Annotated in this window: 53 protein-coding genes, 1 pseudogene and 1 riboswitch (1 of these 55 cut by a window edge); of the genes and pseudogenes, 34 read left to right on the top strand and 20 right to left on the bottom strand. The window is 73.3% G+C overall.

The features are described from left to right. From ACIQTO_RS31905 to ACIQTO_RS31885, 5 genes are all read right to left on the bottom strand, one after another. A protein-coding gene (locus ACIQTO_RS31905) for a S8 family peptidase (RefSeq protein WP_402395435.1) crosses the window boundary here: on the bottom strand, positions 1-289 show its start. Its footprint begins 1,202 nt before the window's first position; the window shows 289 of its 1,491 coding nt (coding positions 1-289); its start codon is at positions 287-289; its stop codon lies off the left edge, out of view. 379 nt (positions 290-668) lie between these two features. Next, positions 669-1,787 carry an amidohydrolase family protein gene (locus tag ACIQTO_RS31900; protein WP_402395433.1) on the bottom strand — a complete coding sequence of 373 codons (1,119 nt, stop codon included), beginning with the start codon at positions 1,785-1,787 and terminating at the stop codon, positions 669-671. 3 nt (positions 1,788-1,790) lie between these two features. Then, positions 1,791-3,308 carry a glutamine synthetase gene (locus tag ACIQTO_RS31895; RefSeq protein ID WP_402395431.1) on the bottom strand — a complete coding sequence of 506 codons (1,518 nt, stop codon included), beginning with the start codon at positions 3,306-3,308 and terminating at the stop codon, positions 1,791-1,793. A gap of 76 nt (positions 3,309-3,384) precedes the next feature. Then, positions 3,385-4,020, bottom strand: a complete 636-nt coding sequence (locus ACIQTO_RS31890; RefSeq protein WP_402395429.1) for a hypothetical protein — start codon at positions 4,018-4,020, stop codon at positions 3,385-3,387. Further along, positions 3,939-4,130: a hypothetical protein gene (locus ACIQTO_RS31885; RefSeq protein ID WP_402395426.1), complete on the bottom strand. Its 192-nt coding sequence runs from the start codon at positions 4,128-4,130 to the stop codon at positions 3,939-3,941. Before ACIQTO_RS31885 ends, ACIQTO_RS31890 begins: the two co-directional genes overlap by 82 nt. 581 nt (positions 4,131-4,711) lie before the next feature. On the opposite strand from ACIQTO_RS31885, the gene ACIQTO_RS31880 reads away from it, so the two are divergent. From ACIQTO_RS31880 to ACIQTO_RS31840, 9 genes are all read left to right on the top strand, one after another. After that, entirely contained in the window at positions 4,712-6,487 is a 1,776-nt protein-coding gene (locus ACIQTO_RS31880; RefSeq protein WP_402395423.1) for a 3-hydroxyacyl-CoA dehydrogenase family protein, read from the top strand. 224 nt (positions 6,488-6,711) lie between these two features. Next, positions 6,712-7,620 (top strand): TetR family transcriptional regulator, encoded by a 909-nt coding sequence (locus tag ACIQTO_RS31875; RefSeq protein WP_402395421.1) that lies wholly within the window; start codon positions 6,712-6,714, stop codon positions 7,618-7,620. A gap of 367 nt (positions 7,621-7,987) precedes the next feature. Then, a complete protein-coding gene (ccrA, locus tag ACIQTO_RS31870) occupies positions 7,988-9,358 on the top strand; it encodes a crotonyl-CoA carboxylase/reductase (protein ID WP_402395418.1) in 1,371 nt (456 codons plus the stop codon). A gap of 9 nt (positions 9,359-9,367) precedes the next feature. Beyond that, positions 9,368-11,416: a protein meaA gene (locus ACIQTO_RS31865; RefSeq protein WP_402395415.1), complete on the top strand. Its 2,049-nt coding sequence runs from the start codon at positions 9,368-9,370 to the stop codon at positions 11,414-11,416. 24 nt (positions 11,417-11,440) lie between these two features. Next, positions 11,441-12,403 (top strand): HpcH/HpaI aldolase/citrate lyase family protein, encoded by a 963-nt coding sequence (locus tag ACIQTO_RS31860; RefSeq protein ID WP_402395413.1) that lies wholly within the window; start codon positions 11,441-11,443, stop codon positions 12,401-12,403. A gap of 25 nt (positions 12,404-12,428) precedes the next feature. Continuing rightward, positions 12,429-12,932 carry a MaoC family dehydratase gene (locus ACIQTO_RS31855; protein ID WP_402395410.1) on the top strand — a complete coding sequence of 168 codons (504 nt, stop codon included), beginning with the start codon at positions 12,429-12,431 and terminating at the stop codon, positions 12,930-12,932. 169 nt (positions 12,933-13,101) lie between these two features. Beyond that, a complete protein-coding gene (locus ACIQTO_RS31850) occupies positions 13,102-14,304 on the top strand; it encodes an acyl-CoA dehydrogenase family protein (protein ID WP_402395407.1) in 1,203 nt (400 codons plus the stop codon). Positions 14,305-14,809: 505 nt separating this feature from the next. After that, positions 14,810-15,502 (top strand): phosphatidylserine decarboxylase, encoded by a 693-nt coding sequence (locus tag ACIQTO_RS31845; RefSeq protein ID WP_380574319.1) that lies wholly within the window; start codon positions 14,810-14,812, stop codon positions 15,500-15,502. Next, on the top strand, positions 15,489-16,367 hold the full coding sequence (locus tag ACIQTO_RS31840) for a CDP-alcohol phosphatidyltransferase family protein (RefSeq protein WP_402395404.1): 879 nt from the start codon (positions 15,489-15,491) through the stop codon (positions 16,365-16,367). The genes ACIQTO_RS31845 and ACIQTO_RS31840 overlap by 14 nt, the downstream gene beginning before the upstream one ends. 148 nt (positions 16,368-16,515) lie before the next feature. Here ACIQTO_RS31840 and ACIQTO_RS31835 read toward each other — a convergent pair whose 3' ends face one another. From ACIQTO_RS31835 to ACIQTO_RS31825, 3 genes are all read right to left on the bottom strand, one after another. Then, on the bottom strand, positions 16,516-17,841 hold the full coding sequence (locus tag ACIQTO_RS31835) for a hypothetical protein (RefSeq protein WP_380574322.1): 1,326 nt from the start codon (positions 17,839-17,841) through the stop codon (positions 16,516-16,518). Positions 17,842-18,312: 471 nt separating this feature from the next. Next, positions 18,313-19,428: an alpha/beta hydrolase family protein gene (locus ACIQTO_RS31830; protein ID WP_402395402.1), complete on the bottom strand. Its 1,116-nt coding sequence runs from the start codon at positions 19,426-19,428 to the stop codon at positions 18,313-18,315. Between the two features lie 196 nt (positions 19,429-19,624). Next, positions 19,625-20,341: a transcriptional regulator gene (locus tag ACIQTO_RS31825; RefSeq protein ID WP_402395400.1), complete on the bottom strand. Its 717-nt coding sequence runs from the start codon at positions 20,339-20,341 to the stop codon at positions 19,625-19,627. A gap of 240 nt (positions 20,342-20,581) precedes the next feature. Continuing rightward, positions 20,582-20,744, top strand: a riboswitch (cobalamin riboswitch). A gap of 95 nt (positions 20,745-20,839) precedes the next feature. Here ACIQTO_RS31825 and ACIQTO_RS31820 point away from each other — a divergent pair. The 8 genes from ACIQTO_RS31820 to dacB all read left to right on the top strand — a co-directional run bounded on the left by ACIQTO_RS31820 (position 20,840) and on the right by dacB (position 31,637). Further along, complete coding sequence (locus ACIQTO_RS31820; protein WP_402395398.1) at positions 20,840-21,811, top strand: cobalamin biosynthesis protein; 972 nt, start codon at positions 20,840-20,842, stop codon at positions 21,809-21,811. Continuing rightward, positions 21,808-23,349, top strand: coding sequence for a cobyric acid synthase (locus ACIQTO_RS31815; RefSeq protein WP_402395395.1), 1,542 nt, complete (start codon positions 21,808-21,810; stop codon positions 23,347-23,349). Before ACIQTO_RS31820 ends, ACIQTO_RS31815 begins: the two co-directional genes overlap by 4 nt. Then, positions 23,342-25,456, top strand: coding sequence for a putative cobaltochelatase (locus ACIQTO_RS31810; protein ID WP_402395393.1), 2,115 nt, complete (start codon positions 23,342-23,344; stop codon positions 25,454-25,456). Before ACIQTO_RS31815 ends, ACIQTO_RS31810 begins: the two co-directional genes overlap by 8 nt. Before the next feature lie 5 nt (positions 25,457-25,461). Beyond that, a complete protein-coding gene (gene cobO / locus ACIQTO_RS31805) occupies positions 25,462-26,067 on the top strand; it encodes a cob(I)yrinic acid a,c-diamide adenosyltransferase (RefSeq protein ID WP_402395390.1) in 606 nt (201 codons plus the stop codon). Positions 26,068-26,120: 53 nt separating this feature from the next. Continuing rightward, positions 26,121-27,497, top strand: a complete 1,377-nt coding sequence (locus tag ACIQTO_RS31800; RefSeq protein ID WP_402395387.1) for a cobyrinate a,c-diamide synthase — start codon at positions 26,121-26,123, stop codon at positions 27,495-27,497. A 222-nt stretch (positions 27,498-27,719) separates the two neighbouring features. Next, complete coding sequence (locus ACIQTO_RS31795; RefSeq protein ID WP_402395384.1) at positions 27,720-29,174, top strand: M6 family metalloprotease domain-containing protein; 1,455 nt, start codon at positions 27,720-27,722, stop codon at positions 29,172-29,174. A 212-nt stretch (positions 29,175-29,386) separates the two neighbouring features. Continuing rightward, positions 29,387-29,857 carry an OsmC family protein gene (locus tag ACIQTO_RS31790; protein WP_402395381.1) on the top strand — a complete coding sequence of 157 codons (471 nt, stop codon included), beginning with the start codon at positions 29,387-29,389 and terminating at the stop codon, positions 29,855-29,857. Positions 29,858-30,038: 181 nt separating this feature from the next. Further along, positions 30,039-31,637, top strand: coding sequence for a D-alanyl-D-alanine carboxypeptidase/D-alanyl-D-alanine-endopeptidase (gene dacB, locus ACIQTO_RS31785; protein ID WP_402395379.1), 1,599 nt, complete (start codon positions 30,039-30,041; stop codon positions 31,635-31,637). 193 nt (positions 31,638-31,830) lie between these two features. Here dacB and ACIQTO_RS31780 read toward each other — a convergent pair whose 3' ends face one another. Further along, positions 31,831-32,718, bottom strand: coding sequence for an aminoglycoside phosphotransferase family protein (locus tag ACIQTO_RS31780; protein WP_402395570.1), 888 nt, complete (start codon positions 32,716-32,718; stop codon positions 31,831-31,833). Between the two features lie 170 nt (positions 32,719-32,888). Next, on the bottom strand, positions 32,889-33,737 hold the full coding sequence (locus tag ACIQTO_RS31775) for a helix-turn-helix domain-containing protein (protein WP_402395377.1): 849 nt from the start codon (positions 33,735-33,737) through the stop codon (positions 32,889-32,891). Between the two features lie 157 nt (positions 33,738-33,894). Between ACIQTO_RS31775 and ACIQTO_RS31770 the strand changes: the two genes are divergently transcribed. Then, positions 33,895-34,494: an NADPH-dependent FMN reductase gene (locus ACIQTO_RS31770; protein WP_402395374.1), complete on the top strand. Its 600-nt coding sequence runs from the start codon at positions 33,895-33,897 to the stop codon at positions 34,492-34,494. 29 nt (positions 34,495-34,523) lie between these two features. Here the strand turns inward: ACIQTO_RS31770 and ACIQTO_RS31765 are convergent, their stop codons facing one another. Next, entirely contained in the window at positions 34,524-35,177 is a 654-nt protein-coding gene (locus ACIQTO_RS31765) for a hypothetical protein (RefSeq protein ID WP_402395371.1), read from the bottom strand. Between the two features lie 358 nt (positions 35,178-35,535). Here ACIQTO_RS31765 and ACIQTO_RS31760 point away from each other — a divergent pair, with 358 nt between their 5' ends. Next, positions 35,536-36,456: a hypothetical protein gene (locus ACIQTO_RS31760; protein ID WP_402395369.1), complete on the top strand. Its 921-nt coding sequence runs from the start codon at positions 35,536-35,538 to the stop codon at positions 36,454-36,456. Positions 36,457-36,490: 34 nt separating this feature from the next. Here the strand turns inward: ACIQTO_RS31760 and ACIQTO_RS31755 are convergent, their stop codons facing one another. The 4 genes from ACIQTO_RS31755 to ACIQTO_RS31740 all read right to left on the bottom strand — a co-directional run bounded on the left by ACIQTO_RS31755 (position 36,491) and on the right by ACIQTO_RS31740 (position 40,902). Continuing rightward, positions 36,491-37,378, bottom strand: coding sequence for a hypothetical protein (locus tag ACIQTO_RS31755; protein ID WP_402395366.1), 888 nt, complete (start codon positions 37,376-37,378; stop codon positions 36,491-36,493). A gap of 196 nt (positions 37,379-37,574) precedes the next feature. Beyond that, entirely contained in the window at positions 37,575-38,612 is a 1,038-nt protein-coding gene (locus ACIQTO_RS31750; RefSeq protein ID WP_402395364.1) for a TolB family protein, read from the bottom strand. Further along, on the bottom strand, positions 38,609-40,006 hold the full coding sequence (locus ACIQTO_RS31745) for an MFS transporter (protein WP_402395363.1): 1,398 nt from the start codon (positions 40,004-40,006) through the stop codon (positions 38,609-38,611). Before ACIQTO_RS31745 ends, ACIQTO_RS31750 begins: the two co-directional genes overlap by 4 nt. Before the next feature lie 5 nt (positions 40,007-40,011). Next, complete coding sequence (locus tag ACIQTO_RS31740; protein WP_402395360.1) at positions 40,012-40,902, bottom strand: alkaline phosphatase family protein; 891 nt, start codon at positions 40,900-40,902, stop codon at positions 40,012-40,014. A gap of 376 nt (positions 40,903-41,278) precedes the next feature. On the opposite strand from ACIQTO_RS31740, the gene ACIQTO_RS31735 reads away from it, so the two are divergent. Both ACIQTO_RS31735 and cobC read left to right on the top strand, forming a co-directional pair. Continuing rightward, complete coding sequence (locus tag ACIQTO_RS31735; protein WP_402395358.1) at positions 41,279-42,415, top strand: cobalamin biosynthesis protein; 1,137 nt, start codon at positions 41,279-41,281, stop codon at positions 42,413-42,415. Beyond that, entirely contained in the window at positions 42,412-43,494 is a 1,083-nt protein-coding gene (cobC, locus tag ACIQTO_RS31730) for an Rv2231c family pyridoxal phosphate-dependent protein CobC (RefSeq protein ID WP_402395356.1), read from the top strand. Before ACIQTO_RS31735 ends, cobC begins: the two co-directional genes overlap by 4 nt. A 29-nt stretch (positions 43,495-43,523) precedes the next feature. Here the strand turns inward: cobC and ACIQTO_RS31725 are convergent, their stop codons facing one another. Then, complete coding sequence (locus ACIQTO_RS31725) at positions 43,524-44,018, bottom strand: MarR family winged helix-turn-helix transcriptional regulator (protein ID WP_402395353.1); 495 nt, start codon at positions 44,016-44,018, stop codon at positions 43,524-43,526. Between the two features lie 195 nt (positions 44,019-44,213). On the opposite strand from ACIQTO_RS31725, the gene ACIQTO_RS31720 reads away from it, so the two are divergent. Beyond that, positions 44,214-44,510: a DUF1330 domain-containing protein gene (locus ACIQTO_RS31720; protein ID WP_402395350.1), complete on the top strand. Its 297-nt coding sequence runs from the start codon at positions 44,214-44,216 to the stop codon at positions 44,508-44,510. Positions 44,511-44,627: 117 nt separating this feature from the next. Here ACIQTO_RS31720 and ACIQTO_RS31715 read toward each other — a convergent pair. Further along, positions 44,628-44,846: pseudogene (locus ACIQTO_RS31715) on the bottom strand (LLM class flavin-dependent oxidoreductase); the annotation flags it as partial. A 137-nt stretch (positions 44,847-44,983) separates the two neighbouring features. Here ACIQTO_RS31715 and ACIQTO_RS31710 point away from each other — a divergent pair. The 3 genes from ACIQTO_RS31710 to ACIQTO_RS31700 all read left to right on the top strand — a co-directional run bounded on the left by ACIQTO_RS31710 (position 44,984) and on the right by ACIQTO_RS31700 (position 47,346). Further along, a complete protein-coding gene (locus tag ACIQTO_RS31710) occupies positions 44,984-45,634 on the top strand; it encodes a hypothetical protein (RefSeq protein WP_402395347.1) in 651 nt (216 codons plus the stop codon). A gap of 193 nt (positions 45,635-45,827) precedes the next feature. Further along, positions 45,828-46,709, top strand: a complete 882-nt coding sequence (locus tag ACIQTO_RS31705) for a hypothetical protein (protein WP_402395344.1) — start codon at positions 45,828-45,830, stop codon at positions 46,707-46,709. A gap of 88 nt (positions 46,710-46,797) precedes the next feature. Continuing rightward, positions 46,798-47,346: a hypothetical protein gene (locus ACIQTO_RS31700; RefSeq protein ID WP_402395341.1), complete on the top strand. Its 549-nt coding sequence runs from the start codon at positions 46,798-46,800 to the stop codon at positions 47,344-47,346. A gap of 326 nt (positions 47,347-47,672) precedes the next feature. Here ACIQTO_RS31700 and ACIQTO_RS31695 read toward each other — a convergent pair whose 3' ends face one another. Beyond that, a complete protein-coding gene (locus ACIQTO_RS31695; protein ID WP_402395338.1) occupies positions 47,673-48,314 on the bottom strand; it encodes an HAD family hydrolase in 642 nt (213 codons plus the stop codon). Positions 48,315-48,767: 453 nt separating this feature from the next. Here ACIQTO_RS31695 and ACIQTO_RS31690 point away from each other — a divergent pair, with 453 nt between their 5' ends. Next, on the top strand, positions 48,768-48,953 hold the full coding sequence (locus ACIQTO_RS31690; RefSeq protein ID WP_402395336.1) for a hypothetical protein: 186 nt from the start codon (positions 48,768-48,770) through the stop codon (positions 48,951-48,953). Here the strand turns inward: ACIQTO_RS31690 and ACIQTO_RS31685 are convergent, their stop codons facing one another. After that, positions 48,954-49,745, bottom strand: coding sequence for an MOSC domain-containing protein (locus ACIQTO_RS31685; protein WP_402395333.1), 792 nt, complete (start codon positions 49,743-49,745; stop codon positions 48,954-48,956). Positions 49,746-49,952: 207 nt separating this feature from the next. Here ACIQTO_RS31685 and ACIQTO_RS31680 point away from each other — a divergent pair, with 207 nt between their 5' ends. The 5 genes from ACIQTO_RS31680 to ACIQTO_RS31660 all read left to right on the top strand — a co-directional run bounded on the left by ACIQTO_RS31680 (position 49,953) and on the right by ACIQTO_RS31660 (position 53,219). Next, the gene (locus ACIQTO_RS31680; RefSeq protein ID WP_402395332.1) at positions 49,953-50,195 is read left to right on the top strand and encodes a hypothetical protein; all 243 of its coding nucleotides are present in this window, start codon (positions 49,953-49,955) and stop codon (positions 50,193-50,195) included. Further along, positions 50,167-50,697 carry a DUF6879 family protein gene (locus ACIQTO_RS31675; RefSeq protein WP_402395329.1) on the top strand — a complete coding sequence of 177 codons (531 nt, stop codon included), beginning with the start codon at positions 50,167-50,169 and terminating at the stop codon, positions 50,695-50,697. Before ACIQTO_RS31680 ends, ACIQTO_RS31675 begins: the two co-directional genes overlap by 29 nt. Positions 50,698-50,717: 20 nt before the next feature. Beyond that, on the top strand, positions 50,718-51,566 hold the full coding sequence (locus ACIQTO_RS31670; protein WP_402395326.1) for a helix-turn-helix domain-containing protein: 849 nt from the start codon (positions 50,718-50,720) through the stop codon (positions 51,564-51,566). A gap of 226 nt (positions 51,567-51,792) precedes the next feature. Beyond that, positions 51,793-52,209, top strand: a complete 417-nt coding sequence (locus ACIQTO_RS31665; protein ID WP_402395324.1) for a hypothetical protein — start codon at positions 51,793-51,795, stop codon at positions 52,207-52,209. After that, positions 52,206-53,219 carry a GNAT family N-acetyltransferase gene (locus ACIQTO_RS31660; protein ID WP_402395322.1) on the top strand — a complete coding sequence of 338 codons (1,014 nt, stop codon included), beginning with the start codon at positions 52,206-52,208 and terminating at the stop codon, positions 53,217-53,219. Before ACIQTO_RS31665 ends, ACIQTO_RS31660 begins: the two co-directional genes overlap by 4 nt. Here ACIQTO_RS31660 and ACIQTO_RS31655 read toward each other — a convergent pair. Next, positions 53,182-53,715, bottom strand: coding sequence for a hypothetical protein (locus ACIQTO_RS31655; protein ID WP_402395319.1), 534 nt, complete (start codon positions 53,713-53,715; stop codon positions 53,182-53,184). The genes ACIQTO_RS31660 and ACIQTO_RS31655 overlap by 38 nt on opposite strands. On the opposite strand from ACIQTO_RS31655, the gene ACIQTO_RS31650 reads away from it, so the two are divergent. From ACIQTO_RS31650 to ACIQTO_RS31640, 3 genes are all read left to right on the top strand, one after another. Further along, positions 53,638-54,099, top strand: coding sequence for a DUF6879 family protein (locus tag ACIQTO_RS31650; RefSeq protein ID WP_402395568.1), 462 nt, complete (start codon positions 53,638-53,640; stop codon positions 54,097-54,099). The genes ACIQTO_RS31655 and ACIQTO_RS31650 overlap by 78 nt on opposite strands. 297 nt (positions 54,100-54,396) lie before the next feature. Beyond that, on the top strand, positions 54,397-54,708 hold the full coding sequence (locus tag ACIQTO_RS31645; protein WP_402395316.1) for a hypothetical protein: 312 nt from the start codon (positions 54,397-54,399) through the stop codon (positions 54,706-54,708). After that, positions 54,632-55,162 (top strand): DUF6879 family protein, encoded by a 531-nt coding sequence (locus tag ACIQTO_RS31640; protein WP_402395566.1) that lies wholly within the window; start codon positions 54,632-54,634, stop codon positions 55,160-55,162. Before ACIQTO_RS31645 ends, ACIQTO_RS31640 begins: the two co-directional genes overlap by 77 nt. The last annotated feature ends 111 nt before the right edge of the window (positions 55,163-55,273 follow it).

The raw sequence follows: 55,273 nt of genomic DNA, 5'->3' as shown, positions 1-55,273 counted from the left end.
TCCGCAGCTTGGCGGCGAACTGGGTGTCGGTCGACCGGGCGATCACCACGCCGATCTGCTCGTAGGAGTAGACGACGCTGCCGCCGAGGGTCGTGACGGCCTTCTCGACCTTCTGCACCTGGCCGTGGTTGGCCTGGGTGTTGACGACGTAGCTCAGCAGCGGCCCGGTCGTCGGCTCGGCCCCGGTGGCCGCGACGGCGGTACCGGCGGGCAGCGCCAGGGCACCGGCCGCGGCAAGGGCGACGCCCACCGCGGCGTACCGGGTCCGGCTGATCCGAGGAACACTCATAGGGGTTGGCCCTCCCGAGTCGTCGTGCAGCTGCGGATGGCAGGTGCAGTGGAATGATCGGGACGCTAGTGAACATGCGTTGCAATCCGCAAGAGGTCGTCATCTAATCGACACCGTTCGGCCACTTCCGAGGGTTGCGGTTCCGGCGTTGCCGACCCGGCGTCAATCCATACGGTGAATATCCGGACCGCGCGTTCTTTCCCCCGGCCGGGCGTGGACGATCCACCATTTCCGGCCCTCGGGCGGCGATCCGCACGGCCGTGCGGACGGCCGCGACAGGTCTCAGCGGGCCTCGGCGGGTGTCAGCGGACCTCAGTGGGCCTCGGGGGCTGCGCCACCCCCCGGCCCGGCCCGGGCCTGCGGCGCCGCTGTCCACCGCTCAGAGCCGGTACAGACGGCGGGCGTTGTCGGCGGCCACCTGCCGGGCCAGGCGCCGCGCGTCGGCCGCCGAGCAGGCGCCGTCCGCCCGCCAGCCGTCCAGCAGGGTACCCAGACCGTGCCGGAACTGGGCCGCGCCGACCAGGTACAGTTCCGGCAGCCCGTAGGCGTCGGTGGAGAAGAGCAGCTTGCCGAACGGCGCCAGCTCCAGCATCTCGCCGAGCACCGCGGCCACCCGGGGGCCGACGTAGGAGGCCGTCAGCCCGAGGTCGGTGTAGACCTGCGGGAAGGCCTGGGCCAGCCAGGCCGCCTGCCGGTGGTAGGGGTAGCCGTGCAGGAGCACCAGCGGTACACCGCTCGGTTCGGCGGCCCGGACGAAGTCGGTGAGCAGTGACGGGTCGGCCCGGTGCAGGGTGAGATCCGGATCGCCGAAGCCGGTGTGCAGTTGGAGCGGCAGGCCGAACTCGGCGCAGACGTCCACCGCCGTCCAGAGCAGGTGGTGCAGCAGCACGGGGTGCGTCAGCCGGCCGTGCCCGGCCCGCAGCCGCTCCCCCGCGGCGGCCGTCACCGCCGTCGGCGAGGGCCGCTCGGCCGGCACCGCCAGTCCGTTCCGGTAGGCCAGGACCGACTTGACCGCCACCGCGCCGGTGGCCGCCGCGGCCAACGCCTCGCGGACGAGGAGCGGCCAGGCCCCGGCCGGTGCCGCCACCGTCTCGGCGACGGACTCCAACCGGACCACCTCCCGCACCCGGACTCCGGCCGCCTCGGCGAACTCGCCGAGCGGCAGCAGCGGGTGGCCGGCCGCCGTGGCCAGACCGGTGTCGACCAGGCAGGTGTCCAGCGCGGCGGCCGCCAGCAGCCGCCGGGTGGCTTCGGCGGCGCCCAGCTCGGCCCGCCGGGCCAGGTAGTCGGCGGCGGGGGCGTGCGCGGGCAGCCCGAGCGCGGGCGGGCACCAGCGCCGCACCGCGAGGCCGAGCGCGCTGTCGAACGGCGAGGTGCCGGGCGCGGGCGGGCGGTCGGACTCGGTGAGCAGCCCGGCCAGGGCGTCGTCGGCGAGGTCGGCCGCCACCACACTGTGGCAGTGGTGGTCGACCAGCGCCGGAACGTCCAGCGAGCGCACCGGTCAGTACCGCCAGCGGGTGGCCGCGACCAGGTGCTCCGGGGTGGCCGAGGCGTACTGCTCGCTCTCGGCGCGGCGGACGGCCAGCACCGCCTCGTACAGCGGCTCGCCGAGCGCCTCGCGGAGCACCGCGGACTTCTGGTAGGCCGCGAGCGCGTCCGCCGGGCCGGCCGGCAGCCGGGGCACCGTACCGGGCGCGGCCTCGGCCGGATCGCCGGTGAACTCCGGCGGCAGCGCGAGCCGTTGGTCCAACCCGGCGAGGCCGGCGGCGAGCACCGCGCCGACCGCGAGGTACGGGTTGGCGGTGGCGTCGAAGCACTTGATCTCGGCGTTGGCCGCGGTGGCGCGCTCCCCCGAGGAGCCGGTGACCAGCCGCAGCGCCGCCTCCCGGTTCTCCAGGCCCCAGCACTGGTAGGCACCGGCCCAGTGCGAGGGCACCAGCCGCAGGTACCCGGCCGGGCTGGACGAGCCGAGCACCAGCAGCTCGGGCAGCGCGCCCAGCACCCCGGCGAGGAAGCCCTCCGCGTCGGCCGTCAGCCCGTGCGGGCCGGCTCCGCCGCGGGCGAGGTTCTGCCCGTCCCGCCAGAGGCTGAGGTGGAGGTGGCCGCCGTTGCCGACCGAACCGACCTCGACCACCGGGGCGAAGGAGACCCGCAGGCCGTGCCGGGCCGAGACGGCGCGGATGGTCTGGCGGATCAGCACCGAGGTGTCGGCGGCCTCCACCGGCCCCTCCGGGGCGACCGACACCTCGAACTGGCCCGGGGCGTACTCGGGGTGGATCTGCAGCACCGCGAGACCCTGCGCCCCGAGGGCGCGCAGCACCTCGCGCAGGTAGTCCGAGAGGTCGGTCAGGCGGTGCATGCCGTAGGCCGGGCCCTCCGTCGGGTAGCGCGGCTCCTCCTGCGCCGGCCCGGCGAGCGCGACCACCCACTCGACCTCGATACCGGCCTTGACGGCGATCCCGCGCTCGGCCGCGGCCGCCGTCATCCGGCGGGCGAACAACCGCTGGCAGCCCGGGTGCGGGGCGCCGGACTGGGTGTACCGCTCGCCCGGCGACCAGGCCCAGCCCGGCTGGGCGGCCAGCGGGACCACCCGGTCGAGGTCCGGGTAGAGCCGGAGGTCTCCGGTGGGGCCGCCGATCAGGCGGCTGGTGACGATCGTGTCGTCGGCCAGGAAGACGTCGAAGCAGGGCGCCGCGCCGACGCCCCACTGCGCGGCGTGCACCAGCCCGTCCAGCGGCACGGCCTTGACCCGGGTGACGCCCGCGTTGTCCACCCAGGTGACGGCCACCGCCTCGACCCCGGCCGGGCGCAACCGCTCGACCACCGCCTGGGCCCGTTCGCCGCGCTCGGCGCGCGGCGGCAGGGTGGCGGTGCCCCGGGGCCCGGCCGGCCGGTCCGGCCCGGCGGCGGGCCCGGCGGCGGGCCCGGAGCCGCCGTCGGGAGCGGCCCCGGACGCGGCGCCGGGGGTGGGCTCGGACGAGTCGGCGAGGCCGGCGGACGGGACGGTTCCGGTGCTCATGCGCCCATGCTGTCCTGCCCGCCGACCAGGGGGAATTCCCCTATCGGGTGGTTCGTGCGGACGTCTGTCCGCCCGTTCACTCCTCCGGGTTGAACAGGGCCACCACGTCCCCCGCGGTGAGCCGCTCCAGGGTGCCCGGCGCCGCGTCCAGCGGGCCGGGGTAGAGCCGGTACAGCGCGCCGGAGACCTCGGCCGGCGCGGGCAGGTCGGCGTGCACCAGCGCGGTGAACACCCGTCGCCGGTCGAGCCGGCCGGCCAGCGCGCGGGCGGTGTCCCCGGCCGGGCCGGTCTCCGTGGCGTCCGGTGCGCGCCGGTCGCGCAGCCGGGCGGCGAAGGCGGCCACCGGCTCGGCCGCCGCCCGGCGGTAGGAGCTGACCACGCCGCCGGCGCGGTCGCGGACCAGCACCTCGTCGGTGCGGGCGGCGGCGCAGGCGCAGGCGAGGTCCCAGAGCGGCGCGCGGGAGCCCTCGGCGAAGTGCTCCGCGACGTCCGCGGCGAGGGTGCCGATCCGGTCCCGGTGCCGCCAGACGTTGTGGAAGCCGCCGGAGGCACTGGTGTTGAGGTCGGTCCAGGTGTAGTCGCGCCGCGCCAGGTCGACGATCATCGGCACGCAGACCTTGGCGTCCCCGCTCAGGTCGAGCCGCTGCCGGACGGCCTCCGGGTGGAACCGGCCGCCGCCGCGGCGGCGGGCCGTGCCTTCGTCCAGCTCCACGGGTCCGGCTCGCCCGGCGCCGCGCCGCCCGGGACGGCGACCGTCCCGTGCCGCCTCAGCAGCAGCGCGTCCAGGGCGGTCTCGGGCGTGGTGGTGGTCTGCTTCTTCACTGGTCGGTCCCCCGGAGATATGACGAAGCGGGGGCGGAGAGTGGGCGCACTCGGTTCATTTGCAGTGAGTGAGAAGGAAGCACGCCGCGGAGCCGCCCCCGCACCGCCCACCCTGGCCGGGGCCGGCGGCGGCGCCGAGCGGATTTCCGCGGTCCGGCGGCGCTCGCGGTTCCGGCCCGGCGGCGCTGTGCGGGAGTTGCGAAAGGCCGCGCCCACCCCCTTCCTACTGGCCAGTAGCTTCGCTACAGTGTCCGCACGCACCACCGTCGGGCTTCGGGAGCCGCACCGACGGGGTCGTCGGCCGGCGCGCGTGATCGCGCGGAACGGGCCGGCGCCGGGCGGTGCGTCTTCACCGGTCGGTGCCGCACTCGCGGCGGGCCGGATTCTCTCCTCGTATCAGAGCCGCTTCCTTCACCTTGAGCGCCTGAGTACCACGGCACACCCGCAGCACGGCCGGAGCGGACCGGCGGCTGCGCCGGTGCGCCGCAACCGTCATCTCCCCAGCCCCCGCGCGCGGACCCTCCTCCGGCGGCGCGTCCGCCGGAGCGCGCGCGGGCCCTTATGACAAGGAGTCAGGACAGATGGAGCGTCCCTTTCCCACGGTCGCCGTGGTCGGCCTCGGCACGATGGGTGCCGGCGTCGCGGTGGCGGTCGCGCAGAGCGGCCGCCGGGTGATCGGCATCGAGGCCAACGAGGACTCCGCCGCCCGGGCACTGGCCCGGATCGAGGAGGCGACGGCGCACGCCGTCGCCCGGGAGCGGATCACCGCCGAGGACCGGGCCGCGCTGCTCGCGCGGATCTCGGTGGGCCACGCGCTCGACGCCGCCGCCGCGGCGGACCTGGTGATCGAGGAGGTCCCCGAGCAGCTGGAGCTGAAGCGGGAGCTGTTCGCCGAACTGGACCGGATCTGCCCGCCCGGGACGGTCCTGGCCACCGGCACCACCGCGCTGTCGGTGACCCGGATCGCCGCCGCCACCGCGCGCCCCGAACGCGTGCTGGGCCTGCACTTCTTCAACCCGGTGCACACCATGAAGCTGGTCGAGGTGGTCCGCACCGTGCTGACCGCCCCGCAGGTGGCCGAGGACGCCGCGGCGTTCGCCCGCGCGCTCGGCAAGGAGCCGGTGGCGGCCGGCGACCGGGCCGGCTTCGTGGTGAACGGGCTGCTCTTCGCGTACCTGAACCAGGCCGCCGCGATGTTCGAGTCCAAGTACGCCACCCGCGAGGACATCGACGCCGCGATGCGGCTCGGCTGCGGGCTCCCGATGGGGCCGCTGGCACTGCTCGACCTGATCGGCGTGGACACCGCGCGGACCGTCCTGGAGGCGATGTACGAGCAGTCCCGGGACCGGCTGCACGCGCCCGCGCCGATCCTCGGCCAGCTGGTGGCCGCCGGACTGCTGGGCCGCAAGTCCGGCCGCGGCTTCTACACCTACGAGGCGCCCGGCTCGTCCAGGGTGGTCGACGCCGCCACCGGACCGGCCGGGGCGCGGGGCACCGGCCGGGAGGTGCGCACGGTCGGCGTCTGCGGCTCGGGCACCATGGCCACCGGCATCGTCGAGGTGTTCGCCAAGGCCGGGTACCCGGTGCTGCTGGCCGCCCGCAGCCAGGAGAAGGCCGAGCGGGCCAAGGCGCAGCTGGCCAGGTCACTGGAGCGCTCGGTGGCGAAGGGCCGGCTGACCGGGGAGCAGCGGGACACGGCGCTGGCCCTGGTGACGCCGGTCGGCCGGTACTCCGAGCTGGCCGACGTCGACCTGGTGGTCGAGGCGGTGGCCGAGGACCTCGCGGTCAAGCGTGAGCTGTTCGCCGTCCTGGACAAGATCGTCAAGCCGGGCGCGGTGCTCGCCACCACCACCTCCTCGCTGCCGGTGATCAGCTGCGCGGCGGCCACCTCCCGGCCGCAGGACGTGATCGGCCTGCACTTCTTCAACCCGGCGCCGGCCATGAAGCTGGTCGAGGTGGTCTCCACCGTGCTGACCGCGCCGGACGTCACCGCGACGGCGCTGGAGATCTGCGCGAAGGTGCGCAAGCACCCGGTGGAGTGCGGCGACCGGGCCGGGTTCATCGTGAACGCGCTGCTCTTCCCCTACCTGAACGACGCCGTGCGGATGCTGCAGGAGCACTACGCGACGGTGGACGACATCGACACCGCGATGAAGCTCGGCTGCGGCTACCCGATGGGCCCGTTCGAGCTGCTGGACGTGGTCGGCCTGGACGTCTCGCTGACCATCGAGAAGGTGCTGCACCAGGAGTTCCGCGAGCCGGGCCTGGCGGCGGCGCCGCTGCTGGAGCACCTGGTGGCGGCCGGCTGCCTGGGCCGCAAGACCGGCCGCGGGTTCCGCGACCACGCGCGCCGGTGACCACGCCGTCGGCCGGGGGCGCCGTGCCCCTCGGCGCCGGGCCCGCCGGGCCGGGTCCGTCCGGTCCGGCGCCGGGGCAGCCCGGGTACGGGCCGCCGCGCTCCGGCTGGAGCCCCGGGGCCGCGTCGGCCCGCTGGCCGAGACCGGCCGTGACCGGCCCGGTCGCGCCGGTGCGGCGGGGAAGGCCCGCGGCGCCGGCCCCGGGGGCGTGTAGCGTTCCGGGCATGGATCGGGTTCAGTCAGCCTCCCCCCAGCACTCCGCCGTACCGCGCGGCGCCGACCGGCCCGCCGGGTCCGGCGCCGAGGGGGGTCCGGGCAGCCGTCGGGCGGCCGCGCAGCGCCAGCAGATGCGTCAGGACCTGGCCACGGCCGCCATGGAGCTCTTCGCCTCGCAGGGCTACGAGGAGACCACGGTCGACCAGATCGCCGCGGCGGCCGGGGTGGCCCGGCGGACCTTCTTCCGGTACTTCCGGTCCAAGGAGGAGGCGATCTTCCCGGACCACGACGACACCCTCGTCCGGGTGGCCGACCTGCTGGCCAGTGCCGAGCCCGAGGAGCACCCGCTGGACGTGGTCTGCCGGGGCATCAAGGAGGTGCTGCGGATGTACGCCTCCACCCCCTCGGTCTCGGTCGCCCGGTACCAGCTGATCCGCCAGGTGCCGGCGCTGCGTGAGCGGGAGATCGCCGTGGTGGCCCGGTACGAGCGGCTGTTCACCCGTTACCTGCTGGGCCGGTTCGACACCGGCGGCGAGATCCCCTCGGGCTGGCAGCGGGCCGGCGAGGACGACTCGATGCTGGCCGAGGTGTCGGCGGCGGCGGTCGTGGCGGCCCACAACCACGTGCTGCGGCGCTGGCTGCGGGCCGGCGGCCGGGGTGACGTGGAGGCGCAGCTGGACCACTCCTTCGAGGTCATCCGGCGGACCTTCTGGGCGGCCGCCCCGCCGGGCGTGAGACGGCGGGGGTCCCTGGTGGCACCGGGTGCCAGTGTGACGCCCCTGGAGGGGGCTGCCGCGAGCGCACTGAGTGCCAGCCCCGGAGGTGAGGTACTCATCACAGTGGCCCGGACCGACGCCCCGCTGGACGTCGTGGTGGACAGCATCCGGGCCGCGCTGAGCAGCGCCAGGGAGGCCTGAGCAGCAGCGTTTCCGCAGGTCAAGACGGTCTTGAGGGCCCGCATCGGAGATCCGGTGCGGGCCCTTTCCCTGTCCGCCGACGGGCGCTCGAACGCGGATTTGATTCACCTGAATTGGTGACACCCGGTGTCTTTACGAGTGGCACAGGGTGCCACTACCTTGTTACCCACCAGTCGCGGCGCCGCGGCTCCCCACCTCGGCGCGCCGCCGTCCGGCGCTCCCACACCCCGGGAGCTGTGTCCAGCCAGGTCCACCGCCAGGCCCCTTGCCAGACCCACCAACCACCCATCTCAGCGAAGCCGGTGTCCGCTCCCGGCTCCCCCAGACGCCCTGTGCCCCTCACACAGGTACGCCTTCGGAGGCAGCCATGAAGGAAATCCTCGACGCGATCCTCAGCTCCGACAGCACCGCGGCGGACTTCGCCGCGCTCAAGCTGCCGGAGTCCTACCGGGCGGTGACGCTCCACAAGGACGAGGAGCAGATGTTCGCCGGCCTCGACAGCCGCGACAAGGACCCCCGCAAGTCCCTCCACCTCGACGAGGTCGCCCTGCCCGAGCTGGGCCCGGGCGAGGCGCTGGTCGCCGTCATGGCCAGCGCCGTGAACTACAACACCGTGTGGAGCTCGATCTTCGAGCCGGTCTCCACCTTCGGCTTCCTGGAGCGCTACGGCCGGCTCTCCCCGCTCACCAAGCGCCACGACCTGCCGTACCACGTGCTCGGCTCGGACCTCGCGGGCGTGGTGCTGCGCACCGGCGCCGGGGTCAACGCCTGGAAGCCGGGCGACGAGGTGGTCGCCCACTGCCTCTCGGTCGAGCTGGAGTCCTCCGACGGCCACAACGACACGATGATGGACCCGGAGCAGCGGATCTGGGGCTTCGAGACCAACTTCGGCGGCCTGGCCCAGCTGGCCCTGGTGAAGACCAACCAGCTGATGCCCAAGCCCGCCCACCTGACCTGGGAGGAGGCCGCCTCCCCCGGTCTGGTCAACTCCACCGCCTACCGCCAGCTGGTGTCGCGGAACGGCGCGGGCATGAAGCAGGGCGACAACGTGCTGATCTGGGGGGCCAGCGGCGGCCTCGGCTCGTACGCCACCCAGTACGCGCTGGCCGGCGGCGCCACCCCGATCTGTGTGGTCTCCAACGACCAGAAGGCCGAGATCTGCCGGGCGATGGGCGCCGAGGCGATCATCGACCGCTCCGCCGAGGGGTACAAGTTCTGGAAGGACGAGAACACCCAGGACCCGCGCGAGTGGAAGCGCCTGGGCAGCCGGATCCGCGAGCTGACCGGCGGCGAGGACGTGGACATCGTCTTCGAGCACCCGGGCCGGGAGACCTTCGGCGCCTCGGTGTACGTCACCCGCAAGGGCGGCACCATCGTCACCTGCGCCTCGACCTCCGGCTACATGCACCAGTACGACAACCGCTACCTGTGGATGTCGCTGAAGCGGATCGTCGGCTCGCACTTCGCCAACTACCGCGAGGCCTGGGAGGCCAACCGCCTGGTGGCCAAGGGCAAGATCCACCCGACGGTGTCCAAGGTCTACAGCCTCGACCAGTCCGGCCAGGCCGCGCTCGACGTCCACCAGAACAAGCACCAGGGCAAGGTCGGCGTGCTCTGCCTCGCGCCGTCCGAGGGCCTGGGGGTGCGCAATGCCGAGCTGCGCGAGAAGCACCTGCCGGCGATCAACCTGTTCCGCGAGGCCTCCGAGCGGGCCGAGCAGCCCGGCCGTGACATCTAAGGCGATCCGATGACTGATCAGAAGCGTGATCGGCCCTGGCTGATGCGGACCTACGCGGGACACTCGACCGCGAGCGACTCCAACGCGCTCTACCGGAAGAACCTCGCCAAGGGCCAGACCGGTCTCTCGGTCGCCTTCGACCTGCCGACCCAGACGGGCTACGACTCCGACCACATCCTCGCCCGCGGCGAGGTCGGCCGGGTCGGCGTGCCGGTGGGCCACGTCGGGGACATGCGCGCGCTGTTCGACGGCATCCCGCTCGAACAGACCAACACCTCCATGACGATCAACGCCACCGCCATGTGGCTGCTGGCGCTCTACCAGGTGGTCGCCGAGGAGCAGGGCGCCGACATCGCCAAGCTCACCGGCACCACCCAGAACGACATCGTCAAGGAGTACCTCTCGCGCGGGACGCACGTCTTCCCGCCCGAGCCGTCCGTGCGTCTGATCACCGACATGATCGCCTACACGGTCGGGAACATCCCCAAGTGGAACCCGATCAACATCTGCAGCTACCACCTCCAGGAGGCCGGGGCCACCCCGGTCCAGGAGATCGCCTACGCGATGTGCACCGCGATCTCGGTGCTGGACGCGGTGCGCGACTCCGGCCAGGTGCCGGCCGAGCGGATGGGCGAGGTGGTCGCCCGGATCTCCTTCTTCGTCAACGCCGGCGTGCGCTTCGTCGAGGAGATGTGCAAGATGCGCGCCTTCGCCCAGCTCTGGGAGAAGGTCACGCTGGAGCGCTACGGCATCCAGGACGCCAAGCAGCGCCGCTTCCGCTACGGCGTCCAGGTCAACTCGCTCGGCCTGACCGAGGCGCAGCCGGAGAACAACGTCCAGCGGATCGTGCTGGAGATGCTCGCCGTCACGCTCTCCAAGGACGCCCGCGCCCGGGCCGTCCAGCTGCCCGCCTGGAACGAGGCGCTCGGCCTGCCCCGCCCCTGGGACCAGCAGTGGTCGCTGCGCATCCAGCAGGTGCTCGCCTACGAGTCCGACCTGCTGGAGTACGGGGACCTCTTCAACGGCTCCGAGGTGATCGAGAACAAGACCGCCGAGCTGTTGGCCGGCGCGGAGGCCGAGATCGCCAAGGTGCTGGAGATGGGCGTCAAGGCGGGCAACCGCGGCATCATCCCGGCCGTCGAGTCCGGCTACCTGAAGTCCAACCTGGTCGCCTCGCACGCCGCCCGCCGGGCCCGGATCGAGTCCGGCGAGGACAAGATCATCGGGGTCAACTGCTTCGACACCACCGAGGAGAGCCCGCTCACGGCCGACCTCGACACCGCGATCATGGTGGTCGACCCCGCCTCCGAGCAGTCCGTGCTCGCCGCCCTGGAGCAGTGGCGCGGCGACCGCGACGAGGCCGCCGCCCAGTCCGCCCTCCAGGAGCTGAAGGCCGTCGCGGCCACCGAGACCAACCTGATGCCCGCGACGCTCGCCTGCGCCCGCGCCGGGGTCACCACCGGCGAGTGGTCCTTCGCCCTGCGCGAGGTCTTCGGCGAGTACCGCGCGCCGACCGGCGTCGGCGGCGCCCCGGTCGCGGTGGCGGCCGAGCCCGGCGGCGAGCTGGCCGCGGTCCGCGAGGCGGTCGCCGCGACCGCCGCCGAGCTGGGCACCGGAAAGCTGCGTCTGCTGGTCGGCAAGCCCGGCCTGGACGGGCACTCCAACGGCGCCGAGCAGATCGCCGTCCGGGCCCGCGACGCCGGGTTCGAGGTGGTCTACCAGGGCATCCGGCTGACACCCGAGCAGATCGTCTCCGCCGCCGTCGCGGAGGACGTGCACTGCGTGGGCCTGTCGATCCTCTCCGGGGCCCACCCCGAGCTGGTGCCCGACGTCCTGCACCGGCTGCGCCGGGCCGGGGTGGAGGATGTGCCAGTGATCGTGGGTGGCATCATCCCGGCAGCGGACGGTGAGGCCCTCAAGGCCGCCGGCGTCGCTGCCGTGTTCACCCCGAAGGACTTCGGCATCACGACCATCATCGGCCGGATCGTGGACGAGATCCGGCTGGCCAACAGGCTCCAGCCGTGGACGCCCGCAGCCGCCGCGACGACCACCAGCTGACCCCGGAAGGACTGACCCACCCTCATGGCAACCGTCAACAGGCTCCGCCCCCGCCGCTCCTGCCTCGCCGTGCCGGGCTCCAACCCGCGCTTCCTGGAGAAGGCCCAGGGCCTCCCGGCCGACCAGGTCTTCCTCGACCTGGAGGACGCCTGCGCCCCGCTGGTCAAGGAGAGCGCCCGGCACCACATCGTCGACGCGCTGAACAACGGCGACTGGGGCAAGAAGACCAAGGTCGTCCGCGTCAACGACTGGACCACCCACTGGACGTACCGCGACGTGATCACGGTCGTCGAGGGCGCCGGCCCCAACCTCGACTGCATCATGCTGCCGAAGGTCCAGGACGCCGAGCAGGTCAAGGCGCTCGACCTGCTGCTCACCCAGATCGAGAAGACCATGGGCTTCGAGGTCGGCAAGATCGGCATCGAGGCGCAGATCGAGAACGCCAAGGGCCTGATCAACGTCGACGCGATCGCCGAGGCCTCCCCGCGGCTGGAGACGATCATCTTCGGCCCGGCCGACTTCATGGCCTCGATCAACATGAAGTCCCTGGTGGTCGGCGAGCAGCCGGTCGGCTACCCGGCCGACGCCTACCACTACATCCTGATGCGCATCCTGATGGCCGCCCGCGCCAACGACCTGCAGGCCATCGACGGCCCCTACCTGCAGATCCGCAACCAGGAGGGCTACCGCGAGGTGGCCGGCCGCGCCGCCGCGCTCGGCTTCGACGGCAAGTGGGTGCTCCACCCGGACCAGGTCGCCGCCGCGAACGAGATCTTCTCGCCCTCGCAGGCGGACTACGACCACGCCGAACTGATCCTCGACGCCTACGACTGGTGCACCTCCGAGGCGGGCGGCGCCAAGGGCTCCGCGATGCTCGGCGACGAGATGATCGACGAGGCCAGCCGCAAGATGGCCCTGGTCATCGCCGGCAAGGGCCGCGCCGCCGGGTTCCAGCGCACCTCCAAGTTCGAGCCCCCGCAGGCCTGACCTCCCCTCCTTAAGGACCACTGAGATGCAGTTCGGACGCACGTACGAGGAGTTCGAGGTCGGCGCTGTCTACAAGCACTGGCCCGGCAAGACGGTCACCGAGTACGACGACCACCTGTTCTGTCTGCTCACCATGAACCACCACCCGCTCCACATGGACACCCATTACGCGGAGCGGACGACCGACTTCGGCAAGAACGTCGTGGTGGGCAACTACATCTACTCGCTGCTGCTCGGCATGTCCGTCCCGGACGTCTCCGGCAAGGCGATCGCCAATCTGGAGATCGAGTCGCTGCGCCACATCGCGCCGACCTTCCACGGCGACACCCTCTACGGCGAGACCACCGTGGTCGACAAGTGGCCGTCCAAGTCCAAGGACGACCGCGGGATCGTGTACGTCGAGACCAAGGGCTACAAGCAGGACGGCACGGTCGTCTGCGTCTTCCGCCGCAAGGTGATGGTGCCGACCGCGACGTACATCACGGAGCGCGGCGGCGAGCAGCCCGGCCGTCCCGTTCCGCTGTCCTAGCCCGCGACCCCAGAGCCCCGGACGGGTAGGCCGCCGTCATCGGCCGATCCCCACCCCGGTCCCGGGGGCCCCGCCGCGTAGCCACGCCGGCTGGGCCCCCGGCAATCCCCCCCCCCGCTGTTCTTGCCCTCCCCCCACCCTCTTCCTCTTTCGCCACAGGAGCCGCACGATGGGACGCCTCGCACAGACCGACGGCCTCACCGAGATCCAGCGGGACATCCTCGCCACCGTGCGGGATTTCGTCGACAAGGAGATCATTCCGGTCGCGACCGAGCTGGAGCACAAGGACGAGTACCCCACCGCCATCGTCGAGGGGATGAAGCAGCTCGGCCTCTTCGGTCTCACCATTCCCGAGGAGTACGGCGGCCTCGGCGAGTCGCTGCTCACCTACGCCCTGGTGGTGGAGGAGATCGCGCGCGGCTGGATGTCCGTCTCCGGCATCGTCAACACCCACTTCATCGTGGCCCACATGATCAACGCGCACGGCACCCAGGAACAGAAGGACTACTTCCTGCCGAAGATGGCCGCCGGTGAGATCCGCGGCGCCTTCTCGATGTCCGAGCCCGGTCTGGGATCCGACGTTTCCGCGATCTCCACCAAGGGCGTCAAGGACGGCGACTCCTACGTCATCAACGGCCAGAAGATGTGGCTCACCAACGGTGGCACGTCCACCCTGGTCGCGGTGCTCTGCAAGACCGACGAGGGCGGCAGCTCCCCGTACAAGAACATGACCACCTTCCTGATCGAGAAGACGGCGGGCTTCGGCCCGAACCCGACCGTCCCCGGCCTCACGGTGCCCGGGAAGATCGAGAAGATGGGCTACAAGGGCGTCGACACCACCGAGCTGATCCTGCAGGACGTCCGCATCCCGGCCGACCGGATCCTCGGCGGCGCCCCGGGCAAGGGCTTCTACCAGATGATGGACGGCGTCGAGGTCGGCCGGGTCAACGTGGCCGCGCGCGGCTGCGGCGTCGCCCGCCGCGCCTTCGAGCTGGGCATCTCCTACGCCCAGCAGCGCTCCACCTTCGGCAAGAAGATCGCCGAGCACCAGGCGATCCAGTTCAAGCTCGCCGAGATGGCCACCAAGGTCGAGGCCGCCCACCAGATGATGGTGATGGCCGCCCGCAAGAAGGACAGCGGCGAGCGCAACGACCTCGAGGCCGGCATGGCCAAGTACCTCGCCTCCGAGTACTGCAAGGAGGTCGTCGAGGACGCCTTCCGCATCCACGGCGGCTACGGCTTCTCCAAGGAGTACGAGATCGAGCGCCTCTACCGCGAGGCCCCGATGCTGCTCATCGGTGAAGGTACTGCGGAGATCCAGAAGATGATCGTCGGACGTCGTCTGTTGGAGGAGTACCGCATCGCGGAGTGAGAACGACCAGCACGGAGACTCGCCCGGGCGGTGCGGTGACGCCCGCCCGGCGGGTTGACGGCCCACTGACGGCCGGTCGACGGGCGTGCGGGCCCGTCCCGGCACCCCGCCGTGCCTCCACGACCCCGGCCTGGTCCGCCTGGGGTCCGGCACGGCTCCCGAAGCGGCCGCAGGGCGTACAGCTGCTGTCACGCGCCTTGCGGCCGCTTCGGCGCACCCCGCGCCCGCCCCGGCGCCGACGGCTCCGGGGTTCCGCCGGCACACCTGTTGAGACAAGTGTCACCAGCCTCGCCCGGACCCTTGGGAACCGGAGCGGGGCGAGCTACGGTCGTATACACAGAAGGCGCAGCTGCGCCGCACGCAGGACACATGACCGAGCAGGCGGGTTGCCCACCCACCGTGTGCTCCCGATAGCATCCACCGGGACAGCAGCCGTCCCTCTATTACTCGATCCCCGCGGTGGCCCCCGTCCAGCGGCCATGCTCCCCCGCGACAAAGGTCTTCGATGCCCATCAGCCCGTCCCCTCACACCTCCGTCACGGACCGCGATGCCCTCGCCGCCACGACGGCCGGTCGGCGACCCCGCGTGACCATCGCGCGCGGAGCCACCCCCTGGTTCGTCCCCACCCTCGCCACGGCCGCCGTGACCACCGCCCTCACCCGGCGCAGCGGTGCATGGGCCCTGGCGGCGGTACCCGCCTGTGCGCTCAGCGCGGGCATGCTGTGGTTCTTCCGCGACCCCGAGCGTGAGATCGGCACGGGCAGAGTGATCTCCCCCGCCGACGGCGTGGTGCAGAGCATCGACGCCTGGCCGGACGGCCGCACCCGGGTGGCGATCTTCATGAGCCCGCTCAACGTGCACGTCAACCGGGCGCCCCTGCCCGGCACCGTGACGTCCGTCGAGCACGTCGCGGGTGGTTTCGTGCCCGCGTTCAACAAGGACAGCGACCAGAACGAGCGGGTCGTCTGGCACTTCGAGACCGAGCTCGGCGACATCGAGATGGTGCAGATCGCGGGGGCCGTGGCCCGCCGGATCGTGCCGTACGTCGACGCCGGTACCAAGGTCGAGCAGGGGGATCGGATCGGTCTGATCCGCTTCGGGTCCCGGGTCGACACCTACCTGCCGGCCGGCGTCGAGGTCGGCGTCGAGGTCGGCCAGAAGACCACAGCCGGGGTGACGCGCCTTGACCGTGACTGATCCTGAGACGATTGTCGGCCTGGACGACGAGGAGACGGCCCTGCGCCGCCGCCGTTGGGCGCGCGACCGCGAGCTGCGCGCCCCGCGCTCTCCCCAGCACCTGTCCACCGCCGACTTCCTGACCCTGGGGAACGCCGTCTGCGGCTTCCTGGCGATCTACTCGATCACCACCGGGGTCCTCGTCCCGCACATCACCAACCCGGACGCCGCGCCGGACAAGCACAGCGCCGCCACCGCGGTGACGCTGCTGCTGATCGGCTCGATGTGCGACCTCTTCGACGGGCTGGTGGCGCGCAAGCTGCGCTCCTCCGCCCTCGGGGCCGAGCTCGACAACCTGGCCGACCTGATCAGCTTCGGCATCGCGCCGGCCTACTTCGTCGCGGTCTGGGGCATGGTCTCGCCGGGCTCCGACAGCCGGCTCTCGGCGCTGATCGCGCTGACGGTGCTGCTCTCCGTGGTGCTGCGACTGGCCCGCTTCTCGGCGGTGAAGATGCGGCCCGGGGTGTTCCAGGGCATGCCCTGCCCGATGGGCGCGATGACGGTGATCGCCATCGTGCTCCTCGACCCGCCGTTCCTGCCCGGTCTGCTGGCCATCGCGGGCACCGCGTACCTGATGATGAGCCGGATCGAGTACCCGAAGCCGCAGGGGCTGCTGGCCACCGCCACGCTCTGCTGGATCGTGCTCTCGATCGGCTGCCTGGCGGCCTGGGCGACCGGCCTGAAGGGCGGCGACTACCTGCTGCACATCGGCGCCTTCGGCCAGATCGCGCTCGCCGCGATGGCCCCGCTGCTGGTCATCCGGCGCAAGGTCGGCCAGAAGGTCGGGGACGTCCGGGCGCGCCGCGCGGAGTCCCGGCTCGGCTGATCCCGACGGACGTACGACGAAAGGGCCCGGATCCGCTCGACGGATCCGGGCCCTTTCGTCTGCGCTCACGTGCGGACTCTCCGGGGTACGTCCTGCCGGGGCGCGTCCTGCCGGGGGTGGGTCCGCCCCCGGCACGGGCTTCCGGCGGCTACGCCCCGCCGCGGTGGACGCTGAAGGCCGAGCGGCGGGCCGCGCGGGCCACGCCCGGGTCGGGGTGGACGCTGGAGACGGCGGTCAGCACCGAGGCCGCCCGGGGGTGGCCGGACTGCCGGGCCCGGGCGAACAGCCGGACCGGGTCACCGGCCGAGGCGCCCTCGACGTGGCCCACCAGCAGCTCGGTCTCGCCGTGGTCGAGCACGGCGGCCGCGGTGTCCACCCAGAGCCAGGCGGCGTCCTCCGCGCCCAGCACATCGGCGGGGGCGACGCCCTCGTCCGACTGCTCGGCCAGCCAGAGCAGCGCGTACGGGCGCAGCACCGGCGCGTCCACGGCGGCCCGGACGGCCTGCTCCGCGGTGGAGCCGGCCACTCGCAGCGCCTCGAAGGCGAGGCCGCGGACCAGGGCGTCGTCACCCTGGGCGGCGTCCAGCAGTTCGGCCACCGCCCGGTCGGCCGGCCGGGCCGCGACCCAGGCGCGGAACTCGGCGCGGGCCGGGCCCGGCGAGTAGTCGGCGCAGGCGTTGAGCAGCTCGAAGGCGCTCTGCTCGATGTGTCCGGCGGCCGTCTGGGCGACGGTGCAGATCTCCTCCAGCTTGGCCCGCACCGCCCAGTGCCCGAGCGGCGAGAGCTCGGCGGCGTCGTCCTTGCGGACCACCGCTCCGACGGCGGCCAGGCCGTCCAGCATCCAGTCCAGGACGGCGGCCACGTCGGCGGGCGCGGCCGGGGTGTCGATCTGGGGCTCGCGGCAGGTGCCACGGACGGCCGAGACCGCGGAGGCGGCGTGCGGCACGGGCGAGAGGCCCAGCGCGCCGTCGCCGCCGCCGACCCGGCGCTCGTCCAGGCCCCGGCGCAGCAGCTCCAGCAGCTCGCTGTCGGCGACCGGGCCGGCCACCAGGTGCAGGAAGGAGAGCAGCTGGGGTGCCTGGTCGACGGCCTGCCCGGCGAGCACCGCGAAGACGCCGCGCAGGGCGGCGGGCGGCACCGGGGCGAGCAGCGTCCAGGCGTCGAACAGGGCCGACCAGCCGCGGACCACGGCCTCGTCGTCGTGCTCCCAGGCGTGCAGGCGCCAGCCGGGGGCGGCGCCGCCGTCCCGGGCCTCGACCAGGCCGACCAGCAGGGCCTGGCCCCAGGCCTTGGTGGCGGCGCCCACCGTCATGGCGAGGGCGCGGCCGGCGTCGCGGGCGTCCTCGGGGAGCAGCTCGCCGCGCTTGTCGACCTCGGCGAGTTCACCGGCCCAACGGGCGATGCGGACGGCGTCGATCAACATCCGACGGGCCAGCGGGGCCAGCTCGGCGGGAGCGGGGAAGCCGTCCGGCACCGGGACCCGGCCACGGCCGGGGGCTGGTGCGGGGCCTCGTCGGCGGGGTACGCCGGAGCCGCCCGGCCTGGCGCCGGCGGGGCGGTGGGCAGTTCCGGGGAGACGGGTCACCGTCGCACCGGAGCCGATCGTCGGCGGGAGCTGGGCATCACGGTCGCGCGGATTCCGAGACGTCACGTCGAGCAGTCTTCCCCTTGTACCGGCCTTCTGTCACATCCGATCGGCCCCGACTACCGGGAGGCGGTCGCGGTGGGTCGACAAGATCGGGCAACAGAGGCCAAACCGCCTGGCCGGATCTGTCTGACACGGACACGCCAGCTCGGGGGCGGTGTGGTGGACGGGGCGGCAGAAGAGGACCGGCAGGGGGCTCCGGCCCCGTCCGGCGCCGCCCGGGAGCGGAGCCGCGGGGGCCCGGAGCCGCGAGGTTCAGAGCGGCGGGGCCCGGAGCGGCCGGCCTCGGAGCGGCGCGGCTCAGAGCAACGGGGTGAGCCAACGCCGGAGGTGCTCCTCGTAGCGGTCGGGGTCGGCGTTCCAGAGGCCCGCGTGCTCCCCGCCGGGCACGGCCTGGAGGCCGACCACGTCGGAGCGGCGGTCGGCCAGCCGGGCGGCGGCCCGCCAGGGGGCCAGCGTGTCGTCGGGCCCTTGCAGGAGGAGGGTGGGCACCCGCAGGTCGGTCCCGTCCGCGAGGCGCGCGAAGTCGGCCAGATCCACACCGGCGCGACCCTCGGCGGCGAGCGCGCCCAGCTCGGCGGCGGCGCCCCGGTAGCCGGCCCGGGCCGCGCCCCGGCGGGCGGAGGCCGACCAGTCGAGCACCGGGGAGTCCAGCACCAGGCCGCTGATCGCGGACGCCCAGGCGGAGCGGGCCGCGGTCTGCAGCACCATGGTCGCGCCGAGCGACCAGCCGTACAGGACGACCCGCCCGGCGCCGCTGTCGAGGGCCAGCCGCAGGGCCGCCTCGATGTCCCGCCACTCGGTCTCGCCGAAGTGGCCGAGGCCGTCCGGGGAGGCGGGCGCGCCCTCGTCGCCGCGATAGGTGACGGCGAGGACGGGCAGGCCGAACCGCTGCAGCACGGGGATCACCGGGAGGGTCTGCTGCCGGTCGGCGCCGGGGCCGTGCACCAGGATCACCCAGGTGCCGCGCTTGCCGTCGAGCCGCCAGGCGGGCAGCGCGCCCAGCTCGCCCTCGACGGCGGTCTCGGTGAACGGCAGGCCGAGCGCGGAGGTCGGATCGCCGACGTGGACCCGGGGCGTGAAGCGGACCGCGGTGCCGGGTGCCAGGGTGCCCCGGTCGGCGCGGACCAGTCGCCGGGTGACGCCCCGCTCGTCGGCGTGCAGGACCTCGTCGACCACCGCGTGCCCGCCGTCGGCCCATTCGACGGCCCAGCGGCCGGGGCGGGCGCTCTCGGCGGTGCGGGTGAAGGTGGCCCGACCGGCGCCCAGGGCCAGCACCACCACGGGGCCGGCGGCCCGCTCACGGGCGGCCGCCGGGTTGACCATCCGCTCGGACGCCCTCCGGCCGATCAGCAGGACGGCGGCCCCGGTGCCGACGGCGGCGGCCGCCACTACGGCTGCGGTTCCCCAACGCATATCGCTCCCCGCTCGTTCGTCGCGGACTGGGCAGTGTGCCCACCAGTCCACTCGCGGGGACGGCGCCCGGCCACCGGACACGGCCGTCCGGGTCACGCCGGGCCAGGGTTCGCGGCACGGCTCGCGGCACGGCGCGGCTCGCGGCACGGCGCGGCTCGCGGCACGGCAGGGAGAGAGCGGAGCGGACCGCGGCCGGTCAGACCGGGATCCCGGTCTCCAGCCGCCCCAGCAGCTCCCAGAACCGCTCGCCCAGCGGCCGGGCCACCGGCGCCGCGGCGGGGCCCGCCGCCGGGGCCGGGGAGCCCCAGCTGCCGGCGCCCCAGTGGGAGGCGACCTGGTACTCGCTCTGCAGCGCCGTCAGCACGGCGACGAGGTCGTCCTCGTGCACCGGCACGATCCGGCCGATCGCCCGGACGTGCGCCTGCCAGCGGCCGTCCACGCCCTGCCGCAGCCGCCGGTCCAGCTCGTCCGCCCGGCCCGTCACCGCGACCAGCTCGCGCAGCGTCAGGCCGAGCACCTGGGCCAGCGCGTACGTCTGCTCCTGCCCACCGTCCCACTGGCCGGTCGCCTCCGCCCGCTGGTACTGCCGCAGGTCGATGCCGATCCGGCGGGCCGCGCTCTCCTGGTTGAGCTCCCGGGCGACCCGGAAGTCCCGCAGCCGGGCCGGGCGGACGCCCATCAGCTGGGCCGGCGGGCACCAGAGCGCCCGGGCCAGCGCGACGAACTCCTCCTCGGCGGGGCGCAGCTCACCGCTCTCCCAGCCGAGCAGGTGGGCGGGCAGCAGCCGGACACCGTGCGCGGCCATGCCCTCGACCACCTGTTCGGGGGTCAGGCCGAGTCCGGCGCGGTGCGCGCGGGCGGCCGCGGGCGAGAAGGGCACCGGAGGCACGGCGGGTGGCTGTCTGCGTCGCATGGGACCCGACGGTAGGGGGTGGTCCGGCCGCCCCCCAGCCGCCGAACACACGAAGCGGGCCTGGAGGGTTCTCCAGGCGACTGGACGATCGCACAGGCTGTCATGCCCCTGCGGGGGGTGGTGATCAGAGATAGCGACGGGGCCGGGAAACCCCCGGGCGCTGTGACCAACCCCTCCGTGACCTTGGTTGACGCACGGTTCGGCCGCGTGATGGGATCCTTCAGCCAAACGGAGGCATGCAGAGGAAGCCGGTGCGAGTCCGGCGCGGTCCCGCCACTGTCACCGGGGAGCACACTCGGAGCCCCTCCTCGCCCCACGCGGCGCCGGAGGGGTCCATCGCGGCGGGCCGTCAGAAGCAGCCGGAAGGCCCGGGGGTGCGTTCGACCCGGAAGCCAGGAGACTCTCGCCCCCGGTTCGTCGATCCAGGGCGCGGACCCTGAGTGAGGACACGCACGCGATGCAGGCTGCCCCGACCTTCCGAGCCCTCTGCTGTCCACCGTGCGCCCGCTGACCCGCGCCGCCGCCTTCGCGCTGGGCGCCGTGGCCGGGTACCTCGCCGACGCCCGCTTCGCCGATCCGCGGCGCGGCCACCCGGTGGCCGTCTTCGGCAGTGCGGCCGGCCGGCTGGAGCGGCGGATCTGGCGCGACGACCGCGCGGTCGGCACCGCCTTCACCGCGCTCTGCGTGGGTGCCGTCGCCGCCGGCGCGGTGGCCGCCGACCGCACCCTGGGCCGCCGACCGCTCGGGCGGGCCGCGCTGGCCGCCGCCGCGACCTGGACGGTGCTCGGCGGCACCTCGCTCACCCGCGAGGCCCGCACGATCGGGCGCTCGCTCGCCGCGCACGACCTCGCGGCGGCGCGCGGGCGGCTGCCGCACCTGTGCGGACGCGACCCGAGCGCCCTCGACGAGCGGCAGATCGCCCGCGCGGTGGTCGAGTCGGTCGCCGAGAACACCGCCGACGCCGTGGTCAACGCGCTCGTCTGGGGCGCCCTCGCGGGCACGCCCGGGCTGCTGGCGTTCCGCGCGGTCAACACCCTCGACGCGATGGTCGGCCACCGCTCGCCGCGCCACGCCCGGTTCGGCTGGGCCTCGGCGCGGCTGGACGACGTGGCGGGCTGGCCGGGCGCCCGGCTGACCGCGCTGCTGGCGGTCGCCGCCGCGCCCGAGCCCCGGACGGCCTGGCGGGTCTGGCGCCGGGACGGCTCCGCCCACCCCAGCCCCAACGCCGGCCAGGCCGAATCGGCCTTCGCCGGCGCCCTCGGCGTGCGCCTCGGCGGCACCCTGCGGTACGGCAGCCGGGTGGAGCACCGGCCGGTGCTGGGCGGCGAGCTGCGGCCGGTGACGGTGGACGACATCGAGCGCGCCTGCCGGCTCTCCCGCCGGGTGGGACTGCTCGCACTGGGTACGACCGTCGCCGGGCACGCCGTCGTGCGGGCACTCGGGGCGGGGACGAGAAGGGGGAGCGCATGAGCAACGCACTGCTGGTCGCCGGGACGACCTCGGACGCCGGGAAGAGCGTGGTCACCGCGGGCATCTGCCGCTGGCTGGCCCGTCAGGGCATCGCCGTGGCGCCGTTCAAGGCGCAGAACATGTCCTTGAACTCCTTCGTCACCGCCGACGGCGCGGAGATCGGCCGCGCCCAGGCGATGCAGGCCCAGGCGGCCCGGGTGGAGCCCGAGGCGGCGATGAACCCGGTGCTGCTGAAGCCCGGCGCGGACGGCCGCAGCCAGGTGGTGCTGCTCGGCCGGGCGGTCGCCGAGGTCGGCGCGCTGGACTACCGCGAGCGCAAGCCCGTCCTGCTGGAACGGGCCCTGGAGTGCCTGGCCGACCTGCGCCGCCGCTACGACGTGGTGGTCTGCGAGGGCGCCGGGTCGCCCGCCGAGATCAATCTGCGCGACCGGGACATCGCCAACATGGGCCTGGCCACCGCCGCCGCGCTGCCGGTCGTGGTGGTCGGCGACATCGACCGCGGCGGCGTGTTCGCGGCGATGTACGGGACGCTGGCGCTGCTGTCGCGGGAGGACCAGCGGCATGTCGCGGGCTGGTTCGTCAACAAGTTCCGCGGCGACGCGCGGCTGCTGGCGCCCGGGCTGGAGATGCTGCGCGAGCTGACCGGCCGTCCGGTGCTGGGCACCCTGCCGATGCTGTCCGGGCTCTGGCTGGACGCCGAGGACTCGCTGGACCTGACCACCGTGGTGGACCGCACCGAGGGCCGCGGACCGCTCGGCGCCGACGTGCTGCGGGTGGCCGTGGTGCGCTTCCCCCGGCTCTCCAACTTCACCGACGTGGACGCGCTGGCGCAGGAGCCCGGGGTGCTGGTCCGCTGGGCCACCCGGCCCGAGGAGCTGGCCGACGCCGACCTGGTGATCCTGCCCGGCACCCGGGCCACCGTGGCCGACCTGGCCTGGCTGCGCGAACGCGGCCTGGAGCCGGCCCTGCGGGCCCGGGCCGCGGCCGGGCTGCCGGTCCTCGGCGTCTGCGGCGGCTACCAGATGCTGACGCGCGCCATCCACGACGAGGTCGAGTCCCGGGCCGGCGCCGTCGACGGCCTGGCCCTGCTACCCGCCCACGTCCGGTTCGGCGCCGAGAAGGTGCTCGCCCGGCCGGTCGGCCGGGCGTTCGGGCAGCCGGTCGCGGGCTACGAGATCCACCACGGCGTGGTGACCGTCGAGGGCGGCACCGCGTTCGTCACCGACGAGGACGGCCGGAGCCTGGACGGCTGCCGGGTCGGACCGGTCTGGGGGACGACCTGGCACGGCGTGCTGGAGAACGACGACTTCCGCCGCGCGCTGCTGCGCGAGGTGGCCGGGGCGACGGGCCGGGCCTTCGTGCCGGCCCCGGACACGTCGTTCGCCGAGGCGCGCGAGGCCCGGCTGGACCGGCTGGGCGACCTGATCGACGAGCACGCGGACACCGACGCGCTGTGGAAGCTGATCGAGGGCGGGGTGCCGGCCGCGGGTTCGCTGCCGTTCCTGCCGCCCGGGGCCCCCTTGGAGAATCATGAGTGACGTCCGCTACCCCTTCACCGCGATCGTCGGAATGGCCGACCTGCGGCTCGGGCTGCTGCTCAACGCGGTCTCCCCGGCCGTCGGCGGCGTGCTGGTGCGTGGTGAGAAGGGCACCGCCAAGTCGACCATGGTGCGCGCGCTGGCCGGCCTGCTGCCGTCCATCGCCGCCGTCGACGGCTGCCGCTTCGCCTGCGACCCGGCGGCACCGGACCCGCACTGCCCGGACGGCGCGCACGACGGCGCCGACGAGTCCCACCGCCCCGCCCGGCTGGTCGAGTTGCCGGTCGGCGTCTCCGAGGACCGGATCGTCGGCTCGCTGGACCTGGAGCGCGCGCTGGCCGAGGGCGTCAAGGCGTACGAGCCGGGCCTGCTGGCCCGGGCGCACCGGGGCGTGCTCTACATCGACGAGGTCAACCTGCTCCAGGACCACGTGGTGGACCTGCTGCTGGACGCGGCCGCGATGGGCCGTTCCTACGTGGAGCGCGAGGGCGTGTCGGTGCGGCACGCGGCGCGGTTCCTGCTGGTCGGCACGATGAACCCGGAGGAGGGCGAGCTGCGCCCGCAGCTGCTCGACCGGTTCGGCCTGACCGTGGAGATCGCCGCCACCCGGGAGCCGGCGGAGCGCGCCGAGGTGGTCCGCCGCCGGCTGGCCTACGACGCCGACCCGGCCGGCTTCGCCGTACGGTTCGCCGAGGACGAGCGCGCGCTCGCCGGGCGGATCACCGCGGCGCGCGAGCTGCTGCCCGCGGTCGTACTGACGGACGTGGCGCTGCGCCAGATCACCGCCGTCTGCGCCGCGTTCGAGGTGGACGGGCTGCGCGCGGACATCGTGATGGCCCGCACCGCCGTCGCCCTGGCCGCCTGGGCGGGCCGGACCGAGGTGCTGGAGGAGGACGTCCGCAAGGCCGCCCAGCTGGCCCTGCCGCACCGCCGCCGGCGCAACCCCTTCGACGCGCCGGGCCTGGACGAGGAGCAGCTGGACCGGACGCTGGAGGAGCACGCCCGGCCCGAGGAGCCCCAGCCCGAGGAGTCCGCCGCCGAGGAGCCGAAGCCCGAGGGCGAGGACCCCCGGGACGGCGGGCCCGAGGACGACGGTCCGGGCCCGGACGGCGGCGGCCCGGACGGCGGCCCCGACAACGGCGGCGGCGCACCCGCGCCCTCCGACGCGCCCGACGGCTCCGCGGCCGCCGGGCCCGAGCCGGAGGCACCGGCCGCCGGGGAGCCGGTGCCGCAGCAGAGCCGCGGCGGCGCCCCGGAGTCCGCGCCGGTGGCGGCCGGCGAGCCGTACCGCACCCGGCTGTTCAAGGTCGAGGGCACCGGCAAGGGCGCCCAGGGCCGCCGCTCCCCCGCCGAGACCGACGGCGGCCACACCATCCGCGCCCGCCGCCCGCAGGGGCGGCTCGCCCGGCTGCACCTGAGCGCCACCCTGCGGGCCGCCGCGCCGCACCAGGTGGCGCGCGGGCGGGACTCGCGGGCGCTGGTGCTGCACAAGGACGACTTCCGCGAGCAGGTCCGCCAGGGCCGCGAGTCCAATCTGGTGCTGTTCGTGGTGGACGCCTCCGGCTCGATGGCGGCCCGGCAGCGGATGACCGCCGTCAAGGGCGCCGTGCTCTCGCTGCTGATGGACGCCTACCAGCGCCGCGACAAGATCGGCATGATCACCTTCCGCGGCGCGACCGCCGAGCTGGCCCTGCCGCCGACCTCCTCGGTCGAGGTGGGCGCGGCCCGGCTGGAGTCGCTGCCCACCGGCGGCCGGACCCCGCTGGCGGCCGGGCTGCTGCGGGCCCACGAGGTGCTGCGGGTCGAGCGGATGCGCGACCCGCACCGCCGCCCGCTGCTGGTCGTGGTGACCGACGGCCGGGCGACCGGCTCCCGCGACGCCGTCGCGCGGTCCCAGCGCGCCGCCGAACTGTTCACCGCCCAGGGCGTGGCGAGCGTGGTGCTGGACTGCGAGTCCGGTCCGGTGCGGCTCGGCCTGGCCCGCACGCTGGCCGCCCGGCTGGGCGCCGCCGCCGTGACCCTGGACGAGCTGCGGGCCGAAGGCGTGGCCTCGCTCGTCCGCGACAACCGTGCCAACCGAGCCACCACGACGCGAAAGGCGGCCTGATCCACATGCCCAAGGGAGTCCCCGAGAGCGTCCCCGACGACGGCCTGACGACCCGTCAGCGTCGCACCCAGCCGATCACGGCGGTCCACACCGGCCCCGGCAAGGGCAAGTCCACCGCCGCCTTCGGGATGGCCCTGCGGGCCTGGAACCAGGGCTGGCCGATCGGGGTGTTCCAGTTCGTCAAGTCCGCCAAGTGGAAGGTCGGCGAGGAGAACGCGCTGCGGGTGCTCGGCGCCTCCGGCGAGGGCGGCACGGTCGACTGGCACAAGATGGGCTCCGGCTGGTCGTGGATCCAGCGCTCCACCGAGATGGAGATGGACAGCGAGGAGGCCGCCAAGGAGGGCTGGGAGCAGGTCAAGCGCGACCTGGCCGCCGAGACCTACCGCTTCTACGTGCTGGACGAGTTCACCTACCCGATGCACTGGGGCTGGGTCGACGTGGCCGAGGTGGTGTCGGTGCTGAAGGACCGCCCGGGCAGCCAGCACGTCGTCATCACCGGCCGGTACGCGACCGAGGCGCTGACCGACTGCGCCGACCTGGTCACCGAGATGACCAAGGTGAAGCACCCCATGGACACCGGCCGCAAGGGCCAGCGCGGCATCGAGTGGTGAGCCCGCGACCGCAGTAGCGCATCGACCGGTCAGTCCGCGAAAGCAGTGAAGCCTTGAACAGCACCCCCCGTCTCGTCATCGCCGCGCCGTCCTCCGGCTCGGGCAAGACCACCGTCGCCACCGGCCTGATCGCCGCGCTCGCCGCGCGCGGCCTGGCGGTCTCGCCGCACAAGGTCGGCCCGGACTACATCGACCCGGGCTACCACGCCCTGGCCGCCGGCCGGCCGGGCCGCAACCTGGACGCCTTCATGTGCGGGCCGGAGCGCGTCGCGCCGCTGTTCCTGCACGGCGCCGCCGGGGCGGACGTCGCGGTGGTCGAGGGCGTGATGGGGCTGTTCGACGGCGCCTCCGGGCGCGGCGAGCTGGCGTCCACCGCGCATGTCGCCAAGCTGCTGCGGGCCCCCGTGGTGCTGGTGGTGGACGCCTCCTCGCAGTCCCGCTCGGTGGCCGCGCTGGTGCACGGCTTCGCCTCCTGGGACCCGGAGGTCCGGCTCGCCGGAGTGATCCTCAACCGGGTCGCCTCCGACCGGCACGAGCAGCTGCTGCGCGAGGCGCTGGAGGAGGGCTCGGGCGTACCGGTGCTCGGCGCGGTGCGCCGCTCGGCGGCGGTCGCCACGCCGTCCCGCCACCTCGGCCTGATCCCGGCCGTGGAGCGCTCGGCCGAGGCCCTGCGGGCCGTCGCCGACATGGGCGAGCTGGTCGCCGCCTCGGTGGACCTGGACGCCGTCCTGGCGCTGGCCCGGACGGCTCCGCCACTGGACGCCACCCCTTGGGACCCGGCCGCCGAGGTCGACCCGGTGACCGGCGCGCCCCGGATCGCGGTGGCCGGCGGCGCCGCCTTCTCCTTCTCGTACGCCGAGAACGCCGAACTGCTCACCGCGGCCGGGGCCGAGGTGGTGCCGTTCGACCCGCTGCACGCCGACGCGCTGCCGGCGGGCACCGCCGGTCTGGTGATCGGCGGCGGCTTCCCCGAGCTGTACGTCCGGGAACTGAGCGCGAACGCGACGCTGCGCGCCGCGATCGCCGCGTTCGCCGGCTCGGGCGCCCCCGTCGCCGCCGAGTGTGCCGGACTGCTCTACCTCGGGCAGGAGTTGGACGGCCTGCCGATGTGCGGCGTGCTGGACACCTCGGCCCGGATGACCGAGCGGCTGACCCTCGGGTACCGGGAGGCGGTCGCGCTGACCGACTCGCCGCTGGGGCCGACCGGCACCCGGGTGCGCGGGCACGAGTTCCACCGCACGGTCTGCGAGCCCGCGGCGGGGGAACGGCCCGCCTGGGGCTGGCGGCTGCCGACCGGGCCGCGCACCGAGGGCTTCACCGGGGGCACGCTGGGCAACGTTCACGCTTCGTATCTGCACCTGCACTGGGCAGGATCACCGCAGCTCGCCGCCTCGTTCGCGGCGGCCGCGGCCGCGCACCGCGCGGGCTGAGCGAACCGACGGGCCCTCGGGCCTGGTGCTTTCCCCGCCCGGGGCGTCAGAATGGGGACAGATAGCCGAAAATCGCCTATTTCGCAACCGGTGTCGGCCGGACCCGACCGCCTCGGGGTGAACCGACCACCCTTCGGCGAACCGACCGACAGCCGGCGACCGCCCACTCGGCGAGGTCGCCACACCCCCCGCGGAGTGAGCTGGCTCAAAGGAGCCGTCACGATGCGTCACACCTTAACCCCGCTGCATCACCGTCCCGTCGACGACCGCCACGCCTGCCCGGTGCCGCTGTCCCCCAAGGCGTTCGCCCAACTCCGCGCCCGCTACCAGGACCTCGTCGAGCACCGGCGGCTCCCGGCGGACCTCACCTTCGAGCAGTACTACCGCGTCTGGCGCTCCCGACGGCGTGGTGAGAACGTCATCGGCCTCGACGACGGCTCCGTCCGCCCCGGCCCCAGCACCGGGGCCCAGTTGATCACCCGTCCGACCAAGAAGCTGCGGGGGACCATCCGCACCCTGGTCCTGCTGGTCGACTTCCCCGACCACCCGCACAGCCCCGAGCACACCGTCGGCCACTTCGAGCAGATGCTGTTCAGCGCCGACACCTTCACCACCGGGTCGATGCGCGACTACTACCGCCTGATCAGCGGGTTCGACCCGGCCCGGCCGACCGCCCACGGCATCGACGTCCAGGGCGAGGTGCACGGCTGGTTCCGCCTGCCGCACCCGCTCTCGTTCTACGCCGACAACCAGTCGGGCACCGGCGATCCGCCCCGGAACTCGCAGGGCATGGCGGCCGACACCCTGGAGCTCGCGCTCAAACAGGGCATCGACTTCTCCGCCGGCTTCGACGCCCTCGGCGAAGGCCTCGTCACCGCCCTGTTCATCGTCCACGCGGGCAGCGGCGCCGAGCAGACCGAGCGGCCGGGCGACATCTGGAGCCTCAAGTGGAACCCGCCCGGCGAGGCCGGCGTGGAGGTCTCGCCCGGCCTGCGGGTGCAGACCTTCCTGACCGTCCCCGAGGACTGCGCGGTCGGCGTCTGCGCCCACGAGTGGGGCCACCTGGCCGCCCGCTGGGCCGACTTCTACGACACCGGACGCGTCGAGGCGACGACGTCCAACGGCCTCGGGGACTACTGCCTGATGGCGGGCGGCTCCTGGGGCAACGACGGGATCACCCCGGTCTTCCCGAACGGCATGCTCCGGATGTTCCACGGCTGGACCACCCCCCAGGAGGTCGTCAGCACCACCACCGGCATCACGCTGCGGCCCGTCGCCGAGGGCGGCGACCTGCTGTTCGTCCGCAACCCCCAGCGGATGAAGGAGAGCCAGTACCTCATCGTCGAATACCGCCGCCGGCACGGCCAGGACACCTTCCTGCCCTCCCAGGGCGTGGCCGTCTACGTCGTGGACGAGGCCATCGACAACGTCAACGACGAACACCACCTGGCCATCGCGCTCATGCAGGCCGACGGCCGGAACGACCTGGCGAAGATCTTCGGCAGCGGCAACCGGGGCGACAAGACCGACCTCTACCCGGCCCTGGGCAACACCAGTATCGGACAGCACACCGAGCCGGCGCTCAACGAGCCGGACGGCACCTGGAGCGGCGTCACCCTCGCCGTCGCCGGGACCCCGGGAGCGGAGCAGATGGGGATCGACGTCACCATCGCGTGAACCTCCCGGAGCCGTGCACCGGTGCCTGCCCGTGCACCGTGAGCCGTCCACCGCGAGCCGTGAGCCGTGAACCGTGAACCGGGCGGCACGAACCGTGAGCCGGACGGCACCGACCCTGGGCCGGGCTGTCGTCCGGTGGTCGGGCCGCCCGAACAGGCCGCCCGGCCGGTGCGGTTGACTGGGTGCCCCGACCCCCACGCGGAGAGGCACCCATGGCCAAGCTGCACACCTACACCGCCGAGATCACCTGGACGGGCAACCAGGGCAGCGGTACCAGCGACTACCGCTCGTACGGGCGCGCCCACGAGGTCGCGGCCGAGGGCCGCCCGACCATCCCCGGCTCCTCCGACCCCGCCTTCCGGGGCGACCCGGCCCGGTGGAACCCCGAGCAACTGCTGCTCGCCTCGATCTCGCAGTGCCACCTGCTCTCGTACCTGCACCTGTGCGCGGTGAACGGCGTCGTCGTCACCGACTACGCCGACCGCCCCGTCGGCACGATGGCGGAGACCGCCGAGGGCGGGCACTTCACCGAGGCGGTGCTGCACCCGCGGATCGAGGTGGCCTCGGCGGAGATGGTGGAGAAGGCACTGGCGCTGCACGCCGACGCCCACCGGGCCTGCTTCATCGCCTCCTCGGTGAACTTCCCCGTCCGGCACGAGCCGGTGGTGACGGTCGCCCCGTAGCCGGCCCCGCCGCCGCGCCGGCTTCCGGCTCGCTGCCCCGGTGCCCGCGTACCGGGAGCGGCGGGGGGCATGCGGGTGAAGAGTGCGCCACGACGTTCGACGCCCCACCGCAGGACGGTATGTCTGCCCGTACTGACCATCCGTCATGACGGCCGGCACACGGCCGGGAGTAGGTGGGTACATGAGATCGACCCCTCGACAGTGGCGTACCTGGGCCACCGCCGTCACCACGGCGGTGGCCGCCGTCGTCTCGACCGGCGTGGCGGGCGCGGCACCCGCGCACCACGACGGCCTCAGCCCCGACATTCTCGCGATCATGGGAAAGCCGGCGTACGAGCACGCCCAGTGGGGCCTGCTGGAGATCGACGACACGACCGGCGAGGTGATCCACTCCCAGTACCCGAACCAGTTCTTCATCCCCGGTTCGACGGCCAAGCTGGTCAGCGTCTCCGGCACCTGGCACACCCTCGGCGGTGAGCACCGGTTCACGACGCCCGTGCAGGCCGTCGGCGACCGGTCCGGGTCGGTGCTGGACGGTTCCCTGGTCCTGGTCGCCCAGGGCGACCTCACCATGGGCGGCCGGACCGAACCGGACGGCTCGGTCGACTTCCGCCCGATCGACCACACCTACGCCAACGACCTGCCCGGCGCCACGCTCACGCCGGAGAACCCGCTCGCCGGACTGGACGAGATCGCCCGGCAGGTCCGCGCGGCGGGCCTCACCGAGGTCCACGGCGACGTCGCGATCGACTCGCGGCTCTTCACGTCGTTCCCCGAGCTGGACCCGACACCGACCCCGCTGATCATCAACGACAACCTCATCGACCTGCTGACCACGGCCACCACCCCCGGCCAACCGGCCCAGCTCAGCTGGCGGCCGCAGGTCGCGCCCTACCAGGTGGAGTCGACCGTCCGGACGGTGGCCGCCGGCGGCACCACGGACATCGCGGTCTCCGCCTCGCCGGACGGCACCCGCATCACCCTGTCGGGCACCATCGCCGCCGACGCGCAGCCGACCCTGCGGGTCTCCACCGTCCAGGACCCGGACGCGTTCGGGCGCACCGCGCTGATCGAAGCGCTCGCCCGGGCCGGCGTCACCGTCACCGCCCCGCCGACCGGGCCCAACCCCACCGGCGTGGTGCCCGGCTCCTACGACGGGACGCAGCGCGTCGCCGCCTTCGTCTCGCCGGTCTACGCCGAGTACGCGCGGCTGATCCTGAAGGTCAGCCACAACCTCGGGGCCAACCTCGGGATCTGCCTGATGGCCGTCGCGGCCGGCAACCACCAGTGCGAGGACGGCTTCCCCGTCCTCAAGGACTTCCTCACCCGGGCCGGGATCGACCCGACCAAGGTGCAACTGCTGGACGGCCGCGGCGGCAACCCCGTCGACCGGGTCACGCCCGACGTGGAGAACGAGATCCTGCACTACTGGCAGGGCACCCCGGAGGCCACCCGGTTCCGGGAGGCGCTGCCGATCCTCGGTGTGGACGGCTCGTTGGCCGGCGCCTGCGCGGGCTGTCCGACCTGTCCGGGCAAGGGCAAGGTGTGGGCCAAGCCCGGCACCGTCGCCGGCCTGGACGCGGTGAACCAGCGGCTCGCCATCGGCGGCGAGACGCTCGGCGGCTACCTCGACGCGGGCCACGGCCGGCTGCACACCTTCTACCTGGCGGTGAACGGCGCGTCGACCCAGGACATCAACACCTTCTTCGACGTCGTCAACGACCTGAACCGGATCGCCGGTCTGCTCCAGGAGCAGGCCGAGGCGCGGAGCAACGCCTGATCCGTCCGCCCGTCCGCTCCCGTCCCCGCCCCCGTGCGCTCCCGTGCGCTCCCGTCCGCTCCCGCGATGGGGCGACCCACGACGAAAGCCCCGACCGTCCGGCTGGTACCGGCGGGCGGGGCTTCGTTCCGTTCACGGCCCGCGAGCCGGGCGGCGGGTGAGTGGCTGGGCCGGCCGGCTCTCAGCCGGCCGGTCAGGCGCCGCGGAGGTCGGCGAGGGCCTCGGCCACCGCGCGCCGGCCCACGGCCGCCAGCACCGGGTTCGTCACCCGGTAGTGGTGCTCGGCGGTGAGCCCGAAGCGCAGCGCCCAGCCGCGCCCCCGGCCCCAGGTCGCGTCGTCCACCCGGGCCGCCTCACGGAACACCTCGCGGGTCCCGGCGGAGAACAGCGTCCAGGCGGCCATCATGTCGCACGCGGGGTCGCCGACCCCCGCCAGGCCGAAATCGATCACCGCGCTGAGCCGGCCCTCCCGGGCCAGCAGATTGCCCGGCAGCAGATCCCCGTGCAGCCAGACCGGCGCACCCTCCCAGTGCGGCAGCCGGAGCACGCCCTCCCAGGCCGCCGTCGCGGCGTCCTCGTCCACCGCGCCGTCCGCGCCCAGGCCCCGGATCGCGGCCCGGACCTCGTCGTCGCGCGTACCGACCGGCCCTCCCCGGTAGGACGGCGGCGCGTCGGTGACGTCGACCCGCCGCAGGGCCGTGACGAAGCCGCCCAGCACCGCGGCGGCCTCGCGCTGCTCGACCAGCGGCCGGTCGAACAGGTTGTCGCCGTCGAGCCAGCGGTACACCGCCCACGGGAACGGGAAACCCTCGCCGGGCAGCCCCTGCGCCAACGGCGCCGGCACGGTCAGCGGCAGGTGGGGCGCGAGGTACGGCAGCCAGCGGCTCTCCTTCGCGATGTCCCCGGCGGCGCCGGGGATCCGCGGCAGCCGCACGGTCAGCTCGGTGCCGATCCGGTACATGGCGTTGTCCGTCCCGGCGGAGCGGACCTTCACCAGGGGGAGCCCCGCCCACTGCGGGAACTGCGCGGCCACCAGCCGGGCAACGAGCGCCTCGTCGATGTCGACCTCATCGGCATGCATCTTCGCGCCGGACACGGATCTCCTCTACGTGGAACGGGCTCGACCGTGCTCGCGGGCCGCGCCGCACGCCGGGGAGGGAGCCTATGCGCCCGCGCCGGAGCCGCGCCAAGGCTTTTCGGCCGACCGGACCGCTCTCGGACGGGCCGTCAGATCCCTTCGGGGCTGCGCCGCTACACCGCCCGCAGTGCGCCCGCGCGGCGGCCGGTGAGGCGGTCGAGCGCGGCGGACGTCGCCTCGTCGGCGGGGAGGTGGACGAGCAGGCGCAGGTCGTCGTCGGCGGGCAGGTCCAGCGTCTCGTAGGCCAGCCGCAGCTCCCCGGCCTCCGGGTGGACCAGCCGGACCACTCCGGTCGCCCTCGGCAGCCCCGCCAGCCGGTCCAGCCGCCCGGCGAACTCCGCCCCGCAGGCGACGGTCAACTCGTCCATCGCCGCGCCGACCCGGGGGTCCGCCCGGCCGGGGCCCTGCTTGAGCGCCGCCACCTGCTCGTCGGCGACGCCGTCCCAGTCGGGGTAGGCCGTCCGCGCCCTCGGGTCGGTGAACACGAACCGCGCCAGACTCGGCCAGGCACCGTCCAGCATCCCGACCGGCCCGGCCACCCGGCGGTAGCCGTCCGTGCAGGCGAGGACCTCGCTCACCCGGTTGAGCAGCACGGCGGGCGCGGGTTCGAGCCGGTCGAGCAGCGCCTGCACGGTCGGCCGCACGGAGCGGTTCGGCAGCGAGCCACCGGTGCAACTGAAGCCCCCGCCCGCCCCCTTGGCGAGCCGGTGCAGATGGACCCGCTCGGCCGTGGTCAGCCGCAGGGCGCCGGCCAGCGCGGAGAGCACCTCGGCGGACGGCCGGCGGTCCCGCCCCTGTTCGAGCCGGGTCACGTACTCGACGCTGACGCCGGCGAGCGTCGCCAACTCCGCCCGGCGCAGTCCCGGGGTACGGCGGCGGGCGCCCACGGGCAGGCCCGCCTCCCCCGGCGTGACGGCCTCCCGGCGCAGGCGCAGGAACAGGCCCAACTCGTTGTCGCTCACCCGCCGAACCTAACAGCCACCGCCCGACCGGATCGTGGCCCTGCCACTACCAGTCTCGGCCCGGCCTTCCTCCCGCACCGGCGACCCGGCAGCTTTGGGGACACGGCCCCACCGGGGTCGGCCACCCCATCCCTTCGGCCAGGCCAGGAGTACCGCCATGTCCGTTTCACAGCTCAATCTCGTCATCGTCCTCGGGAGCGTCCGGGAGGGCCGGTTCGGCCCGGTGGTCGCCGACTGGTTCGTCGAACAGGCCCGGCAGCACGGCCTCTTCACGGTGGACCTGGTCGACCTCGCGGACATCGACCTCCCGCTCGCCCTGCCGCCGGTGTCGCCCGCGCTCCAGCCCGACCTGCCCCGCCCCGCGGGGATGGCCGAGCTGACCCGGCGACTGAACGCGGCCGACGCGGTCGTCGTGCTGACGCCCGACTACAACCGCAGCTTCCCGGCCTCGCTGAAGGCCGCCATCGACTGGCACTACACCGAGTGGCGGGCCAAGCCGATCGGCTTCGTCGGCTACAGCGGGGCCAGCGGCGGGCTCCTCGCCATCGAGCAACTGCGGCAGATCTTCAACGAGTTGCAGGCCCACACCGTCCGCGACTACGTCTCCTTCCCGCGCTACTACGAGCTCTTCGCCGCCGACGGCACCCTGCACGCCCCGGAGGGCCCGGAGGGCGCCGCCAAGACCATGCTCGACCAGCTCCTCTGGTGGGCGTCCGTCCTCCACGACGCCCGCCGCGACCGGCCCTACGTCGCCTGAGCGCCGTTCGACCCGGCCTCCCCGCCGGGTCAGGTCGCCGGGAGGCGCTCGGCGTACTCGATGTGCAGCAGGCCCGGGACGCCCTTCGCGGTCCGGTACGGGTCGGTGCTCTCGTGCCGCAGGGTGACGCAGTAGTGGGGGCCCGACGGGTAGTGCCGCAGGGCGGCGGGGGCCTCGGTGCTCAGTGAGCGGATCCAGGCGCCGGTCCAGCGGAAGGCGGTGGCGCTGCCGGTGAGGAAGAGGGTGCGGGCGGCGCCGGCGAAGCGCAGTTCGTCCCGCCAGCCGGCGAACCCGCGTCGGCGGTGGTCGATGTCGTCCTCGGCCGGGAAGTCGCTGTCGGGGATGTCCGCGGTGTGCGGCCGGCCCGTGCCCAGCCGCCCGCGGACCGCCTTCCAGCGGGAGGGCGGGAAGCCCAGGCTGTGGTGGAGGAGTACGAGGTCCAGCCGGTCGGGGTCGGCGGGGCCCGCGGTGGCGCGCAGCGGCAGGTGGATCAGCGAGCGCGGGGAGCGGGCGGCCAGGGCCCAGGCCGCCGCGAGGTCCACGGCCGCCGGGCGGTCGACGACCATCTGCAGGGACCACGAGTCGTCGTACAGCACGGCTCCGGGGGTCTGCGGGGCGGCGGTGACCACCCGGTACTCGTCCCGGCCGACCCGGACCCGCTGGACCGTGGTTCGCAACTTCACCGCGCCACCCGCATGTGTACGTACTCCCACTCTCTCTCCGATGATCCGCCAGTCGTACCGCACAGCGCACCGTCCCGTCGCGCGGGTTTCCGACCGGACCGGCCGGCGGGCATCGAACTCCAGACGCCTGATCGGTCACCGGATCGAATCCCAACTCGACTACCATGCACCGGACTTGAACGAACCAATCAGGCCGGGAGCGCGTATGGGCGACGATCCGTCGACACCGCAGACGGATGCCGGGACGGCGAACACGACGGAGACGTCACCACCACCGGCCGCCGTGCCCCGGCAGTCGGGCCCCGTGCCGCCGGGCGCCGTGCCGCCGGGCGCCGTGCCCCCGGGCGCCGTGCCCCCGGTGGAAGCACCGCCCGCCGCGGCGCCGGGCCGGGCGGGCAGGCTGCTCGCCCTCGCCGTCGCCGTCGTCACCGTGGTGGGCGGCGTGATCGGCTGGTTCGCCTTCTACGACAGCCATCGCACGACGGAGTCCGGCCTGCGCAAGGACGCCGCCGAGCACCAGGACCGGCAGGAGGACGAGGCGAACGAGAACGGGCTGCCGCTCCTCGTCTCCGCCGGCGGCGCCTGGTACGGGCCCGCCTGGTACGCCGACGGCAGCCCGGACCCCTCCGCCGACGGAAGGGCGTTCCCCGTGAACGGGGGCGAGATCTTCGAATGGCTGGAGGCCCGCACCCCCGTCGGGCGGACGGGCACGGCCGTGACCGTGCAGAGCCGGCACAGGACCACGGTGGTCGTCCAGGGCGCGGAGTTGAGCGGGCTCAGCTGTCAGGCGCCGCTGAGCGGTGCGGCCTTCCGCCCCCCGGGCGTCGGGGACGGCGGCGACGAAGCGCCCCCGACCGGGATCGGCTTCAACCTGGACGCGCAGAAGCCGATCGCGCACAACGTGGAGACCGCGGCGGGCCCCGGCGGATCGCCGCAGGAGGTTCTCGGGGGGCCGTTCACCCACAACGTCGCCCTCGACAAGGGCGACGCGCGGCAGATCGTCGTCATGTTCGAGAGCCGGACCAAGTCCTGTACGTTCCGCGCCGACCTGCTGGTCTCCTCGAAGGGCCGGCTCTTCCGGATCCCGCTCCCGGCGACCTGGAAGGCCGGCGCAGCGGACGGGTACGTCTTCAAGGTGACCGCGCCCGCCGAGCGGTACCGGCAGACCTTGGTGACGGACAACGCGTGGACGCTCCGGTCCGTCGCCCCGCAGGACGTCGCGGCCGACGGCCTCGCGCTGACCCTGAAGGGGGAGTCCTCCGCCGGGCCCGCCCAGTGAGCTCCTGCGGTGCCGGGTGCGCCGGGCGGGGGCGTCAGCCGGTCGCGCGGACGTAGATGTCCGCGGCGCCGGGGAGGCCGCCGGAGGTGGCGGCGACGTAGATGCGGCGGCCCGAGGTGGGGCGGGTGGGCTCCGGGGTCAGGGTCGGCGTCGGCGTGGGGGTGGCCGTGGGGGAAGCCGTGGGCGCGGGGGGTTCGTCTCCGGCCGGGCCGCCGGCCTGGAGCCCGCCCGCGGCCGGTTCCTCGGCCGACCCGGACGTCGGCCCGGACACCGCCCCGGGCCCCGACGCCACCGCGGGGTCGGCCGGGTCGGCCGGGTCACCCGGCCCGGCGGTCTCGCCGCCTTCGACGGACCCGGTCGGCGCCGGCGTGGACGAAGGCGGCGGCGTACACGTGGGCGACGGGGCCACCTCGACCGCCGACTCGGTGGGCGTCGCGGCCTCCGAAGGGGTGGGCGCGGATGTCCCGGGCCCGGGTGCCACCGGCCCGTCCGGACCGGGGAGCTCCGGGGCCTCGGCCGGCTCGTCACCGCCGAGGGCCGCCGCCAGGTCGGCCGGCAGCGGTGCGCTGGGACCGGGAGCGGGCAGGTCGTACGTCCGCAGGAAGTCGCCCACCCCGACGTCCTGGCCGCCGCCGAGCCGGTAGTGCAGATAGGCGACCGGCACGCCGTCCGCCGTACGCGTGTACACCGCGCCCACCGGGACGTAGTAGCGGCCCGCGCCCGGGTGCTGGGAGGGGTGGAGGCCGGCCAGCAGCTCGGCGCGGTCGCGGTCGGTCTCGATCGCGCCGCGGCCCAGCGTGAGCGCGTTGACCCCCCGGACCAGCAGCGCCGCCGCGACCGCCACGAAGAGCACCAGGCCCACCGCGACCGTCCGCCGCAGCACCGGACGCCCGTGCAGGGCGGGCCAGGAGTCGCTCGACATCCGCTCCGTCGGCAGTCCGCCGCCCCTGTGTTCCCGGCCCGACCGCCCCGCTTCGTTCACCGCTGCTGCTCCCCCGTACCCGTCGGCGCGGCCGCCCGTCGGCCGCGCCGGTCGGACCCGGCCGCGCCGCTCGCGCTCCTCGCACTCTCGACGTGGACCCTACGCCCGAAGTTCCGAGTGGGACCAACCAGCCCGATCAGCTCAGATAGGCCGGTGCCACCGCGGCTTCGAGCACCCGCTCGGCCAGACCGCCGCCGTCCGCCGGGACGGTCCACAGATCGGCCCCGAAGTCGCCGGGGAGCGCGTAGAGCAGGGTGGCGTCGTCAGCCCAGACCGCCTGGTCGTCGATGCTGCGCTGGTCGGCGGTGGCCGTCTCGGTCATGGTGGCCAGGTCGAGCACGTAGAGCCGCCAGGGCGCGTCCTCGGACAGGCCCGGGACGCGCTTCTTGTAGGCGATGCGGGTGCCGTCCGGGGAGAGCGAGGGGCACTCGACGTTCTGGTGCAGCGTGGTGAGGGTGCGGGCGGCGAGGTCGCCGCGGACGAGGTAGGTCTGGCCGCCGGTGGCCGCGGTGGCGTAGAAGGTGTTGTCGTCGGCGAAGGTCACGCCCCAGATGTTGACGTCGGGTGCCTGGTACGGCTTGCCGTCCTTGATCACGGCGAAGGTCTCCAGGTTGTCCCGGAGGTTCCAGTCGCGGACGTCGACGATCGAGGTGCGGGTGGAGAAGTCGGTGCCCGCGTAGGAGTCGCCGCTGACGAAGACCGTCCAGGCGGCGAGGTGGCCCGAGGGCGACACCCGGGAACGGGTCGGGATGCCGGCGGCGGGGAACGACCGCAGTTCGCGCAGGTGGTCGTCGAGTACGACGGCGTGGTACGTGTCCTGCAGCGCGCCGCGCTCGGCCTGCAGGCAGATGCCGGTGCCGGCCGCCGCGTAGAAGCGCAGGCACTGCACGCCCGAGGCGGTGCGCGGGCCGTCCGGCTGGTCGGCCGGCACGGTGACGATCTCGTCCCGGTGCGGGCCCCAGGCCATGTTGCGGAAGAGCAGGCGGCGCGCGCCGGGCGGCGCCTGGAGCGACACCGGGCCGGGGGTCACCACCGGGCCGCCGGGCTGCGCCTGGTCCTTGCGAGCCGACTGGTCGGACGCGTACAGCACGGCGCCGGTGCCGACCGAGCCGAGCAGCAGGACGGCGACGAGCAGGATCAGCACCCTGGTCCGGCCTTGGAGCGGTTGGGTCACGAGGGCACCTCGGAGTCGGAGTCGCGGACGGGGTCGGGGGCGGAGCCGGAGTCACGAACGGGGGCCGGGGCGGGGGCGGAGTCGCCGGGGGCGGGGTCCGCCTCGGTCCCGGGGGCCTCGCGCAGCACGAAGGCGGCCGCCAGCACACCGCCGGCCAGCGCCGCCGCGGACCAGCCGAGCGCGGTGGTGCCGCCCACCGCGCTCCACAGCGCGCCGAAGGCGAGCGAGCAGCCGAACCGGGCCAGCGCCTGCCCGGTGCCGACCAGGGCCAGCCCGGCGCCGCGCTGCTCCGCCGGTACCGCGTCGGCCGCCGCGGCCGCCAGCACGCCGTCCGTCGCGGCGTAGAAGGCCCCGTGCAGCGCCAGTACGCAGACCGCCGCCGGCAGTCCGCCCAGCGGCGAGAGCAGCAGGCCGTACGCCAGCAGCAGCGCGCCGTGACCGGCCAGGAAGAGCCGGCGGCGGCCGATCCGGTCGGCGAGCGCGCCCAGCGGGACGGCGAGCAGCAGGAAGGCCGCGGCGGTGCCGAGCGGCAGCAGCGGGAAGAGGTCCGTGCCGAGGCCGAGGCGGCGCTGCACCAGCAGGTAGAGGAAGGAGTCGCTGACGGTGGTGAGGCCGAGCAGCACCGCGCAGAGCGCCAGCCGGCGCAGCCCGGGCAGGCGCAGCAGGGCGAGGCCGTCGCGCAGCCGGGGGGCGGTGGCCGGCGCGGCGTCGCCCGGCTGCCGGTTCGGCACGAAGAGCAGCAGCACCAGCACGCCGAACACGGCGACGCAGGCGCTGACGGTGAACACCGCGTCGTAGCCGTGCCGTTCGCCGCCGTCGGCGAGCAGCGGGCCACCGGCCAGGCGGAGCACCAGGAAGGCGGCGAGCGGGCCGATCAGCGCACCGGCCGTGTCCATCGCCCGGTGGACGCCGAACGCCCGGCCCCGGTGCTCGGGTTCGGTGGCCAACGAGATCATCGCGTCCCTCGGCGCGGTGCGCAGCCCCTTGCCGGTGCGGTCGACGGCCAGCACCGCGCCGATCAGCGGCACGGTGTGGACGAGCAGCAGCAGCGGCTTGCAGAGCGCCGACAGGCCGTACCCGACCACCGCGACGGCCTTGTGCCGGGACGTGCCGTCGGCGCCGCGCCGGTCGGCGAGGTGGCCGCCGGCCAGCCGGACCAGCGCGCTGAACCCGTTCTGGATGCCGTCCAGCAGGCCGAAGCCGAGCGGGGAGAGGCCGAGCCCGGTGAGCAGGTAGAGCGGCAGCACCGCGCTGACCATCTCGGAGGAGATGTCGGTGACCAGGCTGACGGTGCCCAGTGCCAGCACGGTGCCGGGCACGGCGGCCACCCGCCGCCCCGGCCGGGGGGCCGGGGCGACGGGGGCCTTGGAGCTGCGGGATTCCGCGACGTACACGGGCGTCAGTTCCAGATGCCGGTGATGGTGGCGGCGGAGGCGGCGTTGCCCGCGTGGGTGGTCAGACCGGCGAGGTCCTCCAGCGTGCGCAGCACGTTGTAGTGGTTGTAGGTGGTGGCGGTGGTGGAACCCGGCGTGACGTGCTCGCCGTAGAGGACGGTCGGGATCCGGTTGCCGGAGAGGCGGTTGTCCTCGTCGAAGGTGACCACGAGGATGCTGTTGTGGGTCTTGGCCCAGGTCGCGTAGGCGCCCAGCTTGTTCTTGACCCAGGTGTCACCGGTGCCGACCGAGCAGTCGTGCATGTCGTTGCAGAGGTCCGGCACGACGAACGACACCTTGGGCAGGGTCGTGTAGTCGGTCGGGAACTGCGCGAAGGTGTACGCGGTGTTGGTCGGCACGTTCTTGAAGCCGAACCACGGGTTGTGCTTCTGGGCGTACTTGCCGCTGCTGCAGGTGGTCGAACCCTGGCTCGGCAGGCCCTCGTTGTAGCTGCCCCAGGTCTTGCCGGCGGCGATCAGCTCGGAGCCGAGGTTGGCGGCCGTGAGCGAGCCGACCGGCACGCAGCTGTCGTCGGTACGACCCTGCGCGCTGCCCGAGAACAGCTGGTAGTAGTTGGGCTCGCTGGGGTGGGTGAGCCCGTACGACTGGGTCAGCGTGGCGCCGCCCGCCGCGAGGGTGCCGTTGATGTACGGCGCGCTGGAGCTGCCGACGACCTGCGAGTAGGCGTGGTTCTCCAGGACGACGACGATCACGTGGTCGGGCGTGGGCAGGGTCGCGGCCTGCGCGGTGCCGGTGGCCGCCCAGAGGCCGAGCGAGCCGGCGATCAGGCCGAGCCCGGCGCCGAGGGCGGTCAGGGTGCGGCGGGGGCTGCTCGGGCGGAGTCGTGCGAAGGGCATGGTGTCCTCCGTGCGTCGGGAATCCGGGGTTCGGCAGGAACCGCCGGTGGGGCTGTGCGGGTCGAGCTGTGCGGGAGGTGCGGCTGTGCGGGGGTGGAGCTGCGCCGGGGTGGGCGGAGCCGGGACGGCGCCGCCGGGTTCGGAGCGCCGCAAACAGTAGGAGCGCGGCGGTGGCGTGTACGGCACAAGGAAGGTGAAGAACAGGCGAACAGCCTCCGGCGGCCGGCGACGGAGGTCACAGGAGCCTCGATTGACCCGTCCGACGCGCCCGTGGTGGGATTTCGTGGGCCGTCGAGCGGCTGCCGCACCGTCGCCCACGAGCACCGGACGGCCATCGGGCGGCCCAGGGGCGGCCACCGGGTGAAGGGAACGCGACGTGATCGGGCTGCTGGCCCTCGATACGGCGGGCTGCCTGCTCGCCGGGGAGCTGCACGCGCTGTGGCCGGACCACAGCACGGTGTTCCGGGCCGAGGACGGCGGTGAGAGCCCCGGCGCACTCCTGGAGCGCGCGCTGGGCGACTGTCGGCAGCTGGTCTGCTGCGCTCCCGTCGCTTCGATCGTACGACTGCTGCTCCGCCACCCCCCGGCCGGCCGGGCGCTGTCCGGTGAGGCCGGTGTTCCTGACGGCACCGGCGTCGTCTGCGTCGACCCGGAGCGGCGCTTCGCCGTGTCGCTGACCGGCCACGGCACGGGAGCGGACGAGCTGGCGGAGGAGGTGTCCACCCTGCTCGACACCTGCCCGGTGCGCCCCGGTGGCCCCGTCGTCGGCGCCCCCGTCGCCGGTACTCCCGTCGCCGACGCCCCCGTCGCCGACGCCCTCGTCGCCGGTGTCGGTCTGCGCGAGGCGACGGCCCTGCCCGAGGTGGCCCAGCTGATCCGCCGGACCCTGCGGGAGGCCGGACTGGCCGACGGCTCCGTCGCCCGGCTCGCGACCCTCACCGGCAAGGGCGACCACCCCGCCGTCCGCCACGCCGCCGCCCTGCTGGGCGTCCCGGTGGACGAGCACACGGCCGAGGACCTCTCGGCCGTCACCGTCCCGAACCCGTCCACCGCCGTCGGCGCGGCGGTCGGCACCCTGAGCGTGGCGGAGGCCGCCGCGCTGGCGAGCACGCCGGGCGGCGAACTCCTCGTCCCCAAGCAGAAGTCGGCGACGGTGACGGTGGCGGTCGCCCGCGCGGCGGCCTCCGGACGGCTCACGGTCGTCGGCCTCGGCCCCGGGCCGCGCGACCTGGTCGTCCCCCGTGCCGACGCGGAGCTGCGGCGCGCCTCGGTGGCGGTGGGCACTCCGGACGCGCTGGCGGCCGCCGCCGGGCTGCTGCCCCCGGGCGCACGACGACTCACCGCCCCCGACTGCCTCCGGGCCGCCGTCGAACTCGCCTCGCGCGGCGCGGCCGTCGCCCTGATCGTGCTCGGCGACGGGCGCGCGTACGCGCCACCGGCCTCCGACCGCTACGCACTCGTCCGCGTTCCCGGGCTGCCCCTTCTCGCCGACGTCGATGGAGACCCCTCGTGACCACCCCCGACCATGACCTCCGCCACCACGGTGACGCGGAGGTGCGCGCCGACGGCGCCGGTCTGGTCGACCTCGCCGTCAATGTCCGCACCGGTACTCCCCCGCAGTGGCTGCGCGAGCACCTCGCGGCAACGCTCGGCGACCTCGCGGCCTACCCCGACGGCACCGCCGCCCGCGCCGCCGTCGCCGCCCGGCACGGTCGACCGGTGGCGGAGGTGCTGCTCACCGCGGGCGCGGCGGAGGCGTTCGTCCTACTGGCACGCGTACTGACGCCACGTCATGTCATCGTGGTCCACCCGCAGTTCACCGAACCGGAGGCGGCACTGCGGGACGCCGGGCACGCCGTGCGGCGCGTCCTGCTCACACCCTCGGACGGCTTCCGGCTGGGCGCGGTACCGGAGGAGGCGGACCTGGTCGTCCTCGGCAACCCCACCAATCCGACCTCCGTCCTGCACCCGGCCGACACCGTGGCCGCCCTGGCCCGCCCCGGTCGCACCCTGGTGATCGACGAGGCGTTCATGGACACCGTGCCCGGCGAGACCGAATCTCTCGCCGCCGCAAGGGAGTTGCCCGGTCAGGTGGTCGTCCTGCGCAGCCTCACCAAGACCTGGGGCCTGGCGGGCCTGCGGATCGGTTACGTCCTCGGCCCGCCCGCCCTGATCGCCGCCCTCGGCGCCGCCCAGCCGCTCTGGCCGGTCTCCACCCCGGCGCTGGCCGCCGCCGAGGCCTGCAGCGCGCCCGCCGCACTGGCCGAGGCCGACGAGGCCGCCCACCTGCTCGGCGAACACCGCGACCACCTGCGGAAGGGGCTCGCCGCCTTCCCCGCCGTCCGGGTGTACGGCGAACCGGCCGCGTCGTTCCTGCTGATCGAACTCCCGGACGCCGCCGCCGTCCGGGAACGGCTGCGCGAACGCGGCTTCGCCGTCCGCCGGGGCGACACCTTCCCCGGACTGGGGCCCGACTGGCTGCGGATCGCCGTCCGGGACCCGGCCACCACCGACCGCTTCCTCGCCGCGCTCGACGATGTGCTCGGCCGTGCGCTCGACGATGTGCTCGGCACGCTGCCCGGGGCGCACTGAGGCGCGGCCGACCGGGCAGGCAGGCAGGGTCAGCCCCCGCTCTCCAGCGAGAGCAGGAGCTTGCGCAGCAGGCCCTCCAACTGGGCGCGCTCGTCCGGGGACAGGGCCCGGACGAGGTCGAGCTCGTTGGCGAGGTGGCCCTCGATCAGGCTGTGGGCGATCCGGCGGCCCTCCTCGGTGAGCGCGGTGCGCACCATCCGACGGTTCTCCGGGTCGGTGGCGCGGGTCACCAGCCCCTTGGCCACCAGCCGGTCGATGCGGTTGGTCAGCGCACCGGCGCTGATCATCGCGGCCCCGGCGAGGTCGCTCATCCGCAGGGCCGCACCGTCGCCGGCCCGGAGCAACGTGGTGAGCATGTCGTACTCCCAGGGCTCCAGGTCGTTGGCCTCGAAGTAGTCCTTGATGCCGAGTTCGAGCAGCCGCGAGGCGCGGAAGATCCGGAGCACCACGCCGATCGGCGCGGTGTCGAGGTCCGGGCGGAGCGCCCGCCAGCGTTCGATGACCGTGTCCACTGCGTCGTCCATGCCGGCCAGTCTAACAAAAGCTTCCACATCAAAATGTTTGACATCGGTCCGATGCCGCCCTAGCGTTTCACCCGCAGTCATTTTGACGTCGAACCATTGGACGTCGAAGCTTCAGCGTGCGGGTCGCCCCGCCGCCCCGGCCACCGCCGGAGCAGCCCCGGCGCCACCGACGACACGAACACAAAGGAGACGGACATGCACTACGTGGTCATCGTCAGGACCGACGACACCCCCGACAGCGCACTCGGCCACTACCTGGCCAACGTCGGCGCCACCCTGGACGCCCACCAGGGCCGACTGCTGGCGTTCGACGCGCCGGCGAAGCTGGAGGGCACCGTGCCGTACACCCGGACGGCCGTCCTGGAGTTCCCCACCGAGGAAGCGGCCCGCGGCTGGTACGACTCGCCGGCCTACCAGGAACTGGCCGCCTGGCGCATCGCGACCATGGGCCGGCCGGTCGACATCAACCTGCTGGGCGGCCTCGCCGCGTAGGCGACACTGCGCACGGTCGGGGCGGGGCGGGTGGCCGGGGCCGGCGGGGTCCCGGTCAGCGCAGCACGACGGCGCCCCCACCCACAGCCGCCCCGGCCCCAGCACCTGCGCGGCGTCCCGGATCCGGGCCGGGTCCATCGAGCCGAGCAGCCGCTCGGTCACCGCCCGGGCCTGCGCCGAGGTGTCCCGCGTGATCACGTGCGGCCGGACACCGAAGCGGACCACCCGCCCCTGGGCGGCGGCCAGTTCACGGATCCGGGCGAGCTTCTCGCGGACCAGCGCGGGCGGTTCACCCCAGGTCAGGTAGACGTCCGCGTACCGCGCCGCGACCTCGCCGCCGCCTGAACCCCACGGGAACCCCTGAACCCCCTGGGACAGGACCGGGACATTTCAAGCACCAGCCGGTGATCAAGCCGGACCTACCGTGGAGGCAGACAACGATCCCCCCTCGACAGACGGAAGTTGGGACCTCCATGCGCTCGCGAATCGCCCTCGCCGCTCTCGCCGTCACCGCCCTCGCGGCCACCGCCACCGCCTGCGGCCCGGAGAACAGCGACACGCCGGCCACCGCGGGCGGCGCCCCGACGACCGCTCCCCCGGCCGCCGCGCCGACCACCGCTCCCCCGGCTGCCGCGCCGACCTCCGCCGCGCCTGGCGCACCCAGCAAGTCCGCCAAGCCGTCCGCCTCCACGCCCGCCCCGGGCGCGGGCGACAAGACCGGCTACGGCCAGGCCTGCGGCGCCAACGACCTCACGTTCAGCGCCAAGATGGAGACCCAGGCCGGCGGCTACATCCAGATCTCCGCCAAGGCCAAGGCCGGCATCACCTGCGTCCTGCCCGGCGACCACCCCGTCATCGCCTTCGGCTCGGGCGGCATCGAGGCCGCCAACGCCGAGCAGGCCGTCGGCACGCCGATCACCCTCAGCGGCTCCACGGTCGCCTACGCGGGGATCAACCCGAAGAGCACCAACACCAACCAGGTCATCGAGTTCAAGGACGTCATCATCGGCATCGGCAAGGGGGACGCGAACCCGGTGAGCATTCCCGTCGGTTCCGTCAAGGTCGACAAGCCGGTCGTCACCAACTGGCACACCAGCGCCAAGGATGCCGTTCCCGGTGTCTGATCTTTGATGATTGACGGTCGGTCACCTACCTTGTTCCGACCGCCTGATAGGCGTTGACGCCCGTTTGCCGCATTCCTCTGCCGCCGAACCATGTCTGTGCTACGTTCCGAATTCCCAACAGAACACCCAGACATAGGTGACCCCGGCGGTGCTCGAACACCCCGGGGCCCGGCAACAGGAGCAAGACCTCCCGATGCGTGTCCATCGTAGCGCCCACGTGCGCCATTTCACCGTGCTGCCCAACGGTCTGCTCCAGGACCGCCGGCTCAGCTACACCGCCCGAGGCCTCCTCGCCGGCCTGCTCTCCCGCCCCGACGGGCGGCGCGAGGACGGTCGCCAGATGGCCGACACCAGCCCGCAGGGGCGCGGCGCCGTCCGGCGGGCCCTGAAGGAACTGACCGACGCCGGCTACTACCGGGTCGAGACCGTCCGCCTGCCCAACGGCACGCTCCGCAGCGAGGCCCACGTCTACGACTCCCCGCAGCTACGGAGACCGCTACCGGGTGTCCCCCGTCCGGAACCCGGTGAGTCGAACTCCGGCCGCCCTGACGCCCCTTCGGTAAAGAAGACGGGGAAAGCACCCACCCTCCCGCCGCCTGAGGAGCCTGTGCCCGACGACCAGACCCGGGCAGCCGTGGCGACCCTCTTCCGGGTGCTCCGCCCGGAACCGCGCCTGCGCCTCGGCGAGGCCGAGGCGCTCGGCCTGGCGCCGCTGGTCGCCCAGTGGCTGCAACGCGGCTGCACCGCCGACGACCTCGCCCGGGCACTGCTCCCCGGCCTGCCGGCCCACCTGCACTCCCCGGCCGCCGTCCTCCACAGCCGCCTCACCCGCAAACTGCCGCCGGTGCAGGAGGACCGACCGCACGCGGCCGCGCGGTACACGGAGTGCCCCGGGTGCCACGATCCGGTCCCGCGACCGGGCCTGTGCCGCCCCTGCGCGGGCGTCGCCCCGCGGGTGCCGGTCGCCGACTCCCACGTGGCGCTCGCGGGCGCCACCCGCGTCCGCACCGCCCTCCACGCGGCCCGAACCGCCCTCCGCCCGCACGGCGGACCGGCACCGGCACCGGCGGGGTAGGAGGGCCGGGCGGGCCTCCCCCGTGCAGGGGAGGCGGATCATGCCCGGGCCCGATCCCGGGCCGTCGGCGCCCCGAAAAGCTTGGCGCATGGCAATCCTTGCGAAGCACCCGAAGGCGGCGACCACGACGACCGAACGGCCCGTCCCGCGCTGGGCCGAGACGGTCGCCCACGTGATCCCGCTGATCGGCCTGCCGGTGTGCCTCTGGCGGCTGCCGATCGGATTCGGGTTCCAGATGGGGATGGACCTTCCCCGCACCTCGCAGCCGCTCTGGGTGACCGTGCCCTACGTGTTCACGCTCAGCCTGCTGTCCGAGGCGTTCGCGCTGCTCTGCTCCGGCCTGGTGCGACGGTGGGGCGAAGTCGTACCCGACTTCGTTCCGGTACTCCGCGGCAGGCGTATTCCACCTGCCGCAGTGATCGCGCCCGCCACGGTCGCCGGCCTCGCCTTCACCTTGCTGACCGTCGACTGGGTCCTCACCGAATTCGGCCTCGCCGGGTTCTCGACCGTCGAGTACACCAACGGCTGGTGGCGGGCCCTGGCAGCGACGGTGAGCGGACTGTTCGTCCTGTGGGGTCCGCTGGTGCTGGCGCTGACCTACGCCTACTATCGCCGCCGCTGCCGCCCGGCCAGGTGAGCAGTACCCCGAGATCGCCGGAACAGGAGCGCGCGTGCCGCCCGCAGACGACCTCGCGACGGCCTGGACCGGACTCGTCCGCCGGCTCGCGGCGAACGCACCGGCCGGCTACGCGGCCCTGAACCCGCCCGCCACCGATGCCGAACTCCAGGCCCTCGCCGCGGCTACTCGCACAGCCCCCGATCTCGGCCCCTCGCCGAGATCGGGGGCAAAATCTCGGCTTGTCGTCTATCGTCCGGCTTCGAACAGTCGGGCCCGATGATCACTCGTCTGTGCAACTGTCGGCCGCACCCGGCGCAGCGGTGCGGGCTCCGCGCAAAGGGGCGTCAGCTCTCCCTGAGGAGGATTTCCTTCAATTCGCTCAGGCTGTCGATCCGGTACGTTGCCCGGGAAAAGTCGTCCGCCTTCGTGAACTCGTTGCGGACGATGGCGCAGTCGATACCGGCGGCCACCGCCGAGGTCAGTCCTCTGGCTGAATCCTCCACGACCAGGGTCTCCTGCGCGGTGGCGCCGAAGCGTTTCAGCCCGGCCAGGTACGGTTCCGGGTTCGGCTTGGCCAGTTCGTAGTCCTCGCGCACAAGGACGAAATCCATGAACTGCCTGATCTGGCGCTTCTCGTGGATGATGTCGAAGTCGGCCCGCTTCGCGGTCGTCACGATGGCCATGCGGGCATACGTCGACAGTTCGGCAAGAGTGTCCACGACGCAGTCGATCTCGATGGCCTCGGTCCGCAAGTACTCCTGGTAGTAGCCGTTACGGGCCTCGCGAACCCGGACGAGGGTCCGGTCGTCGATGCCGGCCGCCCTGGCCTGGACCCAAGAGCCTGCCCCCCGGGCCATGTCCCGGAGGTACTGATCCTTGTCCAGCGTGAAACCGGCCTCCGCCAGGGCGCGTTCTGCGGATCTGAAATACCAGAACTCGGTGTCGACCAGGACACCGTCATGATCGAAGAGTATGTATTTCTTCACGACATCATTCCTTCCCGGCGGTCGCGAAAGACCGGCGCGCCCCCGCGGATCGTACCGTCGCCAGCCGGCAGCGATCAGCTGGAGCCGTTCGCGGACCAGGTGCATTCCTGCCCCCACCCCGGATGTGACGCGGCCTCACCCATGCACGCCGACTCCGCCGCACTGTTCCTGAACCGAAGCTGTCGACGACCAGAACCCGCACCCGCCACGCGGGAGTTGAGCGCCGATGGAATCCTGACCGGGCCGTCACGCCGGCTCGGCGACGCGAGCAGGCCAGGGCGGCCGTCGCCGAGCTGACCGACGCCTTGGCCACCGCGAACATCGTCCCGCCCTCGGCCCGCGTGGACAGCCCTTCCCTCCTCACCGGCGAGGTACTGGTGGAACTCGGCCGGGCCCGGCCCGACGTGATCGTCCGGCGGGGGCTGGGCGGTGAACCGGCCGACGCCCCGCGAAGTGGCCGCCGCCGTCCTCGTCCTCGCCGCCGGCATCGCGCTCGCCTTCGGTGCGGCCGCGCTGGTCGACCCCGACCAGCGCGGCACCGCCCACGTCGCCTGGTGGACGACCCTCGCAGCGTCGTTCCTCCGAGGCTTCAGCTGGTCCGAGCACGCCCTCGACCGTCGCCGGACGCCACCGCGGTGATCAGCACAGCTCGACCGCGTCCCCCACCGTCACCCTCCCCGGCTCCACCACCTGCGCGTACACGCCCGCGCAGGGCAGCGCCGCCATCCCCTCCAGGGGCACCAGCCGGTTCTGCGCGGCGAGCACCTTCAGGGCCGCCGTACTGCGCGGCAGCGGGCCGTGGGCGAGAGTCGGAACGGCGCAGCGTGGGGTGGGGACGAGGATCCGCAGCCGCAGGTCCGGGCCGATCCGCAGCTCGCGGCCCACCCACGCGTTCTCCACGTAGCCGTCTCCCCCGGTACGGATCACCAGGTTGGGGCGGTAGCGCTCGGCCTCGGCCGGCACGGCGTCCAGGGTCGAGGTGGTCACCAGGTGCAGCGGGGCGAAGTCGAAGAACGTCCCGGCAGGCGCGGCCCGGCCGATCTCGCTCTCCGTGACGGCGACCTCCTCCTCGATCCCGCGCGCCAGCACCTCCTCCGGCACGGCCCGTTCGACGATCGCACCGGGCGGCCGCTCGCCGACCAGCCGGACCTTGCGGCCCAGGAGTTCGGACATCGCACCCTCGTCCACCTCCCGGCCGTCCGGCCCGGTGATCACGACGCCGTCGGCGTGCAGCACGGCCGTGAACCCGAGCATCCCCGCCCAGAGCCGCGGGTTCTTCGCACTCGCCACCCGTCCGCTCCCGGCATCGAGCAGCCCCATCACCCGGTCGCCGTACAGCCCGCGCTCGGTCACCGCGGCCTCGCCCAACTCCTCCCCCAGCATCGACTTCACCGGGTACCGCCGAAGCCGCTCCACCGTCCCGACCCTCATGCCACCGCCTCCGCCCGTGCTCGCAATACCTAGAAGTCTCCCCCACGCAGACCGAGCCCGGCGTCGATACGCAGGGCCGGCGGCCGCCCGGGGTGGTGGGCCGTCACGAACAGCGGCGAACGTCTGACAAGGTCCCGGCCAAGGAAGAAGAATGAGATCCGATCAGGCATGCAAACGAACACAACGTGCTCGACACGGGAGGCGCAGATGCCGCTACGGTTCATTGCAAAGAATGAGAAGTCGGGCGACCACGGCTCTCCCACCGTATGGGTGGACCCGGAGACCAGGGACTTCATCATCCAGGGGTGGAAGACCGACCCGGAGACGACGGCGGACTGCCTCGCACACGGCCCGATCCCGGACCACGAGACCGTGGTCCGCATCCCGGCCCGCATGGCGAAAGCCCTCAAGGAGGCGTTGGATGTCGCAGAGCTTGACCAACTTCGCTGATCTCCTGCGGTCGGCGAAGAAGTCGGCCGTCCACCTGGAACTGCGTGACGTCTATTCGGTCGAGAACGAGGATGAAGGCTTCAGAGCGTGGCGAGCCGGCAACCGGCTCGACCCCACTGACCGCTCCTCATGGTGGCGGCCGTGGCTCGACCTCGTCCAAGAGGTCACCGCCAATGGTGTGTCCGTCAAACGGGCCCGAATCATCTCCGAACCACTCAGCGAGTACATCCGGTACGAGCACTCGTTCACGTTCACCAATGTGGCCGGTGGTGAGGAGGTCCGCTGGCTTCCCCGTCGTCGTGCGTCTGATCTTCTGCTGCCCGGGAACGACTTCTGGCTGTTCGACGGCCGGATTGTCCAGTTCAACATCTTCGACGGCGACGGCCGATGGGTGCACACCGACCAGAACGATGACCCCTCTGTGGCACGATTCTGCGCGACCGCCTTCGACGCCGTGTGGGAGCGTGCTATCCCTCACGAGGTGTACAGCCCCGCCGAGTAGTCACCGAAGCCGGCCAGTTCATGTCCTCCTCACCGTTCTCCAGCGCCCAAGCCGCGCGGAAGGCGCTCGCCGATCAGCTCGACCAGATCAGGCGGGACGCCGGGCTGACAGGGCTTGAACTGGCCTCGCTGTGCGGGTGGCACAAGTCGAAGTCGTCCCGCATTGCCCGTGGCCTGACAAGGCCATCGGACAGCGACATCCGTGCGTGGTGCACGGCCTGTGGGGTCCCGGAACAGGCCGCAGATCTGGTCGCGGCGTCGCGCACTGCCGAGTCGATGTACACGCAGTGGCGCGACCTCCACCGCGACGGTATGCAGCGCGTACACCAGAAGAATCTGCCGCTCTATCAACGGACACGGAAGTTCAAGGTCTACGCATCCAACGTCATGCCGGGGATGACGCAGACCGGACCCTACGCAACGGGATTGCTCCGTTCGATCACCACTTTCCAGGGCACTCCCGATGATGTGGACCAGGCGGTGAAGGCCCGGCTGGATCGGTCCCGTGTGTTGAGCGATGCCAGCCACCAATTCGCCCTGGTCCTGGAGGAGGCCGTCCTCTACTACGGCGTCTGCGACGACGAGGCTCTGACCGGCCAACTTGATCATCTATTGGAGGTCGCTTCGCGGCCTAACGTCTCTGTCGGGATCATCCCGTTTCGAGCCCGTCGAACCGTTTGGCCTCTCGAAGCCTTCTACGCATTCGATGAGCGCCTCGTCGCCGTCGAGACCCTGACCGCTGAGATCAACGTCACCGCTCCCAGCGAAATCCGAACCTACCTGCGCGCCTTCTCCGAACTGGCCAAGGTCGCCGTTCGTGGAGCCGAAGCCAGAAGCTGCATCGCCAAGGCGCGCAGTGCTCTCGGGTGAATCGGTGCAACCGTGTGCAACTTCGTGGCACTGTCCGTGACCCGCTCCTTACGGTCTTACTCGAGCCCCGCGACCTCAGCGAGAGAGGGCGGAGCGATGGCGAGTCGCGACCCGTACATATCTCTGCGAAGTCGGGACCGGCTGGACCTTCCGCCGGCCGGGCCCGTCCGCCCCTGCGCTGCTCGTCCATCTCGGGAGAGCAGAGCCAACCTGATTGGAGAAGCCCATGAGCACCGCCACCATCAAGCTCAGCCCCGAGCTGACCGAGTTGGGCAAGTTCTTCACGATCGCCGCACGTCGGATCGACGCGGGCGAGGCTGCGCCGGAGATGTTCTCCGCCGCGGTCGACGCCGCGTGGCACCAACTCGTCGCCGACCCGGCCGCGCACGTCGCCTTCGCGGTCGAGCACGCCGGCCGCGCGCTGGGCCACGTCGAGAGCGCGGGCGTCGGCTTCATCTCCTGGGTGAGCGCGTACGAGGAGGCGTACGGCCCCCTGGCGGACATCTGGTTCACCGACGCCGAGGGTGCGGTCAACACCGAGGCCCTGGCCCGCTACCGCGAGTCGGGGGAGGTCTGGGCGGAGTGGGACTGCTCGCCCGTGCCGGGCGACGGAGACCTCGTGCCGACGAAGACCACCCTGTGATCAGCGCACGATCCGACGGAGCGCCCCGGCCGACAGCCGGGGCGCTCCGCCTCACCGCGGCCCGCTCGGAGAATCCGACCGGCATCGACGTGGACGACTACCGCGCGGAATTGTTCGAACACTGCCCCTTCCTCCAACCGTCCATGACGCGCGGAATGACCGGGTGGACCGTCTACGAGATCGCGCCCGGTGCGCACCGGTACGCGGTCGAAGCGGAGTTGTTCCATGCGGGCGTGCAGGCCGCGGAGTGGATTCGCCCGCTGATGGCCAGGCCGCACGGGCTGCTGACATCCGAGAACGTGGTGCTCGTCGGGCAGTGCGCGGACGCCGCCCACCGCGAGCTGCTGGCCTGGCCGCACCGCCGCCGAGTTGGCCGACCTCATGAAAGCGGCGGCCGCGTGATCGGACTGCGGGAGCTGACCCCGGACGACGCCATCGCCCTCCAGAACATCTACGGTCCGGAATCGACCAGATACCTCGGGCGGGGCGCGATGGACGCCGCCGAAGCCCGGAGTTGCACACGTGACGCGGTGGCCGCCGCCGGACACTTCCCGCGCACGCTCTACACGTTGGGTCTCGCTCGGAAGAGTGACCTGCTCGGGGTCGTCAAGCTCCGCCTCGACCGCCCGGCCGCCACCGTCAGCTACATCCTTCGCGCGGACGCCTGGGGCCAGGGCTACGCCACCGAAGGGGCGCGCAGGATCCTCGCCCTGGGATTCGGCCATCTTGGGCTGCCCGTGGTCCATGCCAAGCACCACCCGGACAACCCGGCCTCGGGCCGGGTCCTCACGAAAGCCGGATTCACGTGGACAGGTCAGGTCTCCGGCTTCGAAACCTACCTCGCCCGGCCGCAACAACCGCCTCGGACGGGTCACTTCATCAGAGCGGCCGCCCGCGGGGCAACGCGGCGGCCTCACGCAGCTCCTCCCTCGGCATCGGCTTCACCGGGAAGCCGCTCCACCGTCCCGATCTTCATGCCACCGCCTGCGCCCATTCCCGCAGTACGGTGAAGTCTCCGTCAGCCAAACCGACTTTGGGGTCGATGCGCAGGGTCAGCGCCGGCCCGCGGTGGTGGGCGGCTATCCACGCGGCGTCCTGCGGCTTCAGCTCGTCGTCCACCCAGACGAACGGACGCCCGGCGGCCCAGGCGACCAGGTTCCTGGTCTTCCAGTGCAGGCCGTCCGGATCCTCCCGGTGCAGCTCCGGCCAGCGGATGTACGGAAGCCGGGGCAGCCCGAGCAACGGCCCGATGAAGGTGTTCGCCTCGTCCATCCACGTGGTGGCCCACACCAGCTCGTACCGCAGCGCCAACAGCTCGGGCCCGTGGGCCGGGTTGATCCAGATCCGCAACGGCCGCACACGATCGGCGGGCCTCTGCGGAAAACGGGCGACCCAGCAGTCGGGCTTCACCCGGTGCGTCCCGTACCCCTGCGGTCGCCGGTGCAACTTGGCGGCGTAGGGATTCAACGGACCGTCGACATCGAGCAGGAGCAGCGGCAACGTCATACCGGGCATCCTCGCCGGGGAGCCCGCTCCGATACCAGGGATTTGTCCTGTCTCACAGCCCGTCGGGTGAGCGTGCGGCGGGCCCGGATCGCCTCTGAGCCCGTCACCGACTACATCCGGTACGAGCACGCCGGCACCGTCGTGAACCTCGGCGCGGGTGAGCAGGTCCGTTGGCTCCCTCGGAAACAGTCGTCCGATCTCGCCCTGCCGGGAAACGACTTCTGGCTCCTGGACGGCCGCCTTGTCCGTTTCGGACACCTCTCCGGGGACGGCGCGTACCCGGGAGAGACATTCACCGACGATCCGACCGCCGCGGCGTTGTGCGACGCCGCCTTCGAAGCGGTGTGGCAGCGTGCCACGCCACACGAGAAGTACGAGGTGTGAGAGCTCCACCGCGCTTGACGTCGTGACGAATCCCGGCGCTCCCCGGCGAGCGGATATCTCCTGCGTCACAACCCTGACGCCCTCGGCGGGCACTGGGGACGTCCGCCGCTTCTACCGTGGAAACGACCCCGGGGCCCAAATCTTCGAGCGCGAACAGCGCTCTTCTGCGCACCTGGGTGCCTGTGGCACCCCTCTGGCCCGAGTTCGCGCAATTCCGTGCATGCGGGGTTGTGCTTCTCGCGCTCAGGCCCGACCGTGGTGCACGTCCCTGCAACTCCACAGACGTTGGAGATGGTCATGGCACTTGGTTTCGTGGGAATCGACCCCAACACCGGCGGCGGTGGTTCGCCTACCGTGTGGGTCGAGGACGAGGCGGAGGAGATCATCGTGCAGAGCTGGACGGCCGATGACGCGCTTCGCGAGAGGATCGCAGGGACTGAGTGGGTTCCCGGACATACGCTCGGTATTCCCGCTCACGAGTCCGTGATCCGCATCCCGGAGCGTATGGTGCCGATCTTGAAGGAGGCTATCGATCGTGTCGAACGTGCCCGACTTCGCCGCGCTGTTGAGGAGTGCTCGGCGGACCGCAGTTCATTTGGAGATGCGTGACGCCTATGCCGTGGGCGACGAGGCCGAGGAGATCGACCGGTTCGCTCGAACGGGCGAAATCGACCTCGATCCCGAAGCGTCCTGGTGGCCCGAGTGGCTGGGGCTCGTCCGCGAGACGGTCGGCCGTGGTGTGGTCCTGCGGCGAGCTCGGATCGTCTCCGAGCCGGTGACCGACTACATCCGTTGGGAACACGCGGTCACCCCGATGAACCTGGCAGCCGGCGAGCTGGTCCGGTGGCTGCCCAGGAGTCAGGCGTCGGACCTCGCGCTCCCGGGCAACGACTTCTGGCTGATCGACGACCGACTGGTGCTGTTCCACTTCTTCACGGGGTACGGCGACTGGGCCGACCCGGGGTTCGCGTTCTCCGAGGACCCCGCGGCGGTGCGTCTCGCCTCCTCCGCATTCGAGGCCGTGTGGAAACGCGGCACCCCGCACGACAAGTACAGCGCCTGACGTGAACCTCACCCTGCTAGGGAGCGTATTTGGTCGTGATCAAGGGGTCTTGGTGAGGTCTTTGATCCAGATCATCGAGGCGCGGAGGTGGAGGCCGGCGAGGTAGCTCTC

This window comes from Kitasatospora sp. NPDC091207 (genome assembly GCF_044768625.1).
Lineage (GTDB): Bacteria > Actinomycetota > Actinomycetes > Streptomycetales > Streptomycetaceae > Kitasatospora.
The sequence above is the reverse complement of the archived record's forward strand: the minus strand, read 5'-3'. Positions and strand labels throughout refer to the sequence as shown.

What these genes read in the sequence shown, in the direction of transcription:
- cobO (WP_402395390.1), top strand. Translation starts at nt 25,462, where the DNA reads ATGCCCAAGGGAGTCCCCGAGAGCGTCCCCGACGACGGCCTGACGACC.
- ACIQTO_RS31895 (WP_402395431.1), bottom strand. Translation starts at nt 3,308, where the DNA reads ATGAGCACCGGAACCGTCCCGTCCGCCGGCCTCGCCGACTCGTCCGAG.
- ACIQTO_RS31850 (WP_402395407.1), top strand. Translation starts at nt 13,102, where the DNA reads ATGGGACGCCTCGCACAGACCGACGGCCTCACCGAGATCCAGCGGGAC.
- ACIQTO_RS31645 (WP_402395316.1), top strand. Translation starts at nt 54,397, where the DNA reads ATGGCACTTGGTTTCGTGGGAATCGACCCCAACACCGGCGGCGGTGGT.
- ACIQTO_RS31665 (WP_402395324.1), top strand. Translation starts at nt 51,793, where the DNA reads ATGAGCACCGCCACCATCAAGCTCAGCCCCGAGCTGACCGAGTTGGGC.
- ACIQTO_RS31675 (WP_402395329.1), top strand. Translation starts at nt 50,167, where the DNA reads ATGTCGCAGAGCTTGACCAACTTCGCTGATCTCCTGCGGTCGGCGAAG.
- ACIQTO_RS31655 (WP_402395319.1), bottom strand. Translation starts at nt 53,715, where the DNA reads ATGACGTTGCCGCTGCTCCTGCTCGATGTCGACGGTCCGTTGAATCCC.
- ACIQTO_RS31865 (WP_402395415.1), top strand. Translation starts at nt 9,368, where the DNA reads ATGACTGATCAGAAGCGTGATCGGCCCTGGCTGATGCGGACCTACGCG.
- ACIQTO_RS31685 (WP_402395333.1), bottom strand. Translation starts at nt 49,745, where the DNA reads ATGAGGGTCGGGACGGTGGAGCGGCTTCGGCGGTACCCGGTGAAGTCG.
- ACIQTO_RS31680 (WP_402395332.1), top strand. Translation starts at nt 49,953, where the DNA reads ATGCCGCTACGGTTCATTGCAAAGAATGAGAAGTCGGGCGACCACGGC.
- ACIQTO_RS31790 (WP_402395381.1), top strand. Translation starts at nt 29,387, where the DNA reads ATGGCCAAGCTGCACACCTACACCGCCGAGATCACCTGGACGGGCAAC.
- ACIQTO_RS31755 (WP_402395366.1), bottom strand. Translation starts at nt 37,378, where the DNA reads ATGTCGAGCGACTCCTGGCCCGCCCTGCACGGGCGTCCGGTGCTGCGG.
- ACIQTO_RS31720 (WP_402395350.1), top strand. Translation starts at nt 44,214, where the DNA reads ATGCACTACGTGGTCATCGTCAGGACCGACGACACCCCCGACAGCGCA.
- ACIQTO_RS31815 (WP_402395395.1), top strand. Translation starts at nt 21,808, where the DNA reads ATGAGCAACGCACTGCTGGTCGCCGGGACGACCTCGGACGCCGGGAAG.
- dacB (WP_402395379.1), top strand. Translation starts at nt 30,039, where the DNA reads ATGAGATCGACCCCTCGACAGTGGCGTACCTGGGCCACCGCCGTCACC.
- ACIQTO_RS31710 (WP_402395347.1), top strand. Translation starts at nt 44,984, where the DNA reads ATGCGCTCGCGAATCGCCCTCGCCGCTCTCGCCGTCACCGCCCTCGCG.
- ACIQTO_RS31740 (WP_402395360.1), bottom strand. Translation starts at nt 40,902, where the DNA reads ATGCCCTTCGCACGACTCCGCCCGAGCAGCCCCCGCCGCACCCTGACC.
- ACIQTO_RS31725 (WP_402395353.1), bottom strand. Translation starts at nt 44,018, where the DNA reads ATGGACGACGCAGTGGACACGGTCATCGAACGCTGGCGGGCGCTCCGC.
- ACIQTO_RS31770 (WP_402395374.1), top strand. Translation starts at nt 33,895, where the DNA reads ATGTCCGTTTCACAGCTCAATCTCGTCATCGTCCTCGGGAGCGTCCGG.
- ACIQTO_RS31880 (WP_402395423.1), top strand. Translation starts at nt 4,712, where the DNA reads ATGGAGCGTCCCTTTCCCACGGTCGCCGTGGTCGGCCTCGGCACGATG.
- ACIQTO_RS31700 (WP_402395341.1), top strand. Translation starts at nt 46,798, where the DNA reads ATGGCAATCCTTGCGAAGCACCCGAAGGCGGCGACCACGACGACCGAA.
- ACIQTO_RS31810 (WP_402395393.1), top strand. Translation starts at nt 23,342, where the DNA reads ATGAGTGACGTCCGCTACCCCTTCACCGCGATCGTCGGAATGGCCGAC.
- ACIQTO_RS31830 (WP_402395402.1), bottom strand. Translation starts at nt 19,428, where the DNA reads ATGCGTTGGGGAACCGCAGCCGTAGTGGCGGCCGCCGCCGTCGGCACC.
- ACIQTO_RS31845 (WP_380574319.1), top strand. Translation starts at nt 14,810, where the DNA reads ATGCCCATCAGCCCGTCCCCTCACACCTCCGTCACGGACCGCGATGCC.
- ACIQTO_RS31795 (WP_402395384.1), top strand. Translation starts at nt 27,720, where the DNA reads ATGCGTCACACCTTAACCCCGCTGCATCACCGTCCCGTCGACGACCGC.
- ACIQTO_RS31670 (WP_402395326.1), top strand. Translation starts at nt 50,718, where the DNA reads ATGTCCTCCTCACCGTTCTCCAGCGCCCAAGCCGCGCGGAAGGCGCTC.
- ccrA (WP_402395418.1), top strand. Translation starts at nt 7,988, where the DNA reads ATGAAGGAAATCCTCGACGCGATCCTCAGCTCCGACAGCACCGCGGCG.
- ACIQTO_RS31860 (WP_402395413.1), top strand. Translation starts at nt 11,441, where the DNA reads ATGGCAACCGTCAACAGGCTCCGCCCCCGCCGCTCCTGCCTCGCCGTG.
- ACIQTO_RS31875 (WP_402395421.1), top strand. Translation starts at nt 6,712, where the DNA reads ATGGATCGGGTTCAGTCAGCCTCCCCCCAGCACTCCGCCGTACCGCGC.
- ACIQTO_RS31705 (WP_402395344.1), top strand. Translation starts at nt 45,828, where the DNA reads ATGCGTGTCCATCGTAGCGCCCACGTGCGCCATTTCACCGTGCTGCCC.
- ACIQTO_RS31825 (WP_402395400.1), bottom strand. Translation starts at nt 20,341, where the DNA reads ATGCGACGCAGACAGCCACCCGCCGTGCCTCCGGTGCCCTTCTCGCCC.
- ACIQTO_RS31780 (WP_402395570.1), bottom strand. Translation starts at nt 32,718, where the DNA reads ATGCATGCCGATGAGGTCGACATCGACGAGGCGCTCGTTGCCCGGCTG.
- ACIQTO_RS31855 (WP_402395410.1), top strand. Translation starts at nt 12,429, where the DNA reads ATGCAGTTCGGACGCACGTACGAGGAGTTCGAGGTCGGCGCTGTCTAC.